This window comes from Tsukamurella sp. M9C, from assembly GCF_020169415.1.
GTDB lineage: Bacteria > Actinomycetota > Actinomycetes > Mycobacteriales > Mycobacteriaceae > Tsukamurella.
This window is the reverse complement of sequence record NZ_JAIULG010000028.1, coordinates 1-56,427: the sequence shown is the minus strand read 5'-3', so window position 1 is coordinate 56,427 and position 56,427 is coordinate 1. Positions and strand designations below refer to the sequence as shown.

Annotated in this window: 54 protein-coding genes and 1 tRNA gene (1 of these 55 only partly in view); 26 read left to right on the top strand and 29 right to left on the bottom strand. The window is 72.4% G+C overall.

Features of this window, described 5'->3' with window-relative positions:
• From LB823_RS14580 to LB823_RS14570, 3 genes are all read left to right on the top strand, one after another.
• The coding region annotated (locus LB823_RS14580) for a tRNA-guanine transglycosylase (RefSeq protein ID WP_224647953.1) crosses the window boundary (this coding region is incomplete at its 5' end): on the top strand, positions 1–696 show 696 of its 1,219 nt. The annotated region extends 523 nt beyond the left edge of the window.
• 558 nt (positions 697–1,254) lie between these two features.
• Entirely contained in the window at positions 1,255–1,578 is a 324-nt protein-coding gene (locus LB823_RS14575) for a transglycosylase family protein (RefSeq protein WP_224647952.1), read from the top strand.
• Positions 1,579–1,734: 156 nt separating this feature from the next.
• On the top strand, positions 1,735–2,973 hold the full coding sequence (locus LB823_RS14570; RefSeq protein WP_224647951.1) for an MFS transporter: 1,239 nt from the start codon (positions 1,735–1,737) through the stop codon (positions 2,971–2,973).
• Here LB823_RS14570 and LB823_RS14565 read toward each other — a convergent pair.
• Positions 2,936–3,415 (bottom strand): GNAT family N-acetyltransferase, encoded by a 480-nt coding sequence (locus tag LB823_RS14565; RefSeq protein ID WP_224647950.1) that lies wholly within the window; start codon positions 3,413–3,415, stop codon positions 2,936–2,938. The genes LB823_RS14570 and LB823_RS14565 overlap by 38 nt on opposite strands.
• Before the next feature lie 85 nt (positions 3,416–3,500).
• Positions 3,501–4,454, bottom strand: a complete 954-nt coding sequence (locus LB823_RS14560; RefSeq protein ID WP_224647949.1) for a sulfite exporter TauE/SafE family protein — start codon at positions 4,452–4,454, stop codon at positions 3,501–3,503.
• Between the two features lie 161 nt (positions 4,455–4,615).
• Here LB823_RS14560 and LB823_RS14555 point away from each other — a divergent pair, with 161 nt between their 5' ends.
• Positions 4,616–5,005 carry a DUF3060 domain-containing protein gene (locus LB823_RS14555; RefSeq protein WP_224647948.1) on the top strand — a complete coding sequence of 130 codons (390 nt, stop codon included), beginning with the start codon at positions 4,616–4,618 and terminating at the stop codon, positions 5,003–5,005.
• Positions 5,006–5,044: 39 nt separating this feature from the next.
• On the opposite strand, the gene LB823_RS14550 is transcribed toward LB823_RS14555, so the two are convergent.
• Positions 5,045–6,277: an adenylate/guanylate cyclase domain-containing protein gene (locus LB823_RS14550; RefSeq protein ID WP_224647947.1), complete on the bottom strand. Its 1,233-nt coding sequence runs from the start codon at positions 6,275–6,277 to the stop codon at positions 5,045–5,047.
• 95 nt (positions 6,278–6,372) lie between these two features.
• Here LB823_RS14550 and LB823_RS14545 point away from each other — a divergent pair, with 95 nt between their 5' ends.
• On the top strand, positions 6,373–7,266 hold the full coding sequence (locus LB823_RS14545; RefSeq protein WP_224647946.1) for an LLM class flavin-dependent oxidoreductase: 894 nt from the start codon (positions 6,373–6,375) through the stop codon (positions 7,264–7,266).
• On the opposite strand, the gene LB823_RS14540 is transcribed toward LB823_RS14545, so the two are convergent.
• From LB823_RS14540 to LB823_RS14530, 3 genes are all read right to left on the bottom strand, one after another.
• Positions 7,267–7,812, bottom strand: coding sequence for a sugar O-acetyltransferase (locus tag LB823_RS14540; RefSeq protein ID WP_255603716.1), 546 nt, complete (start codon positions 7,810–7,812; stop codon positions 7,267–7,269).
• Between the two features lie 100 nt (positions 7,813–7,912).
• Positions 7,913–7,986: transfer RNA gene (locus tag LB823_RS14535), tRNA-Met, on the bottom strand.
• Positions 7,987–8,097: 111 nt separating this feature from the next.
• Positions 8,098–11,064 carry a UPF0182 family protein gene (locus LB823_RS14530; RefSeq protein WP_224647944.1) on the bottom strand — a complete coding sequence of 989 codons (2,967 nt, stop codon included), beginning with the start codon at positions 11,062–11,064 and terminating at the stop codon, positions 8,098–8,100.
• A gap of 89 nt (positions 11,065–11,153) precedes the next feature.
• On the opposite strand from LB823_RS14530, the gene LB823_RS14525 reads away from it, so the two are divergent.
• Positions 11,154–11,750 (top strand): PPA1309 family protein, encoded by a 597-nt coding sequence (locus LB823_RS14525; protein WP_224647943.1) that lies wholly within the window; start codon positions 11,154–11,156, stop codon positions 11,748–11,750.
• A gap of 24 nt (positions 11,751–11,774) precedes the next feature.
• Here the strand turns inward: LB823_RS14525 and LB823_RS14520 are convergent, their stop codons facing one another.
• Complete coding sequence (locus LB823_RS14520; protein WP_224647942.1) at positions 11,775–12,818, bottom strand: S16 family serine protease; 1,044 nt, start codon at positions 12,816–12,818, stop codon at positions 11,775–11,777.
• 96 nt (positions 12,819–12,914) lie between these two features.
• Here LB823_RS14520 and LB823_RS14515 point away from each other — a divergent pair, with 96 nt between their 5' ends.
• The 5 genes from LB823_RS14515 (at position 12,915) to LB823_RS14495 (ending at position 17,726) form a co-directional block, all read left to right on the top strand.
• A complete protein-coding gene (locus tag LB823_RS14515) occupies positions 12,915–14,273 on the top strand; it encodes a zinc-dependent metalloprotease (protein WP_224647941.1) in 1,359 nt (452 codons plus the stop codon).
• 48 nt (positions 14,274–14,321) lie between these two features.
• On the top strand, positions 14,322–15,047 hold the full coding sequence (locus LB823_RS14510) for a ferritin-like domain-containing protein (protein ID WP_224647940.1): 726 nt from the start codon (positions 14,322–14,324) through the stop codon (positions 15,045–15,047).
• Positions 15,048–15,123: 76 nt separating this feature from the next.
• Positions 15,124–15,969 (top strand): hypothetical protein, encoded by an 846-nt coding sequence (locus LB823_RS14505; protein WP_224647939.1) that lies wholly within the window; start codon positions 15,124–15,126, stop codon positions 15,967–15,969.
• Positions 15,970–15,983: 14 nt separating this feature from the next.
• The gene (locus LB823_RS14500; protein WP_224647938.1) at positions 15,984–17,300 is read left to right on the top strand and encodes an AarF/ABC1/UbiB kinase family protein; all 1,317 of its coding nucleotides are present in this window, start codon (positions 15,984–15,986) and stop codon (positions 17,298–17,300) included.
• A 75-nt stretch (positions 17,301–17,375) separates the two neighbouring features.
• Complete coding sequence (locus LB823_RS14495) at positions 17,376–17,726, top strand: VOC family protein (RefSeq protein WP_224647937.1); 351 nt, start codon at positions 17,376–17,378, stop codon at positions 17,724–17,726.
• 4 nt (positions 17,727–17,730) lie between these two features.
• Here LB823_RS14495 and LB823_RS14490 read toward each other — a convergent pair whose 3' ends face one another.
• The 3 genes from LB823_RS14490 to LB823_RS14480 form a co-directional block, all read right to left on the bottom strand.
• Entirely contained in the window at positions 17,731–19,713 is a 1,983-nt protein-coding gene (locus LB823_RS14490; RefSeq protein ID WP_224647936.1) for an acyl CoA:acetate/3-ketoacid CoA transferase, read from the bottom strand.
• A gap of 107 nt (positions 19,714–19,820) precedes the next feature.
• Entirely contained in the window at positions 19,821–21,029 is a 1,209-nt protein-coding gene (locus LB823_RS14485) for an acyl-CoA dehydrogenase family protein (protein ID WP_224647935.1), read from the bottom strand.
• A 213-nt stretch (positions 21,030–21,242) separates the two neighbouring features.
• The gene (locus LB823_RS14480; protein ID WP_224647934.1) at positions 21,243–21,539 is read right to left on the bottom strand and encodes a WhiB family transcriptional regulator; all 297 of its coding nucleotides are present in this window, start codon (positions 21,537–21,539) and stop codon (positions 21,243–21,245) included.
• A gap of 647 nt (positions 21,540–22,186) precedes the next feature.
• Between LB823_RS14480 and LB823_RS14475 the strand changes: the two genes are divergently transcribed.
• Positions 22,187–23,029, top strand: a complete 843-nt coding sequence (locus tag LB823_RS14475) for a siderophore-interacting protein (protein ID WP_224647933.1) — start codon at positions 22,187–22,189, stop codon at positions 23,027–23,029.
• 3 nt (positions 23,030–23,032) lie between these two features.
• Here LB823_RS14475 and LB823_RS14470 read toward each other — a convergent pair whose 3' ends face one another.
• Complete coding sequence (locus tag LB823_RS14470; RefSeq protein WP_224647932.1) at positions 23,033–25,123, bottom strand: ATP-dependent DNA helicase UvrD2; 2,091 nt, start codon at positions 25,121–25,123, stop codon at positions 23,033–23,035.
• Positions 25,124–25,200: 77 nt separating this feature from the next.
• On the opposite strand from LB823_RS14470, the gene LB823_RS14465 reads away from it, so the two are divergent.
• Complete coding sequence (locus LB823_RS14465) at positions 25,201–25,440, top strand: mycoredoxin (RefSeq protein WP_068522052.1); 240 nt, start codon at positions 25,201–25,203, stop codon at positions 25,438–25,440.
• A gap of 77 nt (positions 25,441–25,517) precedes the next feature.
• On the opposite strand, the gene LB823_RS14460 is transcribed toward LB823_RS14465, so the two are convergent.
• Positions 25,518–26,075, bottom strand: a complete 558-nt coding sequence (locus tag LB823_RS14460; RefSeq protein WP_224647931.1) for a hypothetical protein — start codon at positions 26,073–26,075, stop codon at positions 25,518–25,520.
• A gap of 10 nt (positions 26,076–26,085) precedes the next feature.
• Positions 26,086–27,045 (bottom strand): NAD(+) diphosphatase, encoded by a 960-nt coding sequence (gene nudC / locus LB823_RS14455; protein ID WP_224647930.1) that lies wholly within the window; start codon positions 27,043–27,045, stop codon positions 26,086–26,088.
• 14 nt (positions 27,046–27,059) lie between these two features.
• On the opposite strand from nudC, the gene LB823_RS14450 reads away from it, so the two are divergent.
• Complete coding sequence (locus LB823_RS14450; RefSeq protein ID WP_224647929.1) at positions 27,060–27,854, top strand: sulfurtransferase; 795 nt, start codon at positions 27,060–27,062, stop codon at positions 27,852–27,854.
• Between the two features lie 4 nt (positions 27,855–27,858).
• Here LB823_RS14450 and LB823_RS14445 read toward each other — a convergent pair whose 3' ends face one another.
• Entirely contained in the window at positions 27,859–28,626 is a 768-nt protein-coding gene (locus LB823_RS14445) for an SDR family oxidoreductase (RefSeq protein ID WP_224647928.1), read from the bottom strand.
• Positions 28,627–28,664: 38 nt separating this feature from the next.
• A complete protein-coding gene (locus tag LB823_RS14440; protein WP_224647927.1) occupies positions 28,665–29,258 on the bottom strand; it encodes a TetR/AcrR family transcriptional regulator in 594 nt (197 codons plus the stop codon).
• A gap of 84 nt (positions 29,259–29,342) precedes the next feature.
• Here LB823_RS14440 and LB823_RS14435 point away from each other — a divergent pair, with 84 nt between their 5' ends.
• Positions 29,343–30,212, top strand: a complete 870-nt coding sequence (locus LB823_RS14435; RefSeq protein ID WP_224647926.1) for a TIGR03621 family F420-dependent LLM class oxidoreductase — start codon at positions 29,343–29,345, stop codon at positions 30,210–30,212.
• Here LB823_RS14435 and LB823_RS14430 read toward each other — a convergent pair.
• Complete coding sequence (locus LB823_RS14430) at positions 30,209–31,312, bottom strand: TrkA family potassium uptake protein (RefSeq protein WP_224647925.1); 1,104 nt, start codon at positions 31,310–31,312, stop codon at positions 30,209–30,211. The two genes, LB823_RS14435 and LB823_RS14430, sit on opposite strands and share 4 nt — an antisense overlap.
• Before the next feature lie 96 nt (positions 31,313–31,408).
• Here LB823_RS14430 and LB823_RS14425 point away from each other — a divergent pair, with 96 nt between their 5' ends.
• Positions 31,409–31,816, top strand: a complete 408-nt coding sequence (locus LB823_RS14425; protein WP_224647924.1) for a hypothetical protein — start codon at positions 31,409–31,411, stop codon at positions 31,814–31,816.
• Here the strand turns inward: LB823_RS14425 and LB823_RS14420 are convergent.
• Together LB823_RS14420 and LB823_RS14415 are read right to left on the bottom strand one after the other, a co-directional pair.
• On the bottom strand, positions 31,813–35,115 hold the full coding sequence (locus LB823_RS14420; protein WP_224647923.1) for an ATP-dependent DNA helicase: 3,303 nt from the start codon (positions 35,113–35,115) through the stop codon (positions 31,813–31,815). The two genes, LB823_RS14425 and LB823_RS14420, sit on opposite strands and share 4 nt — an antisense overlap.
• On the bottom strand, positions 35,108–38,404 hold the full coding sequence (locus LB823_RS14415; protein WP_224647922.1) for an ATP-dependent DNA helicase: 3,297 nt from the start codon (positions 38,402–38,404) through the stop codon (positions 35,108–35,110). The genes LB823_RS14420 and LB823_RS14415 overlap by 8 nt, the downstream gene beginning before the upstream one ends.
• Positions 38,405–38,492: 88 nt before the next feature.
• Here LB823_RS14415 and LB823_RS14410 point away from each other — a divergent pair, with 88 nt between their 5' ends.
• A complete protein-coding gene (locus LB823_RS14410) occupies positions 38,493–39,254 on the top strand; it encodes an alpha/beta fold hydrolase (RefSeq protein ID WP_224647921.1) in 762 nt (253 codons plus the stop codon).
• A gap of 4 nt (positions 39,255–39,258) precedes the next feature.
• Positions 39,259–39,549 (top strand): MGMT family protein, encoded by a 291-nt coding sequence (locus LB823_RS14405; RefSeq protein WP_224647920.1) that lies wholly within the window; start codon positions 39,259–39,261, stop codon positions 39,547–39,549.
• Here LB823_RS14405 and LB823_RS14400 read toward each other — a convergent pair.
• The 3 genes from LB823_RS14400 to LB823_RS14390 are packed head-to-tail and all read right to left on the bottom strand — an operon-like array spanning position 39,537 to position 41,542.
• A complete protein-coding gene (locus tag LB823_RS14400) occupies positions 39,537–40,223 on the bottom strand; it encodes a sirohydrochlorin chelatase (protein ID WP_224647919.1) in 687 nt (228 codons plus the stop codon). The two genes, LB823_RS14405 and LB823_RS14400, sit on opposite strands and share 13 nt — an antisense overlap.
• Positions 40,211–41,065, bottom strand: a complete 855-nt coding sequence (locus LB823_RS14395; RefSeq protein ID WP_224647918.1) for a TIGR02569 family protein — start codon at positions 41,063–41,065, stop codon at positions 40,211–40,213. The genes LB823_RS14400 and LB823_RS14395 overlap by 13 nt, the downstream gene beginning before the upstream one ends.
• 36 nt (positions 41,066–41,101) lie before the next feature.
• A complete protein-coding gene (locus tag LB823_RS14390) occupies positions 41,102–41,542 on the bottom strand; it encodes a nitroreductase/quinone reductase family protein (RefSeq protein ID WP_224647917.1) in 441 nt (146 codons plus the stop codon).
• A gap of 38 nt (positions 41,543–41,580) precedes the next feature.
• Here LB823_RS14390 and LB823_RS14385 point away from each other — a divergent pair, with 38 nt between their 5' ends.
• On the top strand, positions 41,581–42,171 hold the full coding sequence (locus LB823_RS14385) for a hypothetical protein (RefSeq protein ID WP_224647916.1): 591 nt from the start codon (positions 41,581–41,583) through the stop codon (positions 42,169–42,171).
• 120 nt (positions 42,172–42,291) lie between these two features.
• Positions 42,292–43,818 (top strand): acyl-CoA synthetase, encoded by a 1,527-nt coding sequence (locus tag LB823_RS14380; protein WP_224647915.1) that lies wholly within the window; start codon positions 42,292–42,294, stop codon positions 43,816–43,818.
• Here the strand turns inward: LB823_RS14380 and moeZ are convergent, their stop codons facing one another.
• The 3 genes from moeZ to LB823_RS14365 all read right to left on the bottom strand — a co-directional run bounded on the left by moeZ (position 43,819) and on the right by LB823_RS14365 (position 47,078).
• On the bottom strand, positions 43,819–45,000 hold the full coding sequence (gene moeZ, locus LB823_RS14375) for an adenylyltransferase/sulfurtransferase MoeZ (RefSeq protein ID WP_224647954.1): 1,182 nt from the start codon (positions 44,998–45,000) through the stop codon (positions 43,819–43,821).
• Positions 45,001–45,095: 95 nt separating this feature from the next.
• A complete protein-coding gene (locus LB823_RS14370) occupies positions 45,096–46,109 on the bottom strand; it encodes a DUF3152 domain-containing protein (protein ID WP_224647914.1) in 1,014 nt (337 codons plus the stop codon).
• 60 nt (positions 46,110–46,169) lie between these two features.
• Positions 46,170–47,078: an alpha/beta fold hydrolase gene (locus LB823_RS14365; RefSeq protein ID WP_224647913.1), complete on the bottom strand. Its 909-nt coding sequence runs from the start codon at positions 47,076–47,078 to the stop codon at positions 46,170–46,172.
• Positions 47,079–47,256: 178 nt separating this feature from the next.
• On the opposite strand from LB823_RS14365, the gene LB823_RS14360 reads away from it, so the two are divergent.
• A complete protein-coding gene (locus tag LB823_RS14360; RefSeq protein WP_224647912.1) occupies positions 47,257–47,928 on the top strand; it encodes a TetR/AcrR family transcriptional regulator in 672 nt (223 codons plus the stop codon).
• A 64-nt stretch (positions 47,929–47,992) separates the two neighbouring features.
• Here LB823_RS14360 and LB823_RS14355 read toward each other — a convergent pair whose 3' ends face one another.
• Together LB823_RS14355 and LB823_RS14350 are read right to left on the bottom strand one after the other, a co-directional pair.
• Entirely contained in the window at positions 47,993–49,156 is a 1,164-nt protein-coding gene (locus tag LB823_RS14355; RefSeq protein ID WP_224647911.1) for a DUF418 domain-containing protein, read from the bottom strand.
• A gap of 74 nt (positions 49,157–49,230) precedes the next feature.
• A complete protein-coding gene (locus LB823_RS14350; protein ID WP_224647910.1) occupies positions 49,231–50,850 on the bottom strand; it encodes a DEAD/DEAH box helicase in 1,620 nt (539 codons plus the stop codon).
• A 204-nt stretch (positions 50,851–51,054) separates the two neighbouring features.
• Between LB823_RS14350 and LB823_RS14345 the strand changes: the two genes are divergently transcribed.
• Complete coding sequence (locus LB823_RS14345) at positions 51,055–51,726, top strand: ferritin-like fold-containing protein (protein WP_224647909.1); 672 nt, start codon at positions 51,055–51,057, stop codon at positions 51,724–51,726.
• Between the two features lie 65 nt (positions 51,727–51,791).
• A complete protein-coding gene (locus LB823_RS14340) occupies positions 51,792–52,019 on the top strand; it encodes a DUF3107 domain-containing protein (protein WP_224647908.1) in 228 nt (75 codons plus the stop codon).
• A gap of 9 nt (positions 52,020–52,028) precedes the next feature.
• On the opposite strand, the gene LB823_RS14335 is transcribed toward LB823_RS14340, so the two are convergent.
• On the bottom strand, positions 52,029–52,892 hold the full coding sequence (locus tag LB823_RS14335) for a DUF817 domain-containing protein (RefSeq protein ID WP_224647907.1): 864 nt from the start codon (positions 52,890–52,892) through the stop codon (positions 52,029–52,031).
• A 53-nt stretch (positions 52,893–52,945) separates the two neighbouring features.
• On the opposite strand from LB823_RS14335, the gene LB823_RS14330 reads away from it, so the two are divergent.
• On the top strand, positions 52,946–54,184 hold the full coding sequence (locus tag LB823_RS14330) for a PQQ-like beta-propeller repeat protein (protein WP_224647906.1): 1,239 nt from the start codon (positions 52,946–52,948) through the stop codon (positions 54,182–54,184).
• 3 nt (positions 54,185–54,187) lie between these two features.
• Here LB823_RS14330 and LB823_RS14325 read toward each other — a convergent pair whose 3' ends face one another.
• The gene (locus LB823_RS14325) at positions 54,188–54,991 is read right to left on the bottom strand and encodes a ParA family protein (RefSeq protein WP_224647905.1); all 804 of its coding nucleotides are present in this window, start codon (positions 54,989–54,991) and stop codon (positions 54,188–54,190) included.
• A 37-nt stretch (positions 54,992–55,028) separates the two neighbouring features.
• On the opposite strand from LB823_RS14325, the gene LB823_RS14320 reads away from it, so the two are divergent.
• On the top strand, positions 55,029–55,643 hold the full coding sequence (locus tag LB823_RS14320) for an acid phosphatase (RefSeq protein ID WP_224647904.1): 615 nt from the start codon (positions 55,029–55,031) through the stop codon (positions 55,641–55,643).
• 6 nt (positions 55,644–55,649) lie between these two features.
• Here the strand turns inward: LB823_RS14320 and LB823_RS14315 are convergent, their stop codons facing one another.
• Entirely contained in the window at positions 55,650–56,120 is a 471-nt protein-coding gene (locus LB823_RS14315) for a hypothetical protein (RefSeq protein ID WP_224647903.1), read from the bottom strand.
• Between the two features lie 40 nt (positions 56,121–56,160).
• Here LB823_RS14315 and LB823_RS14310 point away from each other — a divergent pair.
• Positions 56,161–56,427, top strand: a 267-nt coding sequence (locus tag LB823_RS14310; protein WP_308011455.1) for a diacylglycerol kinase family protein, incomplete at its 3' end; no start/stop codon positions are given.

The following is a 56,427-nucleotide window of genomic DNA, read 5'->3' as shown; positions in this document are numbered from 1 at the left end:
CGCGCTCTCGCCGAGCACAACTGGCTCACTGCGCTGCGACGGGGCGAGATGTCGCTGTGGGCCACTGTTCCCCTGCGCCTCGCCCACGACCGGGCCGCGTTGCGCGATCTGCTCGCCCGCCACGAGGAGGACGTCCGTTCCGGCGGACTGGGATTCGGCGGCGTCCGGGTCGTCGGCGCCGCGACCGATCCGCAGGCCGGCGATGCGCTCGTCCTGCTCACCGCGGCGCTGGACGCGGACCTTCCGCGGTACCTCGCCGCGGTCCGCGGACCCGAGGAACTGCTGCATGCGATCGGCGCGGGCGTCGATCTCATCGAATCCCCGGCGCCGCAGGACCTCGCGACCCGCGGAATCGCGCTGACGGCGGACGGTCCCATCGCGGTGTCCACGCGGCCCTTCCGCGACGACGTGCGTCCGCTCGACGCCGCCCCCGATCGGGACGGGGCGGCACCGTCTCCGAACCGCGCGTACGTGCACCACCTCTACCGCACCGACGCACCGTCGGCGGTGCAGGCGGTGACCCGGCACAACCTGCGGTTCCTCACCGCGCTCACCGCCGGGGCCCGGCGCGCGATCGACGAGGGACGGTTCCCCGCGTACCGCGACGCCTTCCTGCAGCGCTTCAGCGGCGGCGGAGCCACCAGTAGCGGGCGGGTGGACGACCACGACGGCGACGTCGTGGCGACCGCGCACTAGCGACGGAGAAGAGCGCTGCCGGACGGCGGCGGTGACGGCGGAAAGGCCGGCACCGCCGCCGTTCGTCGTCGGTCGAGGCGCGATCACGTACACCGTTCCGTAACCTCGTGCTCCGTGACGGGAGCCACATTTCCCTTGTGATTGCCATCACTTTTCGCAGGTCATTGCCTATGCAAGCTATTGCTAGCGATCTCCGGGGTGACCTGGTCTTACGGTCCTCACAGCCGATCGTGACCGAAGCGTTATCAAACCGCGACCGTCCCGCGGCGGGGATGACACCGCGCCGATAGGCCCCTAGTGTTCATCTCGACCCGCTCAGCGGGAACACAATTGAATCCACGAACCACCGCGTATGTGTGGGCCCGCCGCCGAAACGAGAGCATCTTCCTCGGGCGCCGGACCGCTTCCAGCGTGACGCACCACGTCGCCGAAGCCGGTTGAGCGATCGTCCTCAGCCCACCGCCGTGCCCGACAGAGAAGGCACGGTCCATGTCTTTCCCCGACACCTCCGCCCCAATCGGGCTGTGTCCTGGCATGCGCACCGGCGAAAGGAACACCTTGAAGAACATCCGCAAGACCCTGGGCATGATGGCCGTCACCGGCGCGATCGTCGCCGCTCCCGTTGCCTTCGGCACCGGTGCTGCGAACGCCGACAGCGTGAACTGGGACGCCATCGCGGCCTGCGAGTCGGGTGGCAACTGGAACACCAACACCGGCAACGGCTACTACGGCGGCCTGCAGTTCAGCCCGTCGACCTGGTCCGCCAACGGTGGCTCGGGCCTGCCGCACAACGCCTCGCGTGCCGAGCAGATCCGCGTCGCGGAGAACGTTCTGGCCTCGCAGGGCATCGGCGCGTGGCCGAGCTGCGGCGGCCGCGGCTAAGTCGCACCCGCTGTACAGAGACTGACGCCTGTGGCGGTCGATTCCTCGTGAATCGGCCGCCACAGGCGTTTTCGCGTCGCACCCCAGAGGACCGCCTCGTCCCGCCCGCTGAGACCTGGTCGCCCCGCTTCCGGCGCGAACTGCCAGAATCGCGGGGTGCGACTGCGCGTGCTCCTCCTGCTGACGGGGCTGTACTTCGCCCAGGGACTCCCGTTCGGCTTCTTCACGCAGGCGATCCCCGTCCTGCTCCGCGAGGCGGGCCTGTCCCTCACCGCGATCAGCCTCACCTCGTTCCTCTACCTCCCCTGGGGATTGAAGTTCCTCTGGGCGCCCGCCGTCGACCGGATCGGCACGCGCCGGCGGTGGCTCCTCGCCACGCAGCTCGGCTCCGCCGGCGTCGCCTTCGCCCTGGCCGCCACCGACCTCACCGGGTCCCTGCGGTGGCTGTTCGTCGCCATCGCCGCCATCAACCTGCTCTCCGCCACCCAGGACGTCGCCACCGACGGCCTCGCGGTGCGGCTCCTCGGCCCCCGCGACCGCGGCCTCGGCAACGGCATCCAGACGGGCGCCTACCGGCTCGGCATGATCGCCGGCGGCGGCGGGCTGCTGTGGATCTACGCGGAGAGCGGCTGGCGCGTCCTATTGCTCACCCTGGGCGGGCTGATCCTGCTGTGCACGGTCCCCGTCGTCCTGCTGGCGCGGGACGAGCCCGCCGACGGTGCGCCCCGCCCCGTCGAGCACGTCCGCCGCGAGGGCCTGGGCACGGCGTGGTGGCACCGCCTGCGCCGGCCCGGGGTGATCCCGTTGATCGGGCTCCTGGCCGCCTACAAGTTCGGCAATGCCATGGCGTCGTCCGTCTCCGGCCCGTTCCTGCACGACGCGGGCCTGGGCCTGCGGGAGATCGCGCTGGTGAGCGGCGCCCTGAGCTCCGCGGGCGCCCTCGCCGGATCGGCCGTGGGCGGCTGGCTCGCCTTCCGGCACGGGCGGCGCACGGCATTGCTGTTCGGCGGAGTCAGCCAGAGCCTGGCGGTGGGGCTGTACGTGATCGCGGCGCTCGGGATCGGCGGCGGCGGCATGGTGATCGCGGCAACGCTGCTCGAGCACGTCTTCGGCGGCGCCGCGTTGGTCGCATTGTTCACGCTGATGATGGACGCGTGCGAGCGCGACGACGCGGGCGCCGATTACACGCTGCTCGCGAGCGCCGTGGTCGCGGCGCAGGGGATCGCCGGATTCGCCGGCGGCGCCGTGGGCGATGCGCTCGGCTACCCGGCCGTGTTCACCATCGGCATGGTGCTCTCGGGCATCGGCTGCGCCGTGCTCGTGCGCGGCCTCGACCGGGGCGTCGGGCCCGCCACCATCACGACGTGGCGGCGGGGCCCGGTTCCCACACCATGAGCTCGTCCGCCGCGCGGAAACCGGTGCGGCGGTACAGCGGTATCGACTCCTCGCTCGGCGAGAGCACCAGTCGCCGGTAGCCGCGGTCGTGGGCGGCGCGCTGCACCGCCTCGATCAACGCCCGGCCGTGCCCCTCGCCCCGCGCCGCGGGCAGGACGAAGAGATGCCCCAGGTACCCCCAGGCCGATGGGGCCGCGCCCGGCACCGGCATCCGCCGGTACTCGTGGAGCGTCACCATGCCGGCGGCCGCGCCACCGCCGCCCGGAATGGACTCCCCCGCCAGGAACACGGTGCGCTCGTCGCGGATCCACCACGCCCGCACCTGTTCCACGAACGCGTCGTCCTGGGGATCGGTGGTGGCGCCGGAGGTCCGGGCCCACGCGTAGCGCAGCGTCGCCACCAGGCCGGCGTCGCGCTGCGGGTCCGCGATCCAGACGTCCATGCCGCCAGCCTACGGACGGAAAGACGAAGCAGCGCGGTGGATCGTGCCCGCCGAGGGGCACGATCCACCGCGCTGGGTGCGGTGATCAGGCCGGGACCGGCTCCTTCGGATCCTCGGTCGCGGCGGCGTTGCGGGCCGCGAGATCGCTGATGGAATCGGCGGACTCGAGGACGGCGTCGCGGCGGTACTGCACGAAGGAGTACGCGAACGCGGCGATCCAGCCGGCGACGATGAGGATGTACACCACGCGCTGCGTCCCCGGATCGAGCGCGAGGCCGCTCTTGCCGACGAGGGTCCGGGCGTTGGTGAGGATGATCAGGCCGCCCACCGAGGCGCCGAGGAGCCGCGGCGGGAAGTGGCGCACCAGCCAGGCGGCGAAGGGAGCCGCGATGACGCCGCCCAGCAGGATGGCGCCGGCGTAGGCGAAGTTCACGCCCTCGCCGCCGAGGTTGGCGAGGAAGCCGAGCGACGCGGCGAGCGCGATGAGGAACTCGCTGGTGTCGATGGTGCCGACCACCTTGCGGGGCTCCATCCGGCCCGAGGCCAGCAGCGCCGGCGTACCGACGGGACCCCAGCCTCCGCCACCGGTGGCGTCGACGAAGCCGCCGAACAGGCCCAGCGGGGCGAGGAAGCGCGACTTCAGCGGCTTGCCCAGGTTCTTGGTGTCGATGCCGCGGAAGGTGAAGCGCAGCAACACGTACAGGCCGAGCAGCAGCAGGATGGTGGACATCAGCGGCTTCGCGACCTCGGTGGACAGGTTGGAGAGCACCGTCGCGCCGATGAACGCGCCGATCGCGCCGGGGATGCCGATGCGGCGCACGACCTTCCAGTCGACGTTGCCGAAGCGCCAGTGCGAGGCGCCCGAGACGGCGCTGGTACCGATCTCGGCGAGGTGGATCGTCGCGCTGATGGCGGCGGGCGAGAGCGTCGTGAGCGCGACCAGGAAGGTCGTCGCCGTCACGCCGAAGGCCATCCCGAGGCTGCCGTCAACGAGCTGCCCGAGCAGTCCGACGAAGGCGACGATGACGAGGGTGGGCATGCTGGTCTCCTGCGGCTGAGGCGGACGAGGGGACTCGTCCGGATATGACAGGCCACTCTGCCGATCGCGTCACAGGATCGGAACCGTCCCGATCAGCGTGATCCGAAACCGGTACTGTCCGATTCGCCCCGATCGCACGTTTGCAGAAGGACGAACTCGACATGCGCACGCTCCTCGCCCGTTCCACCGCCGCGGCCGCCGCCGCCGTACTCGCAGCCTCGGTCGTCGCACCGACGGCCGCCGCCCGGATCGACCTCTCCGGTCACGACCAGGTGCGGACGCTGGCCTGCAACGACGATGTCAAGCTCATCGGCTCCGACAACGCGATCGTCTTCACCTCCGCCTGCAAGCGCGTCGAGGTCAACGGTCACGACAACACGCTGACGCTGCGCGACGTCAACTCGCTGCAGGTGATCGGTAGCAACAACTCGATCGTCCTCGCCGGCGCGTCCTCGATCGACGTGAGCGGCCACGACAACACGATCACCTGCGGCGCGGGCAAGAAGCCCTCCGTGAAGTCGATCGGCAGCGACAACTCCTACCGCTGCTGAGCCGTCCCTCCCGGTGACGCGGTCACGCCGGTGGCTCGGTCAGGCCGCGCGTTCGCCGAGGAGGAACCAGGTCCGCTGGTCCGGCTTGCCCTTGACGGCGATGAGGCCCCGCTCCTCGAACGCGAAGGCCCGGCCGAGCCGGTCGTGGACGGACGACGTCACCTGGATTCTGCCGACGACCCCCGTCGACTCCATCCGGGACGCGACGTTGACGGCATCGCCCCACACGTCGAAGAAGAACTTCTTCGACCCGACGATGCCGGCGACCACGGGACCGTCCGCGAGGCCGATCCGGAGCGGCGTCGCGCGGCCGTCGGCGTTCGTCACGCCGGCCGCGGCGCCCTGGAGCGCCACCGCGAACCGCGCCAGCTCCTCGAGGTGGTCGGCGCGAGGTTCGGGGACGCCGCTCACCACCATGTAGGAGTCCCCGGTGGTCTTGATCTTCTCGAGCCCGTGGCGCTCCACCAGCGCGTCGAGGGTCGTGTAGAGCCGGTCGAGGTACCGGACGACGTCCGCGGGCGCGGTGCGGCTGGACATCTCGGTGAACCCGGCGATGTCCGCGAACAGGACCGAGGCGTCGTCGTACGAGTCCGCGACCTCGGCGTGGCCGGGCTCCTTGAGGCGCTCCGTGACCGACCGCGGCAGGATGTTGTTCAGCAGCGCCTCGGACCGCCGGAACTCCTCCTCGAGCGCGGCGTCCGCGCGCTCGATCTGGAACAGCCCGGCCCCGACGATCGCCACCGCCAGGGACGCCGCGGCGACCACGTTGACGACGAAGCCCGTGGTGGCGAACCAGTGCGGCATCAGGCCGGTGTCCTCGGGCACGGTGAAGTGCAGGTAGATCATCGCCGCGAGACAGACGACGACCACCGCGGTGGCGGCGACGATCCGGCGCACGCCCACGATCATCGGCACGCCGACCGCCATGACCAGGTAGTAGTACAGCAGCCCCACGCCCTCGCCGAGGAGGACGCACAGGCTCCACAGCGTGACCGTCGCGACGGCGAAGAACGCCGTCGGCGCCACCAGCGTCCCGAACCGCCCCAGCAACGGGACCAGCGCCAGCGCGGCCCCGGAGACGACGTTGACGACCATCACCTGGTGCGGGCCGCCGAAGACCAGGCCGATCACCGCGAAGCCGAAGCTCACCGCCGCCGAGGCGTAGGCCGCGAGCGAGACGAGGCGCAGCCGGCGGCGGTCCGCCTCCGGGATCGCCCCCTCGGCGTAGGCGCTCGCGGCGCACCACGCCCGGAAGTCTGCGCTGGTCGGCACAGGCCGAGCGTAGCCAGGCCCGGGCGCCGCCGATGCCGATCCGGGCGGATGCCCGTACCGCTGCCGGGCCCCGCGACGGGGCCTAGGCTGGCGGCATGGACTACCTGCGTCCCGTCGAATTCGGCCTGTTCGTCACCCCGTCCGCCGCGGCGCTCGACAACTGCTTCGCCCTCGCCGAGCTCGCGGACGGGAAGGTCGAGTTCCTGGGGGTGCAGGACCACCCCTACCAGCAGGCCTTCGTCGACACCTTCACGCTGATCGGCGCGCTGCTCCACCGCACCGAGGAGGTGCGCGTCTTCCCCGACGTCGCCAACCTGCCGCTCCGGCCGCCCGCCGTGATGGCGCAGGCCGCGGCGACCCTCGACCTGCTGTCCGAGGGCCGGTTCGAGCTGGGCCTCGGCGCGGGCGCCTTCTGGCCCGCCATCGCCGCGATGGGCGGCCCCGAGCGCAGTCCAGGCGAGGCCGCCGGCGCGCTCAGGGAAGCCGTCGAGGTGATCCGCCTGATGTGGTCGGGCGAGCGGTCCGTGCGCTTCCACGGCGAGCACTACCGGCTCGACGGGGTGCATCCCGGCCCGCGCCCCGCGCACGACATCGGGGTCTGGCTGGGCGTCGGCGGGCCGAAACTGCTGCGCTTCCTCGGCGGCCACGCGGACGGGTGGGCACCGTCGAACTCCTTCTTCCCGCCCGCGACCCTGCCCGAGCGGCACGCCGCCATCGACGACGGTGCGCGCGCCGCCGGCCGCGATCCCGCGTCGATCCGGCGCGTCTACAACATCTTCGGGTCGATCGACGACCAGCCGTCGGACGAGGCCTTCCACGGCACCGTCGAGCAGTGGACCGAGCAGCTGACGGGTCTCGTCGTGGACACGGGCATGGACACCTTCGTCTTCGGGGCGGAGGACGACGACTACGACCAGTGCCGCCGATTCGTCGACGAGGTCGCACCGCGCGTGCGGCAGCGCGTCGCCGAAGTGCGCGCGAGCGGGTAGCTACTCGGCGGGGAGCGACCGCACGACGCGGCAGGGATTACCGACGGCGGCGACGTGGTCGGGGACGTCGCGCGTCACCACGCTGCCGGCGCCGATCACTGCGTTGCGGCCGACGGCGACGCCGGGGCACACGATGACGCCGCCGCCGAACCAGACGTTGTCGCCGATCGTGATGGGCTCCGCAGTCTCCCAGCGCGCCCGCCGCGCGGCGTGGTCCTCCACGGGGTGCAGTGCGGTGAGAAGCTGCACGCGCGGCCCGATCGAGCAGTCGTCGCCGATCGTGATCGGCGCGCAGTCCATGAGGATCGCGTCGTAGATGAGGAAGCTGTTGGCGCCGATCGTGATGTGCGCCCCGTAATCGCACTGGAACCGCGGCATGACCCAGGAACCTTCGCCGATGCCTCCCAGGAGCTCCTGGAGGATCTGAGAGCGCAGTGCGTCGTCGTCCGCGGCGGTGGCGTTGAACCGGTCGAGCAGCCGGCCGCAGGACTTCCGCATCGCGACGAGCTCCGGATCGTTGTCGCGGTAGCGCTCGCCGGCGAGCATCCGCTGGAGTTCCGTGGCCACGCCCCGACGGTACCCACCGCAACGGAACTACCCGGAGAACGCGAAAGCCCCCGGATTTCTCCGGGGGCCTTCGACCTAGTAGCGGGGACAGGATTTGAACCTGCGACCTCTGGGTTATGAGCCCAGCGAGCTACCGAGCTGCTCCACCCCGCGTCGGGTAAACACCACGTTACTGGAATGCGCTCACGATGTGCAAATCAGTTGAACGTGACGCTCGTCTCTCCGGCCGGGCCGGGCGTCGCCGCCCCGGCCGGAGAGCTGAGATCAGTTGCCGCCCCGCGCCTTCGCCTCGGCCGCCTGCAGCTTGGTGATCGCGTCACCGAGCTGCTTCATCGACTGGCCGACGGCGACCTGGTCGCCGGAGCGCTGCGCCGAGAGCACCGAGCTCCAGGCGTCGGAAACGGCCTTCACCGCGGCCTGCACCTCAGGGGTGTCGGCGCCGGGCACGGTCGCCTGCGTGGGCGGCTGGTCCGGGCCGGGCTGCGTCGCGCCCGGCACCGTCTGGCCCTGGGTCGGGCCGGAGACGCCCGTCGCCGCCGTCGCGAGCGCGGCGTCGACGCCCCGGTACCCGGCGTCGGTGAGCGACGCCGCGACCGTCGTGCGGTAGCCCGCGCCGCCCGTGACCGGGTTCAGGCTGAGCACCTTGATCAGCTTGGGCGCGGCCCGCTCCCCCGTCGACTGCGCGTACATCGGCCAGACGTAGGTCAGGCCGCCGTTCGCGAGCGCGATCGCCTGCAGGTTGCCGAAGCGCGGGTTGAGCGCCTGGATGTTGGCGTTGTCGGCCACGACCGGCGGTGCGCCCTTGATCAGGTCGGCCGCCTGCATCGGGCCGGGGGTCCGGCGCCCGGGCAGCTCACGCATGTCGCGCACCAGCAGCCGGCCCGCGTCCTCACCCTCCGAGGACACGGAGACGAGCCCCGCGAGGTACGGCTGGTCCTTCGCCTGCAGGATCGACGAGAGCTGGAACTGCGCCGGGCCACCGCCGGGCGCCGACGCCACCGAGTAGTACGGGGACTGCAGGCCGTCCTTGTCGGGCGTCTCGTTCGGCGCCGCGGCAGCCTGCCAGACGTCGTTCTGCCGGCGGAAGGTGTCGGGGTCCGACGTGTGGTACTTCTGCAGCAGGAAGCGCTGGACCTCGAACAGGTCCTGCGGGTAGCGGAAGTGCTGCGCCACCTCGGCGGGCACCGCGCTCTTCGGCTCGACCACGCCGGGGAAGACGCTCTTCCAGGCATTGAGGACGGGATCGCTCTCGTCGACCTGGTAGAGGTGCACGGAACCGTCGTAGGCGTCGACGGTGGCCTTCACCGAGTTGCGGATGTAGCCCACCTTCTCGTCCACCTGGCGGCGCTGCGCCTGCTGGCCGGGCGTGATCTGCTGGCGCGAGCCGGTGGCGTCCGACAGCGAGGTCTGCTGCGCGTACGGGTACTTCGGCAGCGTGGTGTAGCCGTCGACCACCCACAGGATCCGGCCGGTGCGCGAGTCGACCATCGGGTAGGTCTTCGTGTCCACCGTGAGGAAGGGCGCGAGCTGCTTGACCCGGTCGCGCGGGTCGCGCTGGTAGATGATCTTCGAGTCCGGCCCGATGTTCCCGTTGAGCAGGATGTTCCGCTCGGTGAACTTGATCGCGTAGGCGAGGCGGGTGAACCAGTTGCCGATCCCGACGCCGCCGTCGCCCTCGTAGCGCGAGCGCTCGGTGTCGCTGTCGAGCTCGCGCGGGTCGCCCGTACTGCCGACGACGGAGTAGAAGCCGGGATCGGAGCCGATGATCTCGCCGTAGTAGATCCGCGGCTGCGTGACGGCCTTGCTGCCGGCCACGCCGTTGCGCGTGAACACGGGCTGGCCGCCCGCGTTGTTGTTGTTCACGGCGTCGCGGCCGCTCTCGCTGACCACCTGGTCGACCTGGCCGGCCGGCGCGGTGATCAGGCCGTTGCCGTGGGTGTAGACCATGTGCCGCGAGGTCCAGTCCGACGGGGTCTTGCTGGGGTCCAGCTCGATCGGCGCGAGCAGCACGTTGGTCTGATTGCCGCCCACGTCGTAGCGGTCCACCGAGAGCTTGCCCGAGAGCCGGTAGTAGTCCTTGAGGCCGCCGAAGTTCGAGAAGGCCTGCGAGACCACGTTCGGGTCGAGCAGACGCACGTTCTGCAGCGAGGGGGCGTCCTTGGCGGTGAGCGTCTGCAGGGCCTCGGGTGAAGCCTTGGGATCGGATTTCTCGTACTTCGCGCTCGCGAGCCCGTAGGCCTCCTGCGTCGCCGCGATGTTCCGCGCGATGTAGGGCAGCTCCTTCTCCGCGTTGGGGCCGACGGAGAAGGTCTGCACCGCGGTGGGCCAGCCGACGCCGACCACCAGCGAGGAGAACAGCATGAGCACGGTCGCGATCGCGGGGACCCGCAGGTCGCGCAGCACGATGCCGAAGAAGAAGGCGGCGGCGCAGATGATCGCGATGCCCGTGAGGATCGCCTTCGCCGGGAGCATCGCGTGGATGTCGGTGTAGTTCGCGCCGGTGAACATCGGCGACCGGTTCGAGTAGACCAGGGCGTACCGGTCGAACCAGTAGGCGACGGCCTTGGTCAGCAGGAAGACGCCGGCGATCGCGGCGAGCTGGATGCGCGCGCCGCGCGACAGAGAGCCCTCGCGGCCCGCCAGGCGGATGCCGCCGAAGACGTAGTGCGCGACCAGGTTCGCCAGGAACATGACGATCAGGCCGGCGAACAGGAAGCCGAGGACGAACTCGATGAAGGGCAGCGTGAAGGCGTAGAAGCCGATGTCCATGCCGAACTCGGCGTCGGTGTCGCCGAAGGGCTGGCGGTTGAAGAACAGCAGCACCTGCTGCCACGCCGACTGCCCGAAGATGCCGGCGATGAGCCCGATCAGCAGGGAGGGCACGATCGCGAAGGTCTTCAGCTTGCTCGTCACCACGGCGCGGTACCGCACCACCGGATCGTCCGTCGGCGAGGGCAGGAAGGCCGGCCGCACGCGGTACGCCAGCCACATCCCGGCGAACGTGAACAGCGCCAGCACCACGCCCGTCACCACGAACAGGCCGAGGCGCGAGAGCAGCACGGTCCGGAGCACGCCGGCATGGCCGAGCGAGCCGTACCAGAGGAAGGCGGTGATCACGTCCACCACCCGGGGCCCGATGAGCAGCAGCGCCAGGAGGACCACGGCGATCGCGATGAGGATCTTTGCCCGGCGGGACAGCGTGGGAATGCCCGCGGCACGAGGTGTCGTCACGACAACCACTGTACGGATTGCCCGAGATGGGATCCGCGCGTGCTCACCGACGTGGTACCGCGCGCGCCCCGGGATGCGATCATGGGCGCGTGACCTACGACGAGCCGGAGCAGGTATTCGACGAGGCGGCCCTGGGCCGCGCGGCCCGCGAGGCCATCGAGTTCGTGGAACCGCAGGGCTGGGGCCAGCCGCCCCAGTTGTTCGGGCTCGTCCCGACCTCGCTGCTCGCGACCAGTCAGCCCGAGTGGGCCGACATCCTCGACGACGGTGCCTCGCTCACCGTGATCGAGCAGGAGCCGCTGCCCGGCGACCCGCGGGGCGGCAGCACCGAGCTCAACCACGTGCTCGCCACCACCACCTGGCCCGACGAGGTCGTCGGGTGCGCGCTGGTGCAGGAGATCATCGTGCTGCCGCCGACCGCGGAGGCGGATCTCGACGGCGCGCTCGAGCCCCATCTGGCCGATGTGGACGCCGCCGACCGCGCCGGCCGCGCCGCCGCCGAGAGCCACCCGGGCCGACGCACGGCGCGGATGGTCGCGGCGGTGCTGCGCGACGGCCACCGGATCACCCTGCTCACGCTGCAGCCCGACGACGACGATCCCTTCGCGGACTCCGACCTGCTGCGCGCCGACCAGCTCGCGCCCGGCCTGATCCAGGGACTGCTCGCCACCTTCGACGAGGACTGACCCCGCTCCGCCGCCGTCGGGCGCTCAGCAGGACGGTGCGGGGCGCCCCTCGCGGACGTCCGCGAGGGCCTGGATCGCGCCGTCGAGCGTCTCGACCTTCACCAGCTGCAGGTCCGCGGGCGGCGAGGACTTCGCGGCGTCGCAGTTGGCGGCGGGCACGAGGAAGACCGAGGCACCGTCGCGCTTGGCGCCCTGGAGCTTGTGCTCGATACCGCCGATGGGCCCGACCTTGCCGTCCGAGGCGATCTCGCCGGTCCCGGCGACGTTCTTCCCGCCCGTGAGGTCGCCCGGCTCGACCAGGTCGACGATGCCGAGCGAGAGCATCAGCCCCGCCGACGGCCCGCCGACCTGCTGCACGCCGAAGCCGATGCGGATCTTCGGGTCCGCGGGGACCTGCCCCACGACGATCCCGAGACGCGGCTTGCCCTCGGACTCGGCGAGCGTGACGGGGACCTGCGCGGCACCGTCGGCGCGCCGGACGGTGACGGTGACGACGTCGCCCTTCTTCTTGCCCTCGAGGCCCTTGGCGACCTGGTCGGGGGCGGCGACGGGCGCACCGTCGACCGCCTCGACGACGTCGCCCTCGCGCAGCTTGCCCTGCGACGGTCCGCCCTCGCTGAGGCCGACGACGCCGACGGCCGTCGGGATCTTCAGGTACCGCAGGGCCGCGACGGTGGCCGAGGATTCGGAGCCGGTGAACTGCTCGCGGTTGCCCGCCTCGATCTGTTCGCGGGTGGCGCCGGGCGGGTAGTAGGCGTCGCGGGGCGCGATCTGCGCGCCGGTCACCCACTTGGCGAGCGCGCCGTAGAGGTTGAGGCCGTCGGTCACGGCGATCGTGGTGAAGCGGAGCTGACCGGCGGGCTGATGCACGGGCAGGCCGTCGATGGTGATGACCCTGCGGTCGACGACCTTGCCGTCGGCGTCGCGCTCGGCGTACGTGGTGAGCGTGTCGGCGGTGTCCCCCGGGCCGACGGCGACGTAGGGCACCGTCACGAACATCCCCAGCAACACGAGCACCAGGAGCGGTACCAGGGCGGCGAGAGCTGTCGTGATCCTGCGTTCCGTCACGGGCCACAGCGTAGCCGCCGCCGTTCGCGCGGGATGTTCGCGCAGAGCGTGACGGACGGAGCGGCCCGGGGTGGACCGGGGCAGTACCGTGGAGTCATGAATGACCTGCCCTTCGGATTCTCCTCCGGCGACGACGGCGGTGACGACGGCAAAGGCCGACGGGACCAGCCGTTCGGCGCCGGTCAGCCCTTCGACATGTCGCAGCTGGGCGACATGCTGAGCCAGCTCGGCCAGATGATCTCCGGCATGGGCACCGGCATGACCGGCCCGGGTGCCGGCACCGGCGAGCCCGTCAACTACACCCTCGCGGCGCAGCTCGCGCGCCAGACCCTCGGCAAGCACGAGCCCGTCTCCGAGGGCCAGCGCAAGGCGGTCGAGGAGTCGATGCACCTCGCGCAGCTCTGGCTCGACGGTGCCACCGTGCTCCCGGCGGGCCCGCAGAAGACGGCGGCGTGGACCCCCGTCGACTGGCAGGAGAAGACCCTGCCCACGTGGAAGCGGCTGGTGAACCCCGTCGCGGAGAAGATCTCCGGCTCGTGGATGCAGAGCATGCCCGAGGAGGCGCGCGAGATGGCGGCGCCGATGATGGGGATGTTCAGCCAGATCGGCTCGATGTCCTTCGGCACGCAGCTCGGCCAGGCGCTCGGCTCGCTGTCGAAGGAAGTGCTCACCAGCACCGACATCGGGCTGCCGCTCGGCCCCGAGGACACCGCGGCGCTGCTGCCCGAGGCGATCGAGGCGTTCAGCAAGGACCTCGACGTCAAGGACCAGGAGATCCTCGTCTTCCTCGCGGCGCGCGAGGCCGCGCATCAGCGGTTGTTCTCGCACGTGCCGTGGCTGCGCGCCCGGGTGCTCGACACCGTCGAGCAGTACGCCCGCGGCATCACGATCGACATGTCGGGCATCGAGGAGCTCTCCCGCAACCTGGACCCGACCGCGCTGCAGGACCCGTCGAAGCTCGAGGAGCTGATGGCCGCGCAGAGCGCCGCGCTGCAGCCCAAGGCCACGCCGGAGCAGACCGCCGCGCTCGAGCGCCTCGAGACGCTGCTGGCCCTCATCGAGGGCTGGGTCGAGGACGTCGTGCACGCGGCGATCGCCGACCGGCTGCCCAGCGCCGCCGCGCTGCGCGAGACGATGCGCCGCCGGCGCGCGTCGGGCGGCCCGGCCGAGCAGACGTTCGCCACGCTCGTCGGCCTGGAGCTGCGCCCCCGCAAGGTGCGCGAGGCGGCCGACCTGTGGGAGCGGATCCTGAACGCCACCTCGATGGAGGAGCGCGACGGCATCTGGGCCCACCCCGACCTGATCCCCGACGCCGCCGACCTGGACGCGCCCGCGGCCTTCATCGACCGACTGCTGGGCGACTCGTCCAGCGCGGAGGCCTCGGACCTCGACGATCCGATCGCCGCGATCGAGCGGCTGGGACGCGAGTCCGGCGGCGAATCCGACGGGAACTGACCGAATCCACTCACCTTCATCTCAGCTTTACTGGGCTATGAAGGAGGGATGGAATGGGTCGAACACTTCGAAGAACGGGCACGACGACGCGGACCGGACCCGGCGTGGTCCCTCGGCGCGGAGTTGCCGCCGGCGGTGATCGCGAGCCTGCAGCGCTTCCAGGTCGGTGAGAGCGGCGACGGCGCGACGCTGGCCGCGCACGCCGACGCCGCGGGCGACCCGGCGTACGCCGCGGCGGTCCGGCTGTTCGTCGCCGAGGAGAACGAGCACGCACGACTCCTCGCGGAGCTGATCCGCGCGGGCGGCGGCGAACTGCTCGACGGGCACTGGTCGGACGCGGTTTTCGTGCGCGCCCGTCGCGCCCTCGGCCTGCGCTGCGAGCTGCTCGTGCTGACCGTCGCGGAACTCATCGCGGTCAGCTACTACGGGGCGCTCGCGCAGTCGCCCGATCCGCTCCTCGCCGAGGTCAGCCGCCGCATCCTCGACGACGAGCAGTACCACATCCGGTTCCAGCGCGACCGCCTCAGCGAGGGCTTCGCGGCCACCCCGCCCGCTCGGCGGCGAGCGATCGGGGCCCTCTGGCAGGGCTTCGCCTGCGCGGTGTCGATCGTGGTCGCCGCAGACCACGGTCGCGCGTTGGCGGCGGTCGGCGGCTCGCGGCGGGCACTGCTGCGGGAGAGCGCCGCGCTGTTCGGCCGGTTCCGGCGCGAGGTCTTCGTCGCCGCGCCACCGGTGACCGCGCGAGAGATCTCCGCCGCGCCCCATCGCCCCTGATCAACACCGGTATCCGCCTGTGGATAACCGCTGATTCCGGACGGTTCACGGAGCGCCGGCGTGCTCGACTGGAGCCATGCGGCACCGTCTGAACCCGTATCTCACCGTGGTGGTCCGGCCGCCCACGCTGGTCCAGTTGGGCGCCTCGGCGACCGGCGCGCCCGTGCTGCAACCGCCGCCGTGGCTGGCTCCGGACGCGACGGCGGGGCTGCTGCGCTGGCTGCAGTCCTTCCGCACCGCCCGCGAGCTGGAGCGCCGCGCCGCCGACCTGGGCATGACCCCGTCCGACGTCACCGAGCTGCTGGACGCGCTCCGCGGCCACGGGCTGCTGGAGGCGGAGCCGCCGCACGCGCCCCTGCAGGTCCACCTGCACGGGCGGGGCCCGGTCTCCGACACGGTGCTCGGCGAGCTCGCCGCCCTCGACGAGGTCCGGGTGACCGCCGGGACCGCGCGGAGCTGGACGCCTGCCGGCCGCGGCGTCGACCTCGTCGTGCTCGCGGACGCCCTCTCCCCCGATCCCGTGCTGGTGGCGCGGCTGATGCGGGAACGGGTGCCGCACCTGCCCGTGGTGCTGCGCGACGGTGCCGGGATCGTCGGGCCGCTGGTGCTGCCCGGCGCGGGCCCGTGCCTGCGGTGCCTGGACCGCGCCCGGGCCGACGCCGATCCCGGGTGGCCCACGCTCGCCTGCCAGCTGTTCGGCCGCGCGGGGCGGGCCTCGGCGCAGATCCTGCGGATCACGGGTGCGGTGGCCGCGCACCAGGTGGCGGCCGTCGCCGCCGGGCGGTGGGACTCGGCGGACCCGCCGGACGCCCTCGGCTGTACGTTGGAGGTCGAGGGCAGCGCGATCGCCGTCCGACGATGGTTCATGCACCCCGGGTGCGGATGCGGGGTCCCCGCTCCCGCGGCCGAGGCGGCAGGCTGACTCCAGGGGGCCAGATGTCCGAGATCACCCGTGGCAGTGCGAAGCGCACGGCCAAGCTGGCGGGGCTGCCGTTGGGCATGGCCAGCCGCACCGCGGTGGGCTGGGGCAAGCGTCTCGCCGGCGCCGACAAGGACGAGGTGAACGCGGAGCTGCAGGCCAAGGCCGCGGAGCAGCTCTTCGAGGTCCTGGGGCAGCTCAAGGGCGGCGCGATGAAGCTCGGCCAGGCCATGAGCGTGATGGAGGCGGCCGTGCCGCCGGAGTACGCGGCCCCCTACCGCGACGCCCTCGCGAAGCTGCAGAACGAGGCGCCGCCCATGCCGGCGGCCACCGTGCACAAGGTGCTCGACCAGCAGCTGGGCACGGGCTGGCGGGACCGGTTCAGCTCCTTCGACGACGAGGCCGCTGCGTCCGCGTCCATCGGTCAGGTGCACCGCGGGGTGTGGTCCGACGGTCGGGAGGTGGCGGTCAAGGTCCAGTACCCGGGCGCCGACGAGGCCCTGCGCGCCGATCTCAAGGCCCTCGGCCGGCTCAGCTCCGTGCTCAAGCCGCTCACGCCGGGCGCCGACGTGAAATCGCTGGTGCAGGAGCTCACCGACCGCACCGAGGCCGAGCTCGACTACCGGTACGAGGCCACCAACCAGCGCAAGTTCGCCAAGGCCTTCGACGGTGACCCGAACGTCCAGGTGCCCAAGGTCTTCGCCAGCGCGCCCACCGTGATCATCAGCGAGTGGGTCACCGGGCGGCCGCTGCGCGACGTCATCGCGAACGGCACCCAGGAGGAGCGGAACGACGCCGCCTCGAAGCTCACCGAGTTCGAGGTGAGCGCGCCCGCCCGCACGGGCCTGCTGCACGGCGACCCGCACCCCGGGAACTTCATGATCGCGCCCGACGGGCGGCTCGTCGCCCTCGACTTCGGCGCCGTCGCCGAATACCCGGGCGGCATCCCGCCGGCGGTCGGCAAGATCCTGCGACTCGCCCGCGACGAGGACTACGACGCCCTGTTCCCGCTGCTGCGCAGCCAGGGCTTCATCCCGCCACGGCTGGAGATCACGCCCGAGGACATCCGCGGCTACCTCGCGCCGTACGTCGACCCGCTGCGGTCCGAGAGCTTCCACTTCACCCGCAAGTGGCTGATGAAGGCCGCGTACACCGCGACCGACGTGCGCGGCGAGCAGTTCCAGACGGGCCGCAAGCTGGCCCTGCCGCCCGAGTACGTGATGCTCTTCCGCGTCCTGCTCGGCATGGTCGGCATCTGCTCGCAGATGGAGGCCGAGGCGCCGTACCGCGCGATCGTCGAGCACTGGGTGCCGCTGCTCGACGGCGACGAATGATCATCCCTCGCGCAGGCGCCCGAGCACACGCAGCGCCGCCGCGAGGTCCGCGCCGTCGGGCGTAGTGTCGGGCGCATGACCGCGTCGATCTCCCGCCTCGTCGTCTCCGTCTCCGCGCTGGACCCGGCGCTGGCCTTCTACGCGGGCCTTCTCGGCCTGCGCCGCACCGCCGCCGCCGACGAGCTGGCGTGGCTCGCCACCGCCGACGGCGTCGAGATCATGCTGCACGAGCGCCCGGCGACGCCCAGCGACACCGCCGTCGCCCTCGGATTCGCCGTTGCGGACCTGGACGGCGTCGTCGGCGCGTGGACGGCGCGCGGCGGCGCCGTCGTGGACCCACCCGAGGAGCGACCGTGGGGCGAGCGGATGGCCGTCGTGCGCGATCCCGACGGGCACCTCGTGTGCCTGTCCCAGGCCGCGGCGTAGTCGCTCAGTCCCCGTCCGCCGGCTTCGACGCGGCGACGGCCTCCGTGCGGCTCTCGTACAGGTGCGGCGCGAGGCCGCGATCGGCGAGGTGGTCGGCGAGCTTGAGCCGCAGGAACGCCGATGTGGTGTATCGGGTCACCGACTCGTAGTACTTGCTCATCCGGCGGACGCGGGTGGCGAACTCGTCGACGAGGTCCGGGCCGAGCACGAAGTTGTCGTAGTTGATCACCACGTTGACGGGCCGCCCGATCTCCGCGAGCCGCCGCTCGATCTCCACCCCGGCGCGCTCCACCTCCTCCTCGGTGCGCACCGCGACGCCCTCGAAGTTCATGAAGAACAGGTTCCGCTTCTCGTCGTAGGTGAACCGCGCCTCGAGCGGCACGGACAGCAGGTCGTCGCGCAGCCCCATCGGGTCGTCCCGGAAGATCCGTGGATCCATGATCGCGGGCGGGCCGTCCATGACGGGCTCGAAGCCCAGCAGGTCCAGCACGTCGCGCTGCAGGTCGACGCCGGGCGCGATCTCGATGAGCTCCATGCCGCGCTCGGAGAGCCGGAAGACGCACCGCTCGGTGATGTACATGACCGGTTGCCCCGCCTTGAGCGCGTACTCGCCGGAGAAGGTGCGCTGGTCGACGGACGCGACGAACTTCGGCGCGGCCGGGCCGTCCGAGGTCACGATGGCACCGTCGGAGACCTCCGTGCGCGCCGGCGCGAGGAAGGTGCCCAGGAAGTAGACCGCCTTGGCGTTCTGGCTGATGTTGATGAACCCGCCGGCGCCCGCGAGGCGCGGGCCGAACCGGCTGACGTTGACGTTGCCGTCGACATCGGCCTGGGCCATGCCGAGGAAGGCCGCGTCGAGCCCGCCACCGTCGTAGAAGTCGAACTGGGAGGGCTGCGCGAGAATCGCGTCGGCGTTGATCGCGGAACCGAAATCCGTTCCGCCCGCTGGCATGCCGCCGATGACGCCGGGCTCGGCGGTGAGCGTGAGGTACTCGAGGACGCCCTCCTCGGCGGCGACGGCCGCGACCCCCTCGGGGACGCCGATGCCGAGGTTGACCACCGAGTTCGGGCGCAGTTCCAGCGCGGCGCGCCGGGCGATGACCTTGCGTGGGTCGAGCGGCATCGGGCGGATCCAGCTCATGGGCTGGCGGATCTCGCCGCTCATCGCCGGGTTGTACTGCGAACCCCACGACTGGGTGTGGTGCGCGGGGCTGGTCGCGACGACGACGCAGTCGACGAGGGCGCCCGGGATCTTCACGTCCCGCGGATTCAGCGATCCGCGCTCGGCGATCCGCTCGACCTGCACGATCACGAGGCCGCCCTTGTTGTGCACGGCGATCGCCGTCTCGAGCGCCTCGAGCGTGAGCGCCTCCTTCTCCATGGTGATGTTGCCGCTCGGGTCCGCGGTGGTACCGCGGAGGAAGGCGACATCGAGCCGGTCGAAGGCCTTGTAGAAGAGGTACTCGCGGCCGTCGATCTCCATCAGCCGGACGCGGTCCTCGGTGGTCGCGTCGTTGACCTTGCCGCCGCCGAGCCGCGGGTCGGCGAAGGTCCCCAGGCCGACGTGGGTGATCAGCCCCGGCTTGCCGGCGCCGGTGTCGCGCAGCAACTGCGCGATCACACCCTGCGGCAGGTTGTACGCCTCGATCTCACCGGAGAGCGCGAGCTTCTGCAGCGCGGGGGCCATGCCGTAGTGGCCACCCATCGCGCGCTTGATCATCCCGTCGTGGCACAGGTGGACGGTGCCGCGCTCGCCCCGATCGCCCTGCGCCACCGTGAACACCAGCGACAGGTCCTTCGGCGAACCCGTCGCGAGGAAGCGTTCCTCGAGCGCCAGCACGAGCTCCTCCGCGAAGCCCTGCCCGGCGAAGCCCTCGAGCACGAGGTGGTCGCCGTCGCGGACGAGGCGCACCGCCTCCTTCGCCGTGACCACCTTGTCGCGGATCGGTGATGTGGCCGTGGGCATCAGGACCGGATCGATGGACATCGCGTGCCGCCTCTCACTCGCCCCGCGGGGCTGCGATCGCAGTATGCGATCGCACTGTGATGTGTATCACGCGGCGCGGCGGCGTTCGCGCGATTCCGCGACAGCGATCAGACGAAGGCGCTCTTCCCCGTGACCTCCCGCCCCACGAGCAGCGACTGGATCTCGGCGGTGCCCTCGTAGGTGACCAGCGCCTCCATGTCGCAGAGGTGCCGCATCACGTGGAAGTCGAGGGTGATCCCGTTGCCGCCCAGCACATCGCGGGCCATCCGACAGACGTGCCGCGCCTTGACGCTGCAGTAGTACTTGGCGAGCGCGGCCATGGTGTCGGTGACCGCTCCCTCGTCGAGCAGGCGCCCGAGGCGGATGCAGTAGAGCTGCATCGAGGTCACGTCGGCGAGCATCTCGACGAGCTTGCCCTGCACGCTCTGCGTGGCGGCGATCGGCTTGCCGAACTGGGTGCGCCGCTGGGCGTAGGTCAGCGCGATCTCGTACGCGGCGACGGCGTGCCCCGTCGACGACCAGGCGACCGCGTTGCGCGTGCCCATGAGGACCTTGGAGACGTCGGGGAAGCCGTTGCAGTTGACGAGGCGGCGGTCGTCGGGGACGCGCACGTCGTCGAGCACGATGTCGGCGTTCTGCACCATCCGCAGCGAGACCTTGCCTCCGATCTTGGTGGCGCTGTAGCCGGGGTCGTCCTTCTCCACGACGAAGGCCTTGACCTTGCCGTCGCCGGTGTCGCGGGCGAAGACGACGATGACGTCGCACCACGTCGCGTTGCCGGGCCAGCGCTTGAGGCCGTTGAGGATCCAGTCGCTCCCGTCGCGGGTCGCGGTGGCCTCCAGCGCCACGGAATCGGAGCCGTGGTCGGGCTCGGTGAGCGCGAAGGCGCCGATCTTGTCGAGGTTCGCCATCGCCGGCAGCCATCGCTGCCGCTGTTCCTCGGATCCGAGGATGTAGATCGACTGCATGGCGAGGCCGACGTGCACGCCGAGGAACGTGGCGATACTGCCGTCGATCCGGCCCAGCTCGTACGACACGAGCCCCTGCCCGACCGCGGTCATCGGCGTGATGCCGTATCCGGTCATGGTGTCGCCGACGACCTTCAGCTCGCGCAGCTTCGGCAGAATCTCGAACGGGAACTCACCGCGCTCCCAGTAGTCGTTGACGATCGGCAGGAGCTCCTTGTCGCCGAACTTGCGGACCTTGACCAGCAGGTCCTTCTCCTCATCGGAAAGCAGCGCCTCCATGTCGAGGTAGTCGGTGTCGCGGGAGCGGGCGATGCCCTCCGCCAGGGCCTCGGTGGTCTGGTCCGTCATCGGGCGTCCTCACTGTCAGTCGAATCGGCGTGGATCCACTGTGCGCCGCATCACTGTGCGGTCGCAATGGTTTCGCGGACAACGCCGGAGCGACTTTCCGCACGTCCGTCACAGCGGCGGACGTCGGGCCCTCGGGGATCATCGGGGGCGGCGACGCCACCCCGCCCCGGAAACGAGTGAGCCCCGATCCTCTCGGATCGGGGCTCACTGCGATCAGGCCGCATTCTTCCGCGGCCGGCCGCGCGGGCGCTTGCGCGCGATCACGACGCCCTGCTCGAAGATCTGGCCTCCCCACACGCCCCAGGGCTCGCCGCGCTCGAGGGCGGCGGCCAGGCAGGCGCGCTGGAGGGGGCAGGTCTCGCAGAGGGTCTTGGCCCGCTCGAGGTCCGACGGGGCCTCGGCGAACCACAGGTCGGGATCCCCGGCCCGGCAGGGCACGCGGCTCTCGATACTGGTCGTCCGGGTGATACTGATCGAATCGATGGTGCGGACGACTGGTCGTTCGTCCATGATGGTCGGCACTTCTGGTCACCATTCCACCTGTGGTTCAGGTGGCCTCGGTAGCGGCGCCCGGTCAGGCGCACGGGATGTTTCTTCCGGGTGGGTGCGCGAACCGTGTGTGGCGGTCCTCGATCCCCGACGGGGCGGGGGTGACGAGAGACCGTGAATCCACGGGTTCCGCGCTGCTGCGGGGCCCGTGGTGAATGTGAAGAGGTGGGTCTAAGGACCTAACCTCGTCGCGAGAGACACACGGGGCGCGTGAGCGGTTCGTGATCGACGGCGTACGTCGCCTGCTCCTGGCGCAGTCGCCACAGACGTGGCGACATGCCGGGCAGGGCGTGGGAGGCCTCGATACGAACCGCTACTGCTGCGAACACTCCACCCTCTGCTGCGGTGAACTGCTTGCTTGCGTTGATGATTGCGTTGTTCATTTCGTTTGCCTCCTTTCGCGCGCTGGTCAATCACGTTCCGGCGGCGAGGCAGTACCTCGCGCGTCATCCCGTGCGGTCGTGTTCCACAGTATGCGCACGAAACTATTCGCACAAGTTATTTTTGACCTGCGCGTTTCCGGATTCCACGCGACTAGTGTGCGGACTATCGAAATGAATTAGGGTAGCCTTTGCTCAAGCTCCTGGATCACGACGAGAGGACCCCCGATGACGGACCGCCCCACGGACGCCGCCGAGCCGACCGAGGAACGCGCCCGCGCCGTCCTCGCCAGCGAGGGCCACGCCACGCGCGAGATCCAGGCGCTGACGCTGACGGTCCTCGCCGTCTCCGAGGCCACCGGCCCGTTCGTCCGGGTCCGGGGCGCGCTGCGCGGCACCGTCGTCCACTCGGACTGGGTGCTGCCCAATCTCGCGGTGCGGCTGAGCGTGCCCGCGCTCGACGGCGGCGAGCCCGCGTCGCGCATCTACACGGTCCGCACCTTCGACCCCGCCACCGAGACGATCGAGCTCGACGTGCTGCGGCACGGCCACGACTCCCCCATGATGCGCTGGATCGAGGCGGTCCGGCCGGGCGAGCAGGTGCCGCTCGTCGGGCCGCGGCCGCACTTCGTCCCCGATCACGAATCCGGGCGTCCCGCCCTACTCCTCGCCGACGACTCCGCCGTCGCGGCGCTCCACTCCGTCTTCCGGCACTGGCCCGACGGTGCCCGCGGCGTCGCGTACGTGCGCACCGCGGACCAGGAGGTCATCGACGAGCTCGACGCGCCCGCGGGCGTCGAGGTGATCCGCGTCGACGGCCCGCTGCTCGACGCGGCGCGGGAGGCACCGTCGGGCACGACGCTGTGGGCGGCCGGCGAGCGCACCGAGATGCGGGCCGTTCGCGACCACTTCCGGCGCGAGCGCGGGCTGCCGCGCGGCGAGGTGCGCCCGTACGGCTACTGGCAGGCCGCGACCGATTCGACGGCGGTCGACAAGCGGCGACTGGCGCACTTCAGCGTGCTCATGGAGCGCGGCGAGTCCTTCGCCGAGGTCGACGACCTCGACATCTGAGCGCTACGCGTGCTCGGAGACGAGCGCGAGCACCTCGTCGCCGTACTTGTCGATCTTCGTCGACCCGATGCCGTTGATCCGCACCAGCTGGGCGCGGGTGCGCGGCTGGTGCTCGGCGATCGCGAACAGGGTGGCGTTGGAGAAGATCGTGTACGGCGGCACCTGCTGGTCGCGGGCCTGGCCGGTGCGCCAGATCTTCAGCGCCTCCACGAGGGCGTCGTTGAGGTCGGACGGGCAGTCCTCGCAGCGCGAGCGCAACTTCTCCTCGCGGGTGTCGAGGATGCCGCCGCACACACGGCAGACGTCCGAGGTGCGGCGCTTGCTCTTGCTCGGCCCGGACTCGACCCGCGGCCGGCCCGCGTCGGCCTGCCCGGCGACCACGTCGAGGAAGCGGGTGCGCTTGCGGGTCTTGCGCCCGCCCTCGTTGCGGGCGAGCGCCCACGAGAGGTGCAGGTGCTCCCGGGCGCGGGTGACGCCGACGTAGAGCAGGCGGCGCTCCTCCTCGATCGGCTCGGGATCGCCCTTGGCGATGGCCTGCGAGATCGGCACCGAGCCCTCGGTGAGGCCGACGAGGAAGACCGCGTCCCACTCCAGGCCCTTCGCCGCGTGCAGCGATGAGAGCGTGACCCCCTGCATCGTGGGCGGATGCTTGGCCTCGGCGCGGGCGCGGAGCTCGCCGATCAGCTCGGCCAGCGTGAGGCCCGGCCGCTCCTTGGCGAGATCGGCCGTCAGCTCGACCAGCGCGCCGAGCGCCTGCCAGCGCTCGAGGGCGCGGGCACCGTCGGGCGCCTCCGGGGTGAGGCCCAGCGGCTCGAGCGCGCCCTTCACGACGGCGAGCAGTTCCTCGCCCGCGACGCCGCCGAACTGGCCCGCGCGCTCCATGAGCGCCCGCACGGCCTGGCCGATCTCGGGCCGCTCGAAGAAGGCGCTTCCGCCGCGTACCTGGTACGGGATGCCGGCCTCGGTGAGCGCGGCTTCGTGGACGGCCGAGTGGGCGTTGATGCGGTAGAGGATGGCGATCTCGCTGGCGGGGACGCCGCGGGCGAGCAGCTCGCGGATCCGCTTCGCGACGAGCTTCGCCTCGGCGGGCTCGTCGTCGACCTCGGCGTAGATCGGCGCCGGCCCCTCGGGGCGCTGGCCGATGAGTTCGAGGCGGGTGCCCGCGACGCGGCCCTGCGCCGCCCCGATCACCTTGTTGGCGAGCGCCACGACCTGCGGGGTCGAGCGGTAGTCGCGCTGCAGCCGGACGATCGTGGCGTCCTCGAAGCGGCGGGTGAAGTCGAGCAGGTAGTTCGGGGTGGCGCCGGTGAAGGAGTAGATGGTCTGGTTCGCGTCGCCCACCACGGTGAGGTCGTCGCGCTCGCCGAGCCAGGCGTTGAGCAGCTGCTGCTGCAGCGGCGTGACGTCCTGGTACTCGTCGACGACGAAGCTGCGGTAGCGGTCGCGGAACTCCTCCGCGATCATGTGGTTGTCCTCGAGGATCGCGGCCGTGACCAGGATCAGGTCGTCGAAGTCGAGTAGGCGGTTGCCGTCCTGATCGGTCTTGCGTCGCTCGTAGGCCGCGTAGACGTCCGCGACGGTGCCGGGCGCCATGGGCGCGGTGCGGCCCGCATCCTCGACGGCCTTCGCGTACGTCTCGGGGGTGACGAGGGAGGCCTTCGCCCAGTCGATCTCGCTGAGCAGGTCGCGGATGGTGTCGGTCTCGGGCCGGAGGTCGCAGTCGCGGGCGGCGCGGCCGATCACCGGGAACTTGTTGTCGAGCAGCTCCCAGCGGGTGTCGCCGATCGCGCGGGGCCAGAAGTACCGCAGCTGCCGCATCGCAGCCGCGTGGAAGGTGACGGCCTGCACGCCCGGGTTCCCGTCGCCACCGCCGATACCGAGCCCGCGCAGCCGCGCCCGCATCTCCCCCGCCGCCCGCGATGTGAACGTGACGGCGAGGACCTGACCTGCGGCGACGTGCCCCGTGGACACCTGGTGCGCGATGCGGTGGGTGATGGTGCGGGTCTTGCCCGTGCCCGCGCCCGCCAGCACGCACACCGGTCCGCGCGGCGCGAGAACCGCCTCCTGCTGTTCCGGGTCCAGTGCTTCGATCACACCGTCGAGTATTCCAGCCCGGTCCGACAGGTCGGGGCCGGGGAAGAAGTGCGGGCGCGGCGTGGTTGAGTCAAGGCATGAGCCAGCTGACGATGTACACCACCACGTGGTGCGGTTACTGCAACCGCCTCAAGACAGGCCTCAAGGCCAACGGGATCGAGTGGACCGAGATCAACATCGAAGAGGATCCCGCGGCCGCCCAGTTCGTCGAGGGCGTCAACGGCGGCAACCAGACGGTGCCCACCGTCAAGTACGAGGACGGTTCCACCGCGACCAACCCGTCCCTCGCCGACGTCAAGCGCAAGCTCGGCGTCTGACCCTCTGCCCCGGCGAAAGTCCGGTCCTTCGTCTCGGCGATCCCTGAGACGAAGGACCGGACTTTCTCGTTCCGCGCTCACGCCGTCACGAGCACGGCCCGCCGCTCCCCGACACGCGTGACGTACGCCCGCGTGAACACCGCCGGCAGGGCGAAGCCCAGCGCCTGGACCGCGATCCGCACCGGCTCGGGCTCGCTCAGCGCGACGCACGCCGCGCCCAGCAGGGCGGTCGCGGCGAAGGATCCCGCCCACGCCGCGGTGATGACCGCGTTGACATGCAGGAACATCGGGTGCTCCGCGGTCTCCTCGTCGACGGACCGCCGGGCGATCGCCAGCGTGAACGGACGGCCCGTCGCGAGCCCGATCCCCGCGATCACGGCGAGCCACGCCGACGAGAGCGCACCGTCGTAGGCCTCGAGCGGCGAGTGCGGCGCGACGAACGCGAGCACCGCGAGCGCGACGAAGTAGACGGCGCCGCCGAGCTCGAGCGCGCCCGCCGCCCGCCCGGCGCGCCGGTCCTGCACCAGCAGCGCGACGGCGACCGCCAGCGCGGCCACGGCGCCCCACTGCCAGCCGACGGTCGACGAAGCGATCGCCAGGACGATCCAGGGAAGGAATCCGCGTACGTAGCTCATGAGAGGAACGCTACGAGCGCGGAGGCCCGAGGGCCTCGGCCCGCGGGTGGAGATCCGGGTGGAGACCTACTGCGCCGCCCCAGGCCTCCGTGATCGCGCGCGCGATCGAGATGGAGTTGGGCAGGAGCAGCGGGGCGTCGGGGGCGTCGGTGCTCCAGTCGCCGGCGGCGAGCGCGTCGCGCACCTCCCAGCGGCTGAACCACCGCGCCTCGGCGATCTCGCCGTCGCGGAAGTCGAGCACCGCGTCGCGCAAGGCGCGGGCGGTGAAGCCGAGCATCAGCGAGCGCGGAAAGGGCCAGGGCTGGCTCGCGACGTAGGTGATCTCGTCGACCTCGATCCCCGCCTCCTCGTGAAGCTCCCGCGCGACGCACTGCTCCAGCGATTCGCCCGGCTCGACGAACCCGGCGAACAGCGAGAACAGCCGCTCCGGCCACTGGTGCTGGCGGCCGAGCAGGACGTGATCGCCGCCGTCGTGCACCAGGGTGATCATCGCGCCGTCGGTGCGGGGGAACTCCTCGCGGCCGTCCGCGGTGCTGCGCACCCAGCCGGCCTTCCCGGGGAGCGTCGGCGCACCATCGACGGGCGAGAAACCGGCGGTGGCGTGCCAATTGAGGATGCCGAGGGCCTGCGCGAGCAGCGCCGAGTCCACCGCGGAGAGCAGGTGCCCGCGCATGCGCAGGTCGGCGCCGTCGAAGACGTCCACGCGCAGCGCGAAGACGACCGCCCCGTCGACCCGGCCGAGCAGCACCGCGTCGGCCGGGCGCGACGGCGCGACCTCGTGCCCGCGGGCGAAGACGAGGTCGGTGTCGTCGAGGTCGAAGCGGCCGCGCGGGTCGATGCGCAGCACCTTCGCGGTCGCCCACGCCGCGTCGAGCGCGGTCTCGTCGGCGCGCAGTTCGTCGGCGCGGTCGACGTGATAGCGGGAGAGGAGCGGGGGCACGGTCAGACTGAGCTTCGCCACGCTCATCATCGTAGGCTGACGGCATGATCGAACCGTTCGTGGACGCCGCGTGGATGCGGGCCAACCCCGGCGTGATCCTGGCCGACACCCGCTGCTACCTCGACGGGCGCTCCACCCGCGAGGCCTACGACGCCGGCCATCTGCCGGGCGCGGTGTTCGTCGACCTCGACGGCTACCTCGCCGCTCCCCCGTCGTCCGCCGAGGGCCGGCACCCGTTGCCCACCCCGGAGGCCTTCGCCGCCGGGCTCTCCGCCGCGGGCATCGGCGACGGCGCGACGGTGGTCGCCTACGACGACGCGGGCGGCGTCATGGCCGCGCGCCTCGTGTGGCTGCTGCGGGCGCTCGGCGAATCCGCCGCGCTGCTCGACGGTCCGCTCGGCCCCCTCGACGACACCGGCACCGTCGAGCCCGCGCCAGCGCGCTTCACGCCGCGACCGTGGCCCGCGGACCGGCTGGCGTCGATCGACGAGGCGGCCGGCGGCGCGGTCCCCGTGATCGACGCGCGCCCCGCGGACCGGTTCCGCGGCGAGAACGAGACCGTCGACCCGCGGGCGGGCCACATCCCCGGCGCGGTCAGCGTGCCGTGCCGGGAGAACGTGTCCGACGGTGCACTGCTCCCCCGCGCGACCCTCCGCGCGCGGTTCGAGGAGGCCGGCCTGCGGCCGGGCGCGGACTTCATCGCCTATTGCGGCTCCGGCGTCACGGCGTGCCACGACCTGCTCACCTCGGAGCACGCGGGCTTCCCGGGCGGCCGCCTCTACCCCGGCTCGTGGTCGCAGTACGCGGCCACCGACCGGCCCGCCGCGACGGGCGATTGACGCGCTACACCGCCTTGAGCGTGCCGCCGTCGGCGACGACGTCGGCGCCGGTGAGGTTCGCCGCGCGCGGCGAGGCGAGGTAGATGATCAGGGCCGCGGTCTCCTCCGGCTCGCTGAGCCTGCCGAGCGCGATGGACATCGCGTCGGGCACGCCGGCGAGGAAGTCGTCGAGGGGGACGCCCGCCTGCGCGGCGAGGTGCGCCGCGTAGCCATGCGGATCGCCCCAGTTGGCGGTGCGCGTCGGCCCGGGCGAGACCGTCAGGGAGCGGAGCCCGACGGGGCCGAACTCCTCCGCGAGCGCCTTGCTCAGATTCGTGAGAGCCGCCTTCGCCGCACCGTAGTCGACCGGTTGGTACGGGGCGCGGGCGCCGATCGACGAGACATTGACGATCACGCCCCGGCGGTCCAGCAGGGACGGCAGCAGGGCGCGGGTGACGCGCACGGTGGCGAACAGGTTGAGCTCGAACGTGCCGAGCCAGGTCGCATCGTCGATCCCGAGGAAACCCTCCGCGTGCATGCTGGCCGGGAGCGCGGCGCCGACGTTGTTGATCAGGATGTCGACCGGGCCCACGGCCTCCGCCAGGTCGGCCGCGGCGGACGGGTCGGTGAGGTCTCGCGCCAGGAAGGTCACGCCCGGCACCGGCTCGGGGACGGTGCGGGCGACGCCGTGGACGATCGCCCCCTCCTGCGCGAGGAGCCGCGCGGTCTCGAGCCCGATCCCCTTGCTGGCGCCGGTGACCACCGCGGTCTTGCCCGTGAGCTGCAGGTCCATGTTTCGTCCTTCGTGTCGTCGGTTCGGGTCGGGCGGATTCAGGGCGCGTCGGGGGCGAGCCCGCGCAGCGCGGCGTCCGCGAGCGCCGCGAGGCGCTCCTCGGACGGATCGATCCGGGCGAGCACCCGGATCCCGTTGAGGGCCGCGACGAGGAGGCCCGCCGTCGCGGCGGCGTCGACGCCGGCCGCGATCTCCCCCGTGCGCCTGCCGGCTTCGATCGCGTCGGCGAACGCCGCGGTCTGCTCGTCCACGACGCGCTGCAGGAGCGCGCGCACGGCGTCGTCGTCGCGCGCGCGGTCGATCGCGGCGTTCGTGACGAGGCATCCGCGGTGTTCCGCATCGCGCAGCGAGAGCGCGACGACGTGGTCGATGACGGCGCGCAACCGGGGCAGGACCGGGCCCTGCGCCGCGAGGATGTCGATCACCTGCCGCGACTCCTCGCGGACGTAGTGGTCGAGGGCACGCAGGTACAGCTGCTGTTTGCTGCCGAAGGAGTTGTAGAGGCTGCTGCGACCGATCCCCATCGCGGCCTCGAGGGTCGCGGGCGTCGCGCCCGCGTATCCCTGGCGCCAGAACACCTGCATCGCAGCGTCGGTCGCAGCATCCGGGTCGAACGTCATCGGGCGGGGCATGTGCACACCGTAGCAGTTCTGTACCTGCAGGTCTAAAACTACAGGATCCGTCGCCTCCGGGATTCGACTGGTTGACTGAGCCGCATGGTCCAGGACTTCCGGTTCGGCGTGGCGCTCGGCGCCGCGACGTCGCGCGCGAGTTGGGTGGAGCGGTGCCGCCGCGCGGAGGAGCTCGGCTTCGACGTGATCGGCGTCCCCGACCACCTCGGCATGCTCGCGCCCTTCCCCGCCATGATGCTCGCCGCCGAGGCGACGGAGCGGGTTCGCCTCAACACCTTCGTGCTCAACGCGCCCTTCTACAGCCCCGCGCTCCTCGCGCGCGACGCCGCCACCGTCGACCTGCTCACCGACGGACGGGTGGAGCTCGGGCTCGGCGCGGGCTACGCCGCCGCCGAGTTCGAGCGGGCCGGCATCCCCTTCCCGACGGCGCGCGAGCGCGTCGACCGGTTGGACGCCACGGCGGCCGCGCTGCGCGCCGCCTTCGCGGACGAGAAGCAGACGCCGCGCCCGGCCCGGCCGGGTGGGCCGCCACTGTTCATCGCCGGGTGGGGCGACCGGCTCCTGGGCGTCGCGGCGCGGCACGCCGACGTCGTCGGGCTGTCGGGCGCGCGCACGGACGACGCGGGCCGCCTGCGGCTGACCACGGAGACCGAGGCGACGGACCGGATCGCGCACCTGAACCGCCTGTTGGGCGAGCGCGCCGGCACCGTCGAGATCAACACGGTGATCCAGGCCCTCCTGCCGACCGGCACCGGCCGACCGGCCGGACTCACCCCGCGCGTGACGTGGGACGAGGACGCACCCGCGGACTACATCAGCGTTCTCGTCGGTTCCCCTGGCGCGATGGCGGACCGCCTGAGGGAGCTCCGCGAGCGGCTCGGCATCGGCTATGTCACGGTGATCGACCACAACCTCGAGGCGATGGCGCCGGTCATCGCACTGCTGCGGAGCTAGCCGGAGGCCTTCACGTCGGCGTTGCGGACGAACAGCAGCCGGTCGCCGGCCTCGACGACCGAGACGGCGGGCGAGTCGACGCGGTACAGGTTGCCCTTGCGGACCACGCCCAACACGATGTTCGGCAGGTGCCGCGGCGAGCGGCCCACCTCGACGCGGGTCACCTCACGCTCGGCGATGTTGAAGCCGTCGCCGGGCGAGAGCAGGTCCTCGATCATCTCCACGACCGACGGGGTGGTGGTCGCCATGCCGAGCAGGCGGCCCGCCGTCTCCGAGGAGACGACCACCGAATCGGCGCCCGACTGGCGCAGCAGGTGGGTGTTCTCGGACTCGCGGATCGACGCGACGATCTTCGCGCGCGGCGCGAGCTCGCGGGCGGTCAGCGTGACCATCACCGCGGCGTCGTCGCGATTCGCGCCGATGATGATCGACGCGGCGCGCGGCGCGCCGGCGAGCCGGAGCACGTCGGCCTTCGTGGCGTCGCCGCGGACGGTGACCAGTCCATCGATCTCCGCGACCTCGAGCGCGGCCTGATCGGTGTCGACGACGACGATCTTGCCGGGCTCGATGCCGTCGTTGATCATCGCGCTCACCGCCGTGCGGCCCTTCGTGCCGTAGCCCACGACGATCGTGTGGTTGTGCACCGCTGACCTCCAACGTTGGATCTTGAACGCCTGGCGGGACCGCTCCGTGAGCACCTGGAGCGTGGTTCCGACCAAGACGATGAGGAAGAGAATGCGCAGCGGGGTGATCAGCAGGACGTTGATCAGGCGCGCGGATTGGGTGACCGGGGTGATGTCGCCGTAGCCCGTGGTCGAGAGGGAGACGGTGGCGTAGTAGAGGCAGTCGAGGAAACTGAGCTGCGTCTCGTCGCTGTACTTGCCCTCGATCGCGGCGTCCCGGTAACCGTCGCGTTCGAGGTAGACCACGATCACGGCGAGGAACAGGGCGCCGAGCGCGACGAGGATCCTGGCGCCGATGGCGCGCCACGGGTTGGTGGAGTCGCCCGCGGGGATGCGGAGGACACTGACCAGCGCATGGTCGGGGAGATCCGTCAGCTCGGACTTACTCCGTCTGCGGAACGTGGTGCGTGCGGACATACCTACCTGGACGATTCCTCGCGAGAATTGCTGGTCGTTACCCGTCCGGTCTAGCACGTCCGGCGGAACCGACGAGCAATCTGCCACAATCTTCAGATGCTGTCCACACACGGCCCCGCCCGTCGCACCGACAAGCTCGCCCGCGGAATGGCCCTGTCCCTCGCCGGGATGGGCGCCCTGCACTTCGTCGCGCCGAAGCCCTTCGATTCGATCGTGCCGCCGAACCTTCCGCTGGGACTGACGCCCCGCCGCGCGACGCAGCTCTCGGGCGTCGCGGAGCTGACCACCGCCGCTCTGCTGGCCGCCCCCAAGACCCGCCGGCTCGGCGGCGTCGCCGCGGCCGCCCTGTTCGCCGCGGTCTTCCCCGCCAACGTGCACATGGCGCAGCAGTGGTCCGACAAGCCGCTGCCGCTCAAGCTGGGCGCGTACGCCCGGCTGCCGCTGCAGCTGCCGATGGTCGTCTCCGCCGTGAAGATCGCCCGCGACAAGGGCGAACCCGCCTAGCCCTCCCCCGCGCTCGTGATCAGGTCCGCGAGGCCCTGGTGCTCGATCAGGTCCGACGGTGCCACCGTCTCCCCTGAGCGCACGTAGAAGAACGCCGCCCGCACGTCGTCGACGGGCACGTCGCGCAGCCGGGCCCACGCCAGCCGGTACGCCGCGAGCTGCACCGCGGCGGCGCGTTCGTCGGCCGGCTCGGTGGGCCGCACGCCCGTCTTCCAGTCGACCACGGTGAAGCCGCCGCCCGGATCGCGGAAGACGGCGTCCATCCGCCCGCGCACGACGGTGCCCGCGGCGGCGATCTCGAAGGGCACCTCGATGTCGACGGGGGTGCGCGCCGCCCACTCGCTCTCCTCGAACCGCCGCTGCAGCAGCGCGAGGTTCTCGTCGGCGCCGGCGTCGCCGTCGGCCGCGCCGGGCAGCTCGTCGAGGTCGAGCAGCCGCGACGCCCCGTACCGGCGCTCCAGCCAGGCGTGGAAGGCGGTGCCGCGCCGTGCGTACGGGTTCGGCTTGAACGGCACGGGCCGGCGCAGGCGGCTCGCGAACGTCGCCGGGCTGCGCCGCAGCTCCACCAGCTGGCTCACCGAGACCTCCCGGGGCACGGCGACTTCCAGCTCCAGTTGCGCCTGCCGGGCGCGCTCGGCGAGGAGGGCGGTGACCTCGGCGGCCCAGCCGTACGGGTCGGCCTCGTCCGGATCGGGCTCGTCGGCGCCGCGGCCGAGCTCGGCGAGCACCAGCTCCGCGCCGGCGTCCACGTCGGCGCGGTGGGCGCCGAGGAAGTCGCGCGGCCAGGGCAGCCGGATCGGCTCGGTCTCCAAGGGGTTCGGCGCGTCCTCGAGGGGCTCCGCGGCCCACTCGGCGACGGCGTCGGGCGCGTGGTCGCGCGCCGCGACGAGGAAGCGCGACGGTGCCTTCGGCGTCTTCACGTCCTCGCTCCAGTAGTGCCCGGAGAGCAGGAGCACCGACTGGGTGCGCGTGACGGCGACGTAGAACAGGCGCTCGTCCTCGTGCATGTTCATGCCCTTGAGCGCCTTGCGGTGCGCGTCGAGGGCGTCCTCGAGGTCCTTGCGGTTGTTGCAGCCGTCGAGGTCGAGGCGGGGCACGCCGTCGGTCTCGCCCGGCTCGGCGAGATCGCCGCGCAGGTTCGGCTGCAGCTCGGCGGGCGTCGAGAGCCAGGTGGGCAGCGCCCGGTTGGACGGGAAGATGCCCTCCGACAGGTGCGGCACCGCCACCACGTCCCACTCAAGGCCCTTGGCGGAGTGCACCGTGAGCACCTGCACCCGGTCGGTGGCGACCTCCACGTCGCCCGGGGTGAGGCCGCCCTCCACCTTCTCGGCGGCGGCGAGGAAGGCGAGCAGGCCCGGCAGGGTGGCGGTGGGCCGTTCGGCGTAGGAGACGACCACGTCGGCGAAGGCGTCGAGGTGCTCGCGGCCGGTCGCGCGGCCGCCGAGCTGCCGGGACGCGCGGATACGGGTCTCGATGCTCACGCCCAGAACCCGTTCGGCCTCGGCCACGACCTCGGGCAGCGGGTGGCCCAGGCGTTCCCGGACGTGCCGCACCTCGCGGTCGAGCGAGCGGATCTTCGCCAGACCCGCGGCCGAGTAGTCGGCGTCCGGCCCCGGATCGGCGATCGCGTCGCCCAGGCCCGCGGCGTCGAGACTCTCCGAGGGCAGCGTGGCGTCGAGGGCGGCGTCGAGTTGCTCGGCCGTGGCGACGGCGCCCGCGGCCGCGCGGCCGGTGGTGTGCGCGATCCGGCGGGCGCGGTTCCACAGGGCCCGCAGGTCAGCGGCGCCGAGCTGCCAGCGCGGGCCGGTGAGCAGCCGCATCGCGGCGGTGCCGGCGAGCGGTTCGACGGCGAGCCGGAGCAGCGCGACCACGTCCTGCACCTCGGGCGTGCTCAGCAACCCGCCGAGGCCGACGACCTCGACGGGCACGCCGCGCTCGCCGAGGGCGGCGGCGATCCCCGCGGAGTCGGCGTTGCGACGGACGAGCACCGCCACCGTCGGTGGCTCCTGCCCCGCCTCGATGCGGCCGCGCCATTGCTCGGCGATCGCGTCGGCGGCCCAGTCGCGCTCGTCGATCACGGTGGAGTGCAGGGAGATCCGCAGGTCGCCCTCGGGCGCGTCCGGCCGGGCCTTCAGCTCGGAGACAGGGACGCCCCGGCTGCGCAGGTCCTCGGAGACAGCGTTGGCGAGGTCCAGCGCGCCGGTCGGATTGCGCCAGCTGGTGAGCAGTTCGCGGCGCGGGGCGGGGGTGCCGTCGGCCTGCGGGAAGTCCGTGGCGAAGCGGGGCAGGTTCGCGGCCGACGCGCCGCGCCAGCCGTAGATCGACTGGATCGGATCGCCCACGGCGGTCACGGCCGCGGCGCCCGACGGTCCGCCGAACAGGGACGCCAGCAGCATGCGCTGCGCGTGCCCGGTGTCCTGATACTCGTCGAGCAGGACGGCGCCGAACCTCGCCCGCTCGAGGCCCGCGACGTCGGGGTTGGCGAGCGCGAGCTGCGCGGCGAGCCCCATCTGGCTGCCGAAGTCGAGCACCTCGCGGGCCCGCATCTCCGCGGCGACGGCCCGCACCAACGGGATCAGCCGGCGCCGCTGCTCCTGCACCTCGGCGGCCTTGAGCAGCGCCGCGTTCGGCGCGGCCCGCTGCCGCGGCCCGGGCGGCAGCAGCCCGATCAGGCGCTCCAGCTCGTCGTCGTCGGCCTCCAGCTGATCGGGCGTGACGAGGTGGTCGGCGAGCGCCCCGGAGAGCCCGAGCACCCACTCCGTGAGGTTCGCCGGGTTCCGGTCCAGCTCCAGCGCCTCGTCCCACCCGGTGACCACGTCGTACGCGATCTGCCACCGCTCGGTCTCGGAGACGAGGCGCACCGACGGCTCGACCGGCAACAGCATGCCGTAGTCGCCGAGCAGTCGCCCCGCGTAGGCGTGGTACGTGCTGATCTCGGGCTCGACGGTGCGCAGCGACGCCCGCAGCTCCCCCGAGGGGTCGATCCGGTCGACGACGGGCGCTCCAGCGAGGCGTGCGAGCCGCTTGCGCACGCGGATCATCAGCTGCTGCGCGGCCTTCCGGGTGAAGGTGAGGCCGAGTACCTGGTCGGGCGTGACGTAGCGGTTGGCGATGAGCCACACCACGCGGCCGGCCATCGTCTCCGTCTTGCCCGCGCCCGCGCCGGCGACGACGAGGCACGGCCCGAGGGGCGCTTCGATGACGGCGCGCTGCTCGTCCGTGGGCGCGAAGGCCTGGCCCAGCTCGTGCGCCAGGTCGACCGCCGAGATCAGCGGCGCGTGTGGGAATCCTTCAGTCATCGACGACGCTCCTCCCCTTGTCCACCACCGGGCAGCACGACGCGACCGCGCAGTACTGGCACGACGCGTTCAACGTTGCGGGGAACTGCGGCCCGCGGGTGCGGCGCGCCGCCTCGCGGATCACGCCGAGCCACTCGTCCACGTCGGCCGGAGTGAGCGCGTCCTGCTCGCGGACGGTGGCGCCGGTCTTGTTGTGCGCCTTCGCGACGTACACCAGCTTGCCGCCGCCCGGGGTCTCCGGGACGCCGCCGATCCCGCCGTGCGCGAGGGCCACCTGGTAGGTGCGCAGCTGCGCCTGGGCCTGTCCCTCGGCCTGCGTGGGCAGGGTGCGGCCGGTCTTGACGTCCACCACGACGGCCCGCCCGAGCGGGTCACGCTCGAGACGGTCGATCCGGCCGCGGATCCGCACGTCGGGATCCTCCCCCGCGCCCTCGATCACCGCGTCGACGCCGATCTCCACGCCCGCCTCGGTGAGCTCGCCACGGCTGCCCGCGAGCCAGGACCGGAAGGACTCCAGCATCTCCTCGGTGCGCGCCAGCTCTCGCTGCGCGAACCAATCGGCCTCCAGATCCACGCGGTCCCAGACCTTCTCCAGCGAGCGGGTCACCTCGTCCTTGGGGATCCGGCCCGCCACCGCCTGCACCAGCGTGTGCACCAGGTTGCCCGTGGCCTGTTTGGCGGAGTCGCCGTCGCTGCCGCCGAAGCGCTCCAGCATCCAGCGCAGCGCGCACGCCGAGAGGGACTCCACGTTCGACGGGGAGAGCGCCACCGGCCCGTCCTCGGGCGACCACAGCGGATCGTCGGTGCTGGCGCCGGCCACGCCGTACCAGCTGTCCGGGTGCGCTCCGGGGACGCGGTCGGCCGCGAGCCGGGCGAGCTGTCGCGCCGCGTGGGCGCGCTCCTCCGGTTCGCGCGCGGGATCGCAGGCGGCGGTGCGCAGCACGGCCACGAGGGTGCGCAGGTCCAACGAGGCCGACGGTGCGCTCTCCACCGCCGGCGTGTAGGTCTCCGGGTCGTCTCCCCCCGACGGCGCGATGCCCTGCAGGAACCGCGAGGGCACCAGGTCGCCGTCGCCGTCGGCGGTGTCGACGGCCGTGATGAGCAGCGTGCGCCGGGCCCGCGAGCAGGCCACGAGCAGCAGCCGCCGCTCCTCCGCGAGCAGCGGCAGCGACCGCGAGACCGTGGGCAGCGCCGCCGGATCCATCCCGTCGAGCGCGTCCAGCAGCTCGTCGGTGCCGAGCAGTCCGCCACGGCGCCGCAGGTTGGGCCAGCGCCCCTCCTGCACGCCCGCCACGGCGACGACCTCCCACTCGCGCCCGACGGTGCTGTGCGCCGACAGCAGCGTGACGCCGGGGACAGTGGCCTGCCCGCTGCGCCCCCGGGCGCGGTCGGACCGCGGGATCTGCAGCTGCTCCAGGTATTCGACGAAGGCACTCACGGAGGCCGTGGGCAGGGTGTCGGTGAAGTCGGCGGCGGAGTCGAACAGGCCCATCACCGCGTCGAGGTCGCGGTCGGCCTGCCCGCCGAGGGTGCCGCCGCGCAGGGCGAGCGCGCCCCACCGGGCCGCGAGGCCGGTGGCCGCCCACGCCGCCCACAGCACCTCCTCGACCGTGCCGTGCTCGGCAGCGGCGCCCGCGGCCCGGACCGCGGCGAGCACGCGCTCCACCGGCTCCGCCTCGAGCTCGGTGAGCACGGCCTTGTACGGCGCGAACTCGGCCGCGCCGGTGAGCACCGCGGTGAGGATCTCGGCGGAGCCGCGATCCTCCGCCGGGTCGGCGCGGCGCACCGCGCGCCGGACGCGGCGCAGGGTGAGCGGGTCGCCGCCGCCCACGGGGCCCGACAGCAGGGTGACGGCCTCCGCCGGATCGAGCCCCTCGGGCGCGACGGCGGCGCGCAACACAAGGAGGAGTGCGTGCACGGCGCGCTGCCGCGCGAGCGGCACATCGTCGGCGGGCACGGTGACCGGCACGCCGGCGTAGGCCAGCGCGCGGCGCAGCGGCGCGATCGACGCCGAGACGGACCGCACGACGACGGCCATGTCCTCCCACGGGACGCCGCCCAGGACGTGCTCGCGCCGCAGCATCGCGGCGATCGCGTCGGCCTCCTTCGCGGGGGTGGAGAACAGCCGGACGGCCGCGGTGCCGGGCCTCGGGCGTTCGGGTGCGACCGCCCCGAAGCGGTTCGGCAGCCGCGCGGAGATGCGGTTCACGGCGCCCGCGACCTCGTCCCCGAAGCGGAAGCTCCGCTCGAGCAGGACGTCCCGCTCGAGCGTGACGTCGAGGTTCTGCAGGAAGCGGGTGCTGGCGCCGCGGAAGGAGTTGACCGCCTGGTCGGGATCGCCCGCGATCACGGTGAGCTCGGTGCCCGTGCCGAGCAGCCGGATCAGCGCCGACGCCAGGGGATCGAGGTTGTGGGCGTCGTCGACCAGCAGGAACCGGATGCGCTCGCGCTGCTGGGCCAGCAGCGCATCGTCGGAGGCGAGCGCCGTGACGGCGGCGTCGATGAGCTCGGCCGCGTCCACCGCGGGGGCGACGGCCTGCGGGCCGGCGAGGCCGACGGAGCCGCGCAGCAGCGTGGTCTCCTGGTACTCGCGCAGCGCGTTCGCCGCCGCGAGCCACTCCCCGCGGTTGTACCGCCGCGCGAGGTCCTCGATCTCGTCCGGGCCGGCGCCGCGCTGCGCGGCCTGGGCGAACAGGTCGCGGAGCGCGCCCGCGAAGCCGTGGGTGACGAGCGCCGGCCGCAGCCGCTCCGGCCAGAAGGCGCCGCCGTCGTCCACGTTGCCGCGCAGCAGCTCCCGCACCACCGCGTCCTGCTCCGAGCCGGTGATGAGGCGGGGCGGCGGGCTGCCGGTGCTGGACGCCTGCAGCCGCAGCACCGCGAAGGCGAGCGAGTGCACGGTGCGCACCAGCGGCTCGCCCGATGCGTGCACGCCCTCGTTGCCCGCGAGTACCCGGGCGGAGAGTTCGCGCCGCAGCGCGCCGGCGGCCCGCTTGTTGCCGGTGAGGAGCAGCACGGACTCGGGCTCGACGAACGGGTCGGTGAGCTTCGCCACCGCGATGTCGACCAGCGCCGACGTCTTGCCCGTGCCGGGCCCGCCGCGGATCCGGTACGGCGCCCAGCCGCCCACGTCCAGGGGCAGCTCGCCGGTGGCGGGCGATGCGAGCGCGGCGATCGTGCCGCCCCACTCGCGGACGGTGGGCGGCTCCGGGGGCGTGTACTGCAGCCGCAGGCGCGGCCGACGGTGCTTCCCCGCACCGTCGGTCCCTCGATTCCCGGTTCCGGCGTTCACGCGCACCCCCTCTCCGACCGCGTCCGTCGATCACATCACAGCCCACCGACAGCTTCGCGGCGGCACCGCACAGGGCATGATCGAGGGCATGCTCAACACCCACGTCTACGGCCCGGACGCGCCGGGCGCGCCCACCGTGCTCGCGATCCACGGCGTCACCGGCCACGGTGCGCGCTGGCGCCGGTTCGCGGACGACGAGCTTCCGGACGTGCGCGTGTTGGCCCCGGACCTGCGCGGCCACGCCCGCTCGACGTGGGCGCCGCCCTGGCACCTGGAGCAGCACGTGGCCGACCTGGCCGAGGTGATCGAGCGCAACGGCGGCGGACCCGTCACGGTGATCGGGCACTCCCTCGGCGGCGCGCTCGCCTGCCGGCTGGCTGTCTCCCGGCCCGACCTGGTGCGCGCCCTCCTTCTCATCGACCCGGCGCAGGAGCTCGACCCCGAGATGTGCGGCACGATCGCCGCGCAGACCATCGAGTTCTTCGACTTCACCTCGCCCGAGGAGGCGAAGCAGGAGAAGCGGTCCGGCGCCTGGGCGCAGGTGCCCGAGCCGGTGATCGACGACGAGATCGCCGAGCACCTGGTGCGCCGCGACTCCGGCCGCTGGGAGTGGGACATCAGCTGCGCCGCGGTCGCGGCGCTGTGGGGCGAGCTGGCCCGCCCGGCCGTCGGCGCACCGTCGTCGATCCCGACGGTGCTGCTGCGCGCCGAGCGCGCCCACTTCGTCACCGACGCGCAGCTGGCGGCGATGCCGGGCGGCGTCGAGGTGATCGCGGTGCCGTCGGACCACATGGTGGCGCAGGAGATCCCGGCGACCGTCGGCGAATACGCGCGCCGCCTGATCGGATAGGACGATGGCGAAGGTCACCGAGGAGCAGGTCGAGGCGGTGCGGGCGCTGATCGAGGCGATCCCGCCCGGCCGGGTGCGCACCTACGGCGACATCGCCGGGGAACTGGACCTGAGCTCGCCGCGGATCGTGGGCTGGGTGATGCGCACCGACGCCTCCGACCTGCCGTGGCACCGGGTGGTACCGGCCAGCGGCCGGCCCGCGGCACACATCGCTACGGAGCAATTGGAGCGACTGCGCGCCGAGGGCGTGCTCGCCGACGGCGACCGGATCCCCCTGCGCGACTACCGACTCTGAGCGAATCTCTCGACGAGCAGGTCGATCACCTCGGGCGCGGTGCCGAGCGGCGCGGCCACCCCGTCGGCGCCCGCCTCCGCGAGCCGGTCGTGGAACAGTCCCTCCGCCAGCTGGTAGGCGGCGAGGAAGATCCGCCGCGCCGGAGCCCCCGCGGCCGCGACCGCGTCGGCCACCGTCGGGCTGCCTGCGGCGAGGAAGCCCACCGGGACCGCGCCGCCCACGGCCTCGCCGAGGTACCCGGCCATCGTGCGCACATCTGCGCGCGCGTGCGGGTCCGACGAGCCGGTGGCGCCGAGCACGACGGTGTCGCCGGGCCGCCACCCGGCCTCGCGGAGCCGGCGCAGCAGCGCCCCGACCAGCGCGCGGTCCGGGCCCAGCGCCGGTGCGACGGTGACCGCGGGGTGCCCACTCGTCGCGACGTGCCGGGGCACGTCGGTGCGCACGTGGTAGCCGACGGCGAGGAAGGCGGGCACGAGCACCGTCGGGCGGTCCGACTCGCGCAGCAGGTCGGACGGTGACGGGCCCCGCACGTCGACGAAGGCGACGTCGACCGGGCCGGTGCGCGCGGCGACGGCGTCGGCGATCGCGTGGGCCGTGGCGATGCCGGACGCCGAGCGGGTGCCGTGGGCGACGAGGATCCGCCGCTGCGCCGGGGCACCGATCAGAGCAGCCACCGGCCGATCTCGACGATGTGCTCGAGGCCGGGCAGCGCCTCGGCCTCGGAGCGCGGGTGCACGGCGTGCACCGCGAGCCGGAAGATGAGGGCGCGCAGCACCATCTGCGGCCACTCGGGCAGATCGGCCCAGCGCATGAGGAGGCCGTCGTCGGCGCCGCCCCAGGAGAGCCCGTCGACGGCGACGACCGCCGCGGCCCACGTGGGCGGGCGCCAGTACGGCGTGAAGTCGGTGATGCCCGGCGCGGCGGCGCCCGCGAAGAGCACGGAGCTGGCGAGATCGCCGTGGACCAGCTGGGGCGCCTCCTGCACCGGCGTGCGCAGCGCGGCGAGCTCCATCACCAGCTCGACGGCGCGCTGCCGGTGTTCGACGGTCTCGTCGAGCGCACCGAGCTTGCGGGCCATGGCGAGCGGTTTGTCCTCCCACGCGGCGCGGTCGGCGAAGCCGAAGTAGTCGACGTCCGTGAACGGCGCCACGGTGGGCGAGGCGAGGAAGCGCGGCCGCTCGAGCTTCGCCGTCACCTCGTGCAGTCGGTTCGCCATGGAGATGATCTCGTCGAAGCGCGGCTCGGCCGAGCCGGCGATGAACGTGTCGGCCCGCCAGCTCGAGACCACGTACCGGCCGTCGGTGGCACGGAAGGGCCGGGCCAGGCGCATGCCCTCGACGTACAGGTCCTCGCGCACCTGCGCCGACCACGCAGCGCGGGCGTGGTCGGCGATGAGCGAGAGCACCACTTCGCCGCAGCGCCAACCGCCGTCCCACTCGGCGCCGAGTGCGATCGGCTCGGTCTCGTCCAGGCCGAAGGTGGACAGGACGTGCGCAGGAGGTTCGACGGGGCTCACCTCATGAAATCTACCTGCGCGCGGGCGATGGGGCCGCTAGGCGCGGCCAGGCTCGACCAGGAGGACGGGGATCACACGGTCCGTCTTCTCCTGGTACTCGGCGTACGGCGGGTAGGCGGCGACGCCGCGCGCCCACCATTCGTCGCGCTCGGCGCCGTGGATCTCGCGCACCGGACCGGAGACGACGGTGGTGCCGTCCTGGACGTCGACCTCGTCGTTGGCGAGCAGCGACGCGTACCAGACGGGGTTGTCGGGCGCGCCGCCCTTCGACGCGAACGCGGCGTACGCGCCGTCGTGCTCGACCCGCATCAGCGGGCGGCGGTAGAGCTTGCCGGACTTGGGGCCGCGATAGGTGAAGACCACCACCGCCATCCCCGCGACCGACACCGAATCGGTGGTCCCGGTCTCGTCGATCTTCGCCAGCTGGTCCGCGACCCAGCCGGCCTTCTCGGTTGCGTATTCACCTTCGAGGGCCATGCCCCCACCCTAGAACGAACTCCGGGACAATGGAGGGCGTGCCAGACTCCCGCCCCGTCGTGACCGTTTCCGTTCAGTTCCCCGACCTCACCGTCGCCGAGTTCGACGGTGTCCGCGCCCGCCTCACGGCCGGGCGCCCCGGCCGGATCGTGGTGCCGCACGAGGCGCACCGCTGGTACGCGGCGTCGTCGGATCCGGAGACGGTCCGCGCGCTGGTCTCGGCGCTGCGGGCCGCGGTCGAGGGCCGGAAGCTCTCCTTCGACGACGAGGAGGCCCTGGACGACCTGAGCCAGGAGTACGCGGACTGGCTGGAGGAGTCGGAGGAGCGGGACGACGCCGATCCCGGCCCGGTCATGAGCTTCTCGGTGCACCTGCCGGCGCTGGACACCGGCGAGTTCGCCGCGCTCGCGGAGTCGCTGCGCGGCGTGCACTCACGGCGGATCGTGCTGGGTGAGCAGCGGGGCCTGAGCCACCACGAGGTCTCCGAGCGCTCCCGCATCGCCGCCCGCCTGCCGGGGATCCGCACGGCCCTGCGGGGCGAGCCGCTCGGCACCGTCGACGCCCAGCCGCTGGTGGCGCTGCTCGACGACTACGCGGCCTGGCTGTCGGCCGTCGACGACGCCGGCTAGCCCCCGTTCGGGATCGCAACGACGTCCGGCGCCCGCGGACCGGCGACTTCGCTTGAAGCCCTTCGGACGCCCCGCTCCCGGCGCTACCGTGAGACCACCTCGAAGTTAAAGGCGGTTCTCATGTTCCCAGGAGCCTTCGCAGAGCTCTCCCCCGGCAAGCCCGCAGCGATCGACGCCGCCACCGGCGAGATCCTGAGCCACTCCCGCCTGAACGACGAGTCCACCCGGCTCGCGCACCACCTGCGCGCGCTGGGCCTCCGCCCCGGCGACACCGTGGCGATCGTGGCGGGGAACGATCTGCGCATCTTCTCGGCGTACGCGGCCGCGATCCGCAGCGGCTTCTACGTGACGGCGGTGAACGTCCACCTCACCCCGGGCGAGGTGAACTACATCCTCGCCGACTGCGAGGCCAAGGCCCTGTTCGCGGGCGCCGATGTCACGGAGGCGGTCTCGGAGGCACTGCAGCTCCCCGCCCTCGCCGAGCCGGGGCACGCGATCGCGTGGGGCGGCCCGATCGACGGCTTCGAGGACTACGACGCGGTGCTCGCCGCGGCCGATTCCGCCCCGCTCACCGACCAGCCCCGCGGCACCGACATGCTCTACTCCTCCGGCACCACGGGCCGCCCGAAGGGCATCCGGATCCCGCTGCCGGAGGGGCAGGTGGACGAGGCCCCCGACGCCTACACCGCGATCTTCGCGCCGATGTACGGCATGGACGCCGATACCGTGTACCTCTCCCCCGCGCCGCTGTACCACGCTGCGCCGCTGCGCTTCTGCGGTGTGACGATGTCGGTCGGCGGGACGGTGATCATGATGCACCGCTTCGATCCGGAGGAGGCGCTCGCGCTCATCGAGAAGTACCGCGTGACCCACAGCCAGTGGGTGCCCACGATGTTCGTGCGGATGCTCAAGCTCCCGGAGGCCACACGGGCTCACTACGACTCGAGCAGCCTCAAGGTCGCGATCCACGCCGCAGCGCCGTGCCCCGCCGAGGTCAAGCAGTCGATGCTCGCCTGGTGGGGGCCGGTGATCCACGAGTACTACGCCTCGACCGAGGCGGCGGGAGCCACCTTCATCAGCCCGCAGGAGGCGCTGGAGCGCCCCGGGTCCGTGGGGCGCGCCGGGCTGGGCGTCGCCCGGATCTGCGGCGACGACGGTGCCGTCCTCCCCACGGGCGAGGTGGGCACGATCTACTTCGAGCGCGAGCAGATGCCCTTCGCCTACCACAACGCGCCCGAGAAGACCCGCGCCGCACAGCATCCGGACCACGAGAACTGGGCCACCACGGGCGATGTCGGGTACCTCGACGAGGACGGCTACCTGTACCTCACCGATCGCAAGGACTTCATGATCATCACCGGCGGGGTGAACGTCTACCCGCAGGAGTCCGAGAGCGCGCTGATCATGCACCCCGCCGTCGCCGACGTCGCGGTGATCGGGGTGCCGGACGACGAGCTCGGCGAGACCGCGCTGGCGTGCGTGCAGCTCGCCCCTGGCACGGAGCCGTCGGACGCGCTGGCGCAGGAGCTGATCGACTACGCCGGACGGGAACTGGCCCGCTACAAGCTCCCCCGCGCCGTGCGCTTCGTCGACAGCCTGCCCCGCACGCCCACCGGCAAACTGGTCAAGCGATTGATCGAGGTGTGATCAGTACACCGGCAGCGACGGATCGACCTGCTTCGCGTAGGCGGTGATGCCGCCCTGCAGGTGCACGGCGTCGCGATACCCCGCACCCTGCACGGCGGCGAGCACCTCCGCGGAACGGATTCCGGTCTTGCAGTACAGGACCAGCTTCTTGTCGGCGGAGACCTGGGCCAGCCCCTCGCCGGTCTCGAAGGAGCCCTTGGGCACCAGCTTCGCGCCGTCGAGGTGCACGATCTCCCATTCGACGGGCTCGCGGACGTCCACCAGCTCGTAATCGACACCGGCGGAGCCCATCTCGACGAGCTCCTTCGGCGTGATGGTGCTGCCCGCCGCGGCGCGCTCGGCCTCGTCGGAGACCACGCCGCAGAACTCGTCGTAGTCGATGAGCCCGGTGATGCGCGGGGCGGCGGGGTCCTTGCGGATCGACAGGGTGCGGTAGCTCATCTCGAGGGCGTCGTACACCATGAGCCGGCCGAGCAGCGACTCGCCGATTCCGGTGATCAGCTTGACCGCCTCGGTGCCCATGATCGCGCCGATCGAGGCGCACAGGATGCCCAGCACGCCGCCCTCGGCGCACGAGGGCACCATGCCGGGCGGCGGCGCCACGGGATACAGGTCGCGGTAGTTCAGGCCCTGCTTCTCGCCGTTCGGGCCGTCGGGCGCGTCCTCCCAGAAGACGGACGCCTGGCCCTCGAACCGGAAAATCGAGCCCCACACGTAGGGCTTGTGCGCCAGCACCGCGGCGTCGTTGACGAGATAGCGGGTGGCGAAGTTGTCGGTGCCGTCGAGGATGAGGTCGTACTGCTCGAAGAGTTCGACCGCGTTCTCGGGCTCCAGCCGGATCGGGTGCAGGTTCACGGTGACCAGGGGATTGATCTCGGCGATGGAGTCGCGCGCGCTCTCGCCCTTCGGCCGGCCCAGGTCGGAGACGCCGTGGATCACCTGACGCTGCAGGTTGGACTCATCGACCTCGTCGAACTCGACGATGCCGATGGTGCCGACGCCCGCGGCGGCGAGGTACAGCAGCGCGGGGCTGCCGAGGCCGCCGGCGCCGATGACCAGCACCTTCGCGTTCTTGAGCCGTTTCTGCCCCGTGACCCCCATCTCGGGGATGATGAGGTGGCGCGAGTAGCGCGCGACCTCGTCGCGGGTCAGTTCGGCGGCGGGTTCCACAAGCGGGGGCAGGGTGCTCACTTCCTGCTCAACGACGGTGCGCCCGCCACCATTCCCGAGGGCACGTGGCGCCCGGGCGGGCGGTCACCGTCGGGCGGGAGGGGCCGTCACTTGAGGACGGGCGCGACCCAGGCGTTGGGCCGGCAGGCGAGGTCGTTGCCGAAGCCCTCGGACTTGTCGAGATCGAAGATGTCGCGGTTCTTCACGCCGAAGGACTGCTGCATCATGATCGGCGCGAGCGCGCCCTGCGCGGGGCACGGGACGTGCTGCGGGTAGCCGATGGCGTGGCCGACCTCGTGGTTGATGGCGTACTGCCGGTAGCCGGTGAGGTCGCCCTCGAAGGCGGTGGCGCCACGCACCCAGCGGGCCAGGTTCAGGACGACGCGCCCCAGCTCGCCGTTGTAGCAGGACGACTCCAGTTGGATGGTGTAGCCGCAGGCCGAGCGGGTGGTCATCGGCGAGGTCAGCGAGATGGTGAAGGTGGGCGTGCCCTTGTCGATCCGCTGGAAGGCGACGGCGGGGTCGTGGATCCAGCTGCGGGGGTCCGCCAGCGTACGGTCGATCATCGTGGCGAAGGGCTGGTCGCCGCCCAGCGCGCCCATGTCGACGCCGTCCTCGACGGCGATCATGTAGGTGAAGAGCTGCTGCTTGCCCTCGTCCTGCTTGCCGATGCGGGGCGTGGCTCCGGGGACGACGTGCCAGATGCCCTGGCCCTTCTCCGTGAACGGCCCGCCCTCGGGCAGCACGCCGGCCGGGGGCACGGGGCCCGGCACCGTCTTCGACGGTGCGCCGACGATGGTCTTGCCCGGCGTCGGGTTGCGGGAGAGCTGCCCCTCCGGCGACGTCTCGGCGGTGTTCTTGGTCCCGAAGGTGTCGCCACCGAAGGTCAGCACCAGGGCGACCACCGTGAGCACCGCGAGGACCGGCACCGCGTAGGCGCGCCAGCCGTAGGTGCGCAGCAGCCGGCCCAGGCGCCCCTGCTTCGCGTAGACCCGCTCGCGCGGCGGACGGTTGCGGTGATCGCCCGACGTCGCGGCGGAGGAGTTGATGGGGTCCCACTCGGCCCGCAGCGGCGCACGCCCGTCCGGACGGGGACGCCTCGGGTTCGAAGGACTACTCACGTCGTCAACAATTCCACGATCGGCGCGGTCGGAGTGGAACCGACACGCCCCCGGACCCGGTCAGCGGGGCGATCGGGCCGGTGGGGTGTCCCGACGTTCCGCGGCGGCGATGAGGTCGGCGACGATCCGCGCGGTCTCGGCGGGCTTCTCCATCTGCGCCACGTGGCCCACGTCCTCGAACACCGTCAGCGTGCTGCCCCGGATGTGGCGCACCACCTTCGGCGCGACGCCGACGCTCACCAGCAGGTCCCGCGCGCCCCACACCACCGCGGTGGGCACCGACACCGACCGGGCCGCCGCCCAGTGCGTCGCGCCGAAATCGACGATCCAGCTGCGGACCAGCGCGTTGAAGCTCGCCGCGAGCGCGTCCGGGGCCCACGTCATCGACGCGCGCGCCGCGGCCTGGTCGACGGCCTGCTGCCGTCGCACCGGCCCCATCACCCGCGGATCGACGAGGATCTCGCGGAAGGTCTGGTCGACCTGCCGCTCGGGGTAGGCGCTCGCGATCAGCCGGAACCCCGCCGGACCGATCCCGGGGAGCCGCACCAGCGAGAGCGGGAGGAACTGCAGCCGCCGCACCCGCGGCCGCAGGTCGGGGAACGCCGGGGAGATCAGCGTCAGCGACCGCAGCAGGTCGGGCCGGAGCATCGCGACCCGCACCGCGATCGCGCCGCCGAGCGAGTTGCCGAGCAGGTGCACTCCCCCGCCGCGCACCGCGACGAGGGTCTCCAGGTAGGCGATCACGGTCTGCGCGAACTCCTCGATGGAGTAGTCGCCGTCGACCGGAGGATCCGAGAGCCCGAAGCCGGGCAGGTCCAGGGCGTAGGACGCGGCGACCGGGGCCAGCACCTGCCCGAGGTCGGTCCAATTGATCGACGAGCCGCCGAGTCCGTGGATCATCACCGCCGTGGGCCGCGGATCCGGCTGCGCCGTGATCGCCGCCGCCGCGTCGACGTGGCGCGCGAACACCCGCCGCCCGCGGAGGGTGAGGAATTCCCCGGGCCAGACTTCACTGGTCCGATTCACCTCTGCGAGTACCGACACACCGGGCAGCTTGCCAGAGCAAGCGGGGGTCGGCGCGACGGTCGGGAGTATTGTCGACGGGTCAGGGCCGCTCACGGCCCTGGGAAACGATGAGGTGGAGCACATGGCGGACCTGGGCGCGACGACCGCGGCGGGCGATACCCGCGGCGGGCCGAATCCTGCGCCGCGCCGCACGGCCCGCCTGCCGCGGAGCGCGCGGCGGATCCAGCTGCTGGAGGCCGCGAGCAGCGTCTTCGTCGACCTCGGTTACCACTCCGCCGGCATGGACGAGATCGCCGTGCGGGCCGGCGTCAGCAAGCCGGTGCTCTACCAGCACTTCCCCGGCAAGCTCGAGCTCTACATCGCCGTCCTGGCCGCGCACAGCGAGGCGCTGGTCACCGGCGTCCGCGAGGCGCTGACCAGCTCCACCGACAACCACGAGCGTGTGATCGGTGCGGTCCGCTCCTTCTTCGACTTCGTCGACCGGGACAGCATGGGCTACAAGCTGATCTTCGAGTCCGACGTGCTCGAGCCCGTCGTGCAGGAGCGGGTCGAGGGCGCCGTCGACGCGTGTGTCGACGCCGTCTACGACCTGGTCTCCGAGGACTCGGGCCTCGACCCGTACCGCGCGCGGATGCTCGCCGTGGGGCTCGTGGGCGCCAGCCAGGTCAGCGCCCGGTACTGGCTCTACGCCGACCGCCCCATCCCCAAGGACGAGGCGGTGGCGACCACCGTCGAGCTGCTGTGGGGCGGGCTCAGCCACGTGCCCCTGCAGGCCCAGCGCCGCGCGCAGTAGCGCAGTCCGCCGCCAGTGCGGTCGGTCTCCCACGGATAGCGCAGGAGACCGACCACACGCGCGTTCACGCCGCGCGGTGCATCAGCATCTCGATCGGCCCGCGGGAGAAGCGGCGGGTCCACAGCGCCGAGGCCGCGAGCAGGCACGCCATCACCGCGACGTACACGGCCACCGTGAAGGCCAGCCGGTGCTCCGCGCCGTACCGCGCGGCGAGCCCGAGGCCCCAGCCGTAGCAGAGCGCCGAGGCGATCACGTTCTGCAGCACGTAGCAGCTCAGCGCCGTCTTCCCCACGTTGCTCAACGCGCCGCCGACCCGGCCCACCGTCCGTCGCTGGTAGAACTCCGCGATCAGCGCCAGCAGGCCCAGCGCCACCAGCGGGGCCACCGCGTACCGTCCGACGAAGACCGCCGGGCCCGCGAGTCCCAGTGGCGCACCGGCGATCCCGATCGCGAGGTCGATCGGCGCCGCGATCCCGCCGACCCACATCATCCGGCGCCGGAGGGCGGCACCGTCGGGTCCGAAGAGCCCGCCCTGGAACAGGGCTGCACCCGTGAGGAACATCGCGATCGTCAGCGGGATCATGAAGATCGTCTCCGCGCGGAACAGCAACGCGTGGTCGGCGCGGAAGAGCACCAGGTCCCAGAACGAGCCGTCGGCGTACGGGTTCGCCCGCGCCGTCGCCGGGCCGGTGCCCACGCCGGACCCCTCCAGCATCATCCCGACCGACACCAGCGCGACGACCGACAGGTGCAGCGCGGCGCAGCCCACGGCCCAGCGCAGCCGCACGCGCGGCCGCAGGATCAGCATCGCCGAGACCACGAAGGACACCAGGGCGTAGCCCATGAGCACGTCGAACTCGGCGACGAGCAGGAAGTGCACCAGGCCGTCGAGGAACAGCACCAGCGCGCGGCGCCAGTACCTGCCCGGCCACGGCCGGTCGTGCCGCGCCGCCGAGGCCTGCTGGATCGCCAGGCCCACACCGAACATCAGGCTGAGCAGTCCGAGGAACTTGCCCTGCGCGAGGGTCTGGAGCACCCGGATCGGCAGCGATTCCGCACCGACGGAGTCGAGGTAGCCCACCATGCCGTGGGGCTCGGTGAAGATCCACACGTTCGTACCGAACGTGCCGAGGATCGCGATGCCGCGGGCCACATCGAGCGCGGCGATGCGGCGCGTCGTGGGCGCCGAGGTGCCGACGGTGCCGGCCGGGGCGGGAGTCGAGGTCATGCCCACTACCCTCCCGAACGCACGAGGACCCCGCGACCGCCATCCGGCGGGAGCGGGGTCCATCGTTCGGGGGACTACTCGGCGGAGGTCTCCGCCACGGCACCCTCCGCCTTAGCGGCGCCGGAACGGCGGCGACGGCGGCGCTTGCGGGCCGGGGCGTCGCCCTCGGCACCGTCGTTCGACGGTGCCTGCGACTCCGGCGCGGCGGTGGCGGGCTTCGCCTCGCCGGGGGCACCGTCGGACTTCTGACCGCCGCGGGTTCGCGTGCGCGACCGGGTGCGGGTGCTCTCGCGCTTCTCGCGGGGCTTGCGCTCGACGACCTCGCCCTCGGCGCGCTTGCGCACGCCGGGCAGGCTGCCCTTGACCTTGGGGTCGATGCCCAGGTCGGTGAAGAGGTGCTCGCTGGAGCTGTAGGTCTCCGCGGGCTCGGGCTGGCCGAGTCCGAGCGCCTTGTCGATGAGCTGCCAGCGGTGCAGCTCGTCCCAGTCGACGAGGGTGACGGCGATGCCGGTCTTGCCCGCGCGGCCGGTGCGGCCGATGCGGTGCACGTAGGTCTTGTCATCCTCGGGGCACTGGAAGTTGATGACGTGCGTGACGTCGTCGATGTCGATGCCGCGGGCGGCGACGTCGGTCGCGACCAGCACGTCGATCGAGCCGTCGCGGAACTTGCCGAGCGCCTTCTCGCGCGCGACCTGGCCCAGGTCGCCGTGCACGGCGCCGACCTTGAAGCCGCGCTCGGCCAGCTCGTCGGCCACCTTCTGCGCGGTGCGCTTGGTGCGGGTGAAGATCATGGTCGCGCCGCGGCCCTCGGCCTGCAGCACCTTCGCGACGAGCTCGACCTTGTCGAGGGCGTGGGCGCGGTACACGTACTGCGTGGTGCGCTCGTGCACCGCGGAGTCGTCGTGGTGCTCGGCGCGCACGTGCGTGGGCTGCCGCAGGAAGGTGCGGGCCAGCGTGATGATCGGGCCGGGCATGGTGGCCGAGAACAGCATCGTCTGCCGGTCGGTGGGGACCATCGTGAGGATGCGCTCGATGTCGGGCAGGAAGCCCAGGTCGAGCATCTCGTCGGCTTCGTCGAGCACCAGGATCTGGATCTTGCCGAGCACGAGGTGGCCCTGCTTGGCCAGGTCGAGCAGGCGGCCGGGGGTGCCGACGACGACGTCGACGCCCTTCTGCAGCGCCTCGATCTGCGCCTCGTAGGGGCGGCCGCCGTAGATGGAGGTGATCCGCAGGTCGCGCTCGCCCTTGGTGGTCTGGACGCGGACGCCGTCGGAGGCCTGCTCCAGGTCGTCGGTGACCTGCACGCACAGCTCGCGGGTGGGGACGATGATGAGGGCGCGCGGCGTGCCGTCGAGCGCGCGGAGGCCGTCCTCGCCGACGTCGGCGCGGGCCTGCGTGACCAGGCGGTTGAGCAGCGGGACGCCGAAGCCGTAGGTCTTGCCCATGCCCGTGCGGGCCTGGCCGATCAGGTCGTTGCCGGCGAGCGCGAGCGGGAGTGTCAGCTCCTGGATGGCGAAGGTGCGCTCGATGCCCCGCTTGCCGAGGGCGTCGACGATGCCCTGGTCGACGCCGAGCTCGGCGAAGCTGGGCGAGACGTGATCGTCGCCGATCACGTGGACGTCGGGCAGGCCCTCAGCGGCGGCGGGCTCGGTGTGGATGTCGTTGTTCGCGGTGGTGATGGTTCTGCCTTTCATCGGCGGCGAATGCGTCGCGTTCATTTCTCACGCGCGCACTGTTCCGGCCAATGAATCCCCGGCCCGTTTCTCGGACCGTCATCGTCGCCTCGACGCCCTCGCCGTCAGGCGGTGGGGCGGAGTGCGCGCACAACTACCGGCGACCGAAGTCGATCGCTACCGACCATCGTACCCCGCGCGGCGGCCCGCACTAGCATGTGCACCATGAGCGAACAGTCGCAGGACCGGGGAATCACCGCCGAGCACCCGGGCGTCGCGGCCCTGTTCGCGGTGCTGGCGTACGGCGAGCTCGCCGCGTTCGAGCGGCTCGCCAAGGAGGCCGAGATGGCGCCGGACCTCCGCGGCCGGATCGCCGTCTCGTCGATGGCCGCAGCGCAGATGCGCAACTTCGAGCTGCTGGAGACCGAGCTCGACCGTCGCGGGCAGGACGTGGCGACGGCGACCGCGCCTTTCGTGCCGGTGATCACCCGCTACCACGAGCGGACGGCGCCCCGGAATTGGAACGAGTCGCTGGTCAAGGCCTACATCGGCGACGGGCTCGCCGCCGACTTCTACTCCGAGGTGGCCCGCGCGCTCCCCGCCGAACCGGCCGCGGTGGTCGCGGCGGTGCTCTCCGACACTCGCGAGTCCGACTTCGCCGTCGAGCGGGTGCGCGCGGCGGTCACCGCGAACCCCGCGCTGCGCTCCCCGCTCACGCTGTGGGGCCGGCGGCTGCTGTCGGAGGCCATCACGCAGGCGCAGGAGGTGCTCGCGACGCGCGACGAGCTGGCCGCCCTGCTCTTCGAGCATTCGGGGGACCTGCCGGGCGTGGCGCAGTTCTTCGAATCGCTGCAGACCCGGCACGCCGAGCGGATGGCGACGCTCGGCCTGGGCTGACTGCCCTCAGCAGAATCGACGGCCTCGGCCCGCACGACCGCGGCCCCTGCGGATAGCCTCGTGTCATGGAGATCAAGATCGGTATCGCGGACTCGAACCGCGAACTCGTGGTGCAGAGCAAGGACTCGTCGGAGGACGTGAAGAAGGCCGTCGCCGACGCGCTGGCCGGCCGCACGGAGCTGCTGGAGCTGACGGACGAGAAGGGCAAGCAGTACCTGGTGCCCGCCGCCCGCGTCTCCTACGTCGAGGTCGGCACGAACGAGAGCCGCTCCGTCGGCTTCAACGCCAGCTGACGCAGCCCGTCACGGCGCCGCTCGCTCCGCCGCCGCGGCCCGCGGGTCTGGCATCCCCGCAGCGACGGGGGACGTCCCCGCGGCCGCGCGGCGGTCGAGCAGCGACACCAGCACGAAGCTGAGGCTCACCAGCAGAACCCAGGAGCCGAACTTCCCCGCGTGCACCATCCGCCACGCCTCACCCTGGTCCGGGTAGCGCCACGCGCCGAGGAAGGTCGCCAGGTTCTCGGCGATCCACAGGAAGAACCCGATCAGCACGAACGACAGCGGCAGCGGCATCCAGTAGCGCTGCGCGCCCACCGTGAACCACACCCGGCTGCGCACGGTGACCACCAGGAAGCCCAGCGCGATGACGACCCGCAGGTCGGGCAGGAAGTGGTGGGTGAAGAAGTTCGCGTACGCCGCCAGCGCGAGGACGAGCACCGCCCCGGTCCGGTAGCGGCTCACCGTCAGGTCGAAGCGCCGGAACGCCTGGCAGACGTACGAGCCCACCGCGGCGTACATGAAACCCGCGTAGAGCGGCACCCCCGCGATCTTCGTCAGCGCCGCGTCGGGGTACTCCCACGACCCGACCGCGACCTTGAACACCTCCAGGGCGAAGCCCGCCAGGTGGAAGGCGCAGACCACCCCCAACTCCCGCCACGACTCCCGCTTCGTGGCGACGAACAGCACCTGCACCGCGATGACGTAGAGCAGCAGCGCGTCGTAGCGCGCGAGCGGCGGGTCCCAGCGCGACCAGATCAGCGCCGACCCGGCCAGCCCCACGAAGACGGCGATCGCGAACGCGCAGCACTGCAGCTCGATCCACGCGAACCGCAGCAGCTGCCCGAGGAAGCCCTGCGCGCGGGTCAGCGGGAGGCGCGCCGTCGACATGCCCCGAGTATGCATGCGGCCGGCCCGGCGCCGTCGCCGCTAGGCTCGGGCGCGTGGTGAAACCCGAACGCAGGACCCGCGTCGATCTCGCGGTCTCGGCCGCGATCCTGGTCGCGGTCGTCGTCGCGGGCTTCGTGGCCTGGAACGTCGGCTCCGCGAGCAAGGCGGTCAGCGAGACGGCGCCGGCCCCGTCGACGGTGCCGAGCTCGCTCGTCGAGCTGCCGGCCGCGCTGGCCGAGGCGTGGACCGCGACGTCCGACCGCCCCGCCCTGACGCTCAACGGCGCCCTCGTCCTCACCCGCGGAGGCGAGGTCGCCGGGCACGACCCCGCGACCGGGCAGCGCACGTGGCGGTACCAGCGCGAGACCGACGTGTGCGGGCTCACGGACAACGCCGGCCTCGTGCTCGCGTTCTACCGCGACGTCCGCGGCTGCGGCGAGGTGATGGCGCTCGACCCCGGCACCGGGCAGCGGCGCGCCAGCCGCACCAGCCGCGAGGACCACGACATCACCCTCACCGGCGACGGCAACTACGCCGTCGCGCAGGGACCCACGCGGGTCGACGTCTTCCGCTCGGACCTCGTCCGCACCGTCGAGTACGGCAAGCCCGACGTGCCCGTGAACCCGGGCGTCCAGCCGCGGTCCGGGTGCACGATCGGCTCCGCGCTGCCGGCCGGCGCGTCGATCGCGATCCTCGAGGCGTGCCCCACCGAGCCCTTCCCCCGGCTCACCGTGATCGGCGCCTCCCCGAAGGAGGCGTCCGAGCCGCAGGAGACCTCCTCGGCCGTCAGCCAGGACCTCGGGGACGCGGCGCCCGAGGGCGGCGAGCGCGCCCGGCTCATCACCGCGACCGCGCACGGCGCGGTGGTCTACGTGCCCGCCCAGCAGGGACGCTCCGCGCGGGTGACCACCGTCGACCCGCAGGGCCGCGCGCTGTTCTCCGTGGACGTGACCACCGGCCCGGGCGGCGCGCCGCGCGACGTCCCCGTCGTGACCGAGGCCGGCATCGCCTCGTTCTACACCGGCACCGCGACCGTGGTGATCGACGCCTCCTCACTGGCCGCGGAGATGGTGATCCCGGGGACGCTCGGTCCCGGCGCAGTCGTCGGCGGACAGCTCGTGGTGCCCGGACCCACCTCGCTCAACGCGTACGACCTGACCACGCGCGCCCGGACCCGGTCGACGCCGGTCACCCGGCCCGGCTACACCGACGGTCCCGTGCTGCTCGCCGAGGCGGGCACGACGCTGATCGCGCAGTGGGGTTCGACGGTCCAGGCGTACCGCGCGGCCTGACCGCTAGTCGGCCGCCCAGGTGACCAGCGGCGCACCGTCGGACACGTGGGCCTTGATGCTCTGCGCGAGCTCGCGGTAGGCGGTGGCGCCCTTGTTCTTCCGGCCCGCGAGCACGGTGCGGCCGGCGGCGTTCGCCTCGGCGAAGCGGACGGTGCGCGGGATCGGCGGCGACAGCACGGCGAGGTCGTAGCGGTCGGCGACGTCGGAGAGGATGTCGCGGCTGTGCGTGGTCCGCGCGTCGTAGAGGGTCGCGATGGCGCCGAGCATGCCCAGCTCCGGATTGGTGATCGCCTGCACGTCGCGGACGGTCTTGAGCAGCTGCCCCACGCCGCGGTGCGCGAGCGTCTCGCACTGCAGCGGGATGGCGACGGCGTCGGCCGCGGTGAGGCCGTTGAGGGTGAGCACGCCCAGGCTGGGCGGGCAGTCGATGATCACCACGTCGAACCGGTCCGCGACGTCGGCGAGCGCCCGCTTGAGCGCGTACTCGCGGCCCGCCCGCATGAGCAGGAGCGCCTCGGCGCCGGCCAGGTCGAGGGTGGCGGGCAGCACCGTGACGCCGTCCTCGGTCTCGAGCAGCACCTCGTCGATCGTCTTGTCCCCCAACAGCACATCGTGCACGCTGCGCTCGATGCGGTCGGGGTTGTGGCCGAGCGAGAAGGTCAGGCAGCCCTGCGGGTCGAGGTCGACGACGAGCACGCGCGCGCCGAGTTCGACGAGTGCCGCCCCCAGGCTGGCGACGGTGGTGGTCTTCGCGACGCCGCCCTTCTGATTGGCGACGGCGAGGACGAAGGGCGTGTCACCGGTCATGGTGCGAGGGTACCCACCGATACGGAACGATGGACGGATGAGCACCGGACACCGCCTCGTGTACATCCGCCACGGCGAGACCGCCTGGTCGCGCTCGGGACGCCACACCGGCGCCACCGACGTGCCGCTGACGGAGACGGGCGTCGAGCAGGCGAAGGCGCTGGGCCCCGTCCTCGCGGACCTCGCGCTCGCGGACCCCACGGTGCTCGTGAGCCCGCGGGCGCGGGCGGCGGCGACCGCGGAGCTCGCGGGCCTGACGGTGACGGCGGTCGATCCCGACCTCGCCGAATGGGACTACGGCGACTACGAGGGCCGCACCAGCGCGGAGATCCGCGTCGACGATCCGGGGTGGACGGTGTGGGAGTCCGGCTCCCCCGGCGGCGAGACGCTGGCGCAGGTGGCGGAGCGGGCCGACCGGGTGCTGGCCCGGGCGCGGGCCGCGATGGCCGACGGTGACGTCGTCCTCGTCGCGCACGGCCACCTGGGCCGGGTGCTCACCGCGCGGTTCCTGGGCCAGGCGCCGGAGTTCGGGCGGCACATGATGATCCTGCCCGCCTCGGCCGCCGTATTCGGATTCGACCGCGACGACGTCCCGCAGATCAGCCGATTCGGTCTGACCGGCTACGCGGCCGCGCACTACTCCGGGCGGTAGGCCCGATCAGTCCCGGCGGTACTCGCCCTCGAGCCAGGCCACCGTCGGCGGGGCGAACAGCAGTCCGAGCGCCGCGACCGAGACCACGATGAGCGGGATGAACAACTCGGGGCGGCCCTGCGAGACCGCGCCGCTGATGCCCGCGAAGCCGAGCAGGAGGTTCGTCAGCACGCCGACGGTGCGCCCCCAGCGCAAGCCGCGGAGCAGCGCGATGCCGCCCGCGAGCACGCCGAGGCCCATCGGGATCATCCAGAAGGCCATGCCGTAGGCGCCGGTCGTGGTGTCGGCCGAGCCGGTGATGCCGCGGATCAGCTCCACCACGCCGAGGACCAGGGCCGCGAGGCCCTCGAGCGCGACGATCACGCCCGCGGCCCGGACGGTGCCGGGGGCGGCGGTGCGGGTGTCGCCGGAGCGCTTGCTGCGGGAGCGGGTGGCGGCCGGGCGGGATTCGCCGCCGCTTCCGTTGGTCGATGTCACGACCCCAGGGTATCGGGGCGGCCTGGGTAGGCTGCTCGGTGTGCGCGCCCTGTTGATCGTCAACCCCAACGCCACGTCCATCACCGCAGCGGGCCGAGACCTCGTGGCGATGGCGTTGGCGTCCACGCTCGACGTCACCCTGGCGCAGACCGAACGGCGCGGCCACGCGGCCGAGCTCGCCGCCGCGGCCCGCGACGAAGGCACCGAGCTGGTGATCGTCCACGGCGGCGACGGCACCGTCAACGAGGTGGTGTGCGGCATCCTCGGCCAGGAGGGGCTGCCGGGCGGCCCCGACCCCGTCCACCCC

Coding starts and splice junctions, on each gene's coding strand:
- LB823_RS14565 (WP_224647950.1), bottom strand. CDS start 3,415: ATGGACGTCTGGATCGCGGACCCGCAGCGCGACGCCGGCCTGGTGGCG.
- LB823_RS14560 (WP_224647949.1), bottom strand. CDS start 4,454: ATGCCCACCCTCGTCATCGTCGCCTTCGTCGGACTGCTCGGGCAGCTC.
- LB823_RS14555 (WP_224647948.1), top strand. CDS start 4,616: ATGCGCACGCTCCTCGCCCGTTCCACCGCCGCGGCCGCCGCCGCCGTA.
- LB823_RS14545 (WP_224647946.1), top strand. CDS start 6,373: ATGGACTACCTGCGTCCCGTCGAATTCGGCCTGTTCGTCACCCCGTCC.
- LB823_RS14540 (WP_255603716.1), bottom strand. CDS start 7,812: ATGCTCGCCGGCGAGCGCTACCGCGACAACGATCCGGAGCTCGTCGCG.
- LB823_RS14515 (WP_224647941.1), top strand. CDS start 12,915: ATGAATGACCTGCCCTTCGGATTCTCCTCCGGCGACGACGGCGGTGAC.
- LB823_RS14510 (WP_224647940.1), top strand. CDS start 14,322: ATGGAATGGGTCGAACACTTCGAAGAACGGGCACGACGACGCGGACCG.
- LB823_RS14505 (WP_224647939.1), top strand. CDS start 15,124: ATGCGGCACCGTCTGAACCCGTATCTCACCGTGGTGGTCCGGCCGCCC.
- LB823_RS14500 (WP_224647938.1), top strand. CDS start 15,984: ATGTCCGAGATCACCCGTGGCAGTGCGAAGCGCACGGCCAAGCTGGCG.
- LB823_RS14495 (WP_224647937.1), top strand. CDS start 17,376: ATGACCGCGTCGATCTCCCGCCTCGTCGTCTCCGTCTCCGCGCTGGAC.
- LB823_RS14490 (WP_224647936.1), bottom strand. CDS start 19,713: ATGTCCATCGATCCGGTCCTGATGCCCACGGCCACATCACCGATCCGC.
- LB823_RS14485 (WP_224647935.1), bottom strand. CDS start 21,029: ATGACGGACCAGACCACCGAGGCCCTGGCGGAGGGCATCGCCCGCTCC.
- LB823_RS14480 (WP_224647934.1), bottom strand. CDS start 21,539: ATGGACGAACGACCAGTCGTCCGCACCATCGATTCGATCAGTATCACC.
- LB823_RS14475 (WP_224647933.1), top strand. CDS start 22,187: ATGACGGACCGCCCCACGGACGCCGCCGAGCCGACCGAGGAACGCGCC.
- LB823_RS14465 (WP_068522052.1), top strand. CDS start 25,201: ATGAGCCAGCTGACGATGTACACCACCACGTGGTGCGGTTACTGCAAC.
- LB823_RS14460 (WP_224647931.1), bottom strand. CDS start 26,075: ATGAGCTACGTACGCGGATTCCTTCCCTGGATCGTCCTGGCGATCGCT.
- nudC (WP_224647930.1), bottom strand. CDS start 27,045: ATGATGAGCGTGGCGAAGCTCAGTCTGACCGTGCCCCCGCTCCTCTCC.
- LB823_RS14450 (WP_224647929.1), top strand. CDS start 27,060: ATGATCGAACCGTTCGTGGACGCCGCGTGGATGCGGGCCAACCCCGGC.
- LB823_RS14445 (WP_224647928.1), bottom strand. CDS start 28,626: ATGGACCTGCAGCTCACGGGCAAGACCGCGGTGGTCACCGGCGCCAGC.
- LB823_RS14440 (WP_224647927.1), bottom strand. CDS start 29,258: ATGCCCCGCCCGATGACGTTCGACCCGGATGCTGCGACCGACGCTGCG.
- LB823_RS14435 (WP_224647926.1), top strand. CDS start 29,343: ATGGTCCAGGACTTCCGGTTCGGCGTGGCGCTCGGCGCCGCGACGTCG.
- LB823_RS14430 (WP_224647925.1), bottom strand. CDS start 31,312: ATGTCCGCACGCACCACGTTCCGCAGACGGAGTAAGTCCGAGCTGACG.
- LB823_RS14425 (WP_224647924.1), top strand. CDS start 31,409: ATGCTGTCCACACACGGCCCCGCCCGTCGCACCGACAAGCTCGCCCGC.
- LB823_RS14420 (WP_224647923.1), bottom strand. CDS start 35,115: ATGACTGAAGGATTCCCACACGCGCCGCTGATCTCGGCGGTCGACCTG.
- LB823_RS14410 (WP_224647921.1), top strand. CDS start 38,493: ATGCTCAACACCCACGTCTACGGCCCGGACGCGCCGGGCGCGCCCACC.
- LB823_RS14405 (WP_224647920.1), top strand. CDS start 39,259: ATGGCGAAGGTCACCGAGGAGCAGGTCGAGGCGGTGCGGGCGCTGATC.
- LB823_RS14390 (WP_224647917.1), bottom strand. CDS start 41,542: ATGGCCCTCGAAGGTGAATACGCAACCGAGAAGGCCGGCTGGGTCGCG.
- LB823_RS14380 (WP_224647915.1), top strand. CDS start 42,292: ATGTTCCCAGGAGCCTTCGCAGAGCTCTCCCCCGGCAAGCCCGCAGCG.
- LB823_RS14360 (WP_224647912.1), top strand. CDS start 47,257: ATGGCGGACCTGGGCGCGACGACCGCGGCGGGCGATACCCGCGGCGGG.
- LB823_RS14355 (WP_224647911.1), bottom strand. CDS start 49,156: ATGACCTCGACTCCCGCCCCGGCCGGCACCGTCGGCACCTCGGCGCCC.
- LB823_RS14350 (WP_224647910.1), bottom strand. CDS start 50,850: ATGAAAGGCAGAACCATCACCACCGCGAACAACGACATCCACACCGAG.
- LB823_RS14345 (WP_224647909.1), top strand. CDS start 51,055: ATGAGCGAACAGTCGCAGGACCGGGGAATCACCGCCGAGCACCCGGGC.
- LB823_RS14340 (WP_224647908.1), top strand. CDS start 51,792: ATGGAGATCAAGATCGGTATCGCGGACTCGAACCGCGAACTCGTGGTG.
- LB823_RS14335 (WP_224647907.1), bottom strand. CDS start 52,892: ATGTCGACGGCGCGCCTCCCGCTGACCCGCGCGCAGGGCTTCCTCGGG.
- LB823_RS14325 (WP_224647905.1), bottom strand. CDS start 54,991: ATGACCGGTGACACGCCCTTCGTCCTCGCCGTCGCCAATCAGAAGGGC.
- LB823_RS14320 (WP_224647904.1), top strand. CDS start 55,029: ATGAGCACCGGACACCGCCTCGTGTACATCCGCCACGGCGAGACCGCC.